This window comes from Bradyrhizobium sp. IC4060, assembly GCF_020193715.1.
GTDB classification, from domain to species: Bacteria; Pseudomonadota; Alphaproteobacteria; order Rhizobiales; family Xanthobacteraceae; genus Bradyrhizobium; species Bradyrhizobium yuanmingense.
In genome coordinates this window covers 223,483-281,153 of sequence record NZ_JADYVJ010000009.1, presented here as the reverse complement: position 1 = coordinate 281,153, position 57,671 = coordinate 223,483, and the positions used below count along the sequence as shown (strand labels likewise).

Annotated in this window: 49 protein-coding genes (2 of these 49 only partly in view); 21 read left to right on the top strand and 28 right to left on the bottom strand. The window is 65.1% G+C overall.

What is annotated here, in order from left to right:
• The 3 genes from I6F16_RS26840 to I6F16_RS26830 all read right to left on the bottom strand — a co-directional run.
• A protein-coding gene (locus I6F16_RS26840) for a GNAT family N-acetyltransferase (protein WP_036026450.1) crosses the window boundary here: on the bottom strand, positions 1-412 show its 5' portion. Its footprint begins 50 nt before the window's first position; the window shows 412 of its 462 coding nt (coding positions 1-412); the start codon lies at positions 410-412; its stop codon lies beyond the left edge, outside the window.
• A gap of 82 nt (positions 413-494) precedes the next feature.
• On the bottom strand, positions 495-1,442 hold the full coding sequence (locus I6F16_RS26835; protein ID WP_036014208.1) for an ABC transporter substrate-binding protein: 948 nt from the start codon (positions 1,440-1,442) through the stop codon (positions 495-497).
• Positions 1,443-1,620: 178 nt separating this feature from the next.
• Complete coding sequence (locus I6F16_RS26830) at positions 1,621-2,841, bottom strand: MFS transporter (protein ID WP_036026423.1); 1,221 nt, start codon at positions 2,839-2,841, stop codon at positions 1,621-1,623.
• A 305-nt stretch (positions 2,842-3,146) separates the two neighbouring features.
• Here I6F16_RS26830 and I6F16_RS26825 point away from each other — a divergent pair, with 305 nt between their 5' ends.
• The 3 genes from I6F16_RS26825 to I6F16_RS26815 all read left to right on the top strand — a co-directional run bounded on the left by I6F16_RS26825 (position 3,147) and on the right by I6F16_RS26815 (position 6,273).
• Positions 3,147-4,337, top strand: coding sequence for a serine hydrolase (locus I6F16_RS26825; RefSeq protein ID WP_225114596.1), 1,191 nt, complete (start codon positions 3,147-3,149; stop codon positions 4,335-4,337).
• 143 nt (positions 4,338-4,480) lie between these two features.
• Complete coding sequence (locus I6F16_RS26820) at positions 4,481-5,434, top strand: tetratricopeptide repeat protein (RefSeq protein ID WP_225114595.1); 954 nt, start codon at positions 4,481-4,483, stop codon at positions 5,432-5,434.
• 428 nt (positions 5,435-5,862) lie between these two features.
• Positions 5,863-6,273, top strand: coding sequence for an SRPBCC family protein (locus tag I6F16_RS26815; RefSeq protein ID WP_225114594.1), 411 nt, complete (start codon positions 5,863-5,865; stop codon positions 6,271-6,273).
• A 163-nt stretch (positions 6,274-6,436) separates the two neighbouring features.
• Here the strand turns inward: I6F16_RS26815 and I6F16_RS26810 are convergent, their stop codons facing one another.
• The 3 genes from I6F16_RS26810 to lepA all read right to left on the bottom strand — a co-directional run bounded on the left by I6F16_RS26810 (position 6,437) and on the right by lepA (position 11,001).
• The gene (locus tag I6F16_RS26810; protein WP_225114593.1) at positions 6,437-7,426 is read right to left on the bottom strand and encodes an ABC transporter substrate-binding protein; all 990 of its coding nucleotides are present in this window, start codon (positions 7,424-7,426) and stop codon (positions 6,437-6,439) included.
• 251 nt (positions 7,427-7,677) lie between these two features.
• Positions 7,678-8,643, bottom strand: coding sequence for an ABC transporter substrate-binding protein (locus I6F16_RS26805; RefSeq protein ID WP_225114592.1), 966 nt, complete (start codon positions 8,641-8,643; stop codon positions 7,678-7,680).
• Between the two features lie 546 nt (positions 8,644-9,189).
• Positions 9,190-11,001 (bottom strand): translation elongation factor 4, encoded by a 1,812-nt coding sequence (gene lepA, locus I6F16_RS26800; protein ID WP_225147229.1) that lies wholly within the window; start codon positions 10,999-11,001, stop codon positions 9,190-9,192.
• Positions 11,002-11,113: 112 nt separating this feature from the next.
• Here lepA and I6F16_RS26795 point away from each other — a divergent pair, with 112 nt between their 5' ends.
• Complete coding sequence (locus tag I6F16_RS26795; protein WP_225174151.1) at positions 11,114-12,739, top strand: glycosyltransferase family 39 protein; 1,626 nt, start codon at positions 11,114-11,116, stop codon at positions 12,737-12,739.
• 65 nt (positions 12,740-12,804) lie between these two features.
• Here I6F16_RS26795 and I6F16_RS26790 read toward each other — a convergent pair whose 3' ends face one another.
• The 5 genes from I6F16_RS26790 to I6F16_RS26770 form a co-directional block, all read right to left on the bottom strand.
• Entirely contained in the window at positions 12,805-13,122 is a 318-nt protein-coding gene (locus I6F16_RS26790; protein ID WP_036014186.1) for an HPr family phosphocarrier protein, read from the bottom strand.
• Positions 13,119-13,520 carry a PTS sugar transporter subunit IIA gene (locus I6F16_RS26785; RefSeq protein ID WP_007597752.1) on the bottom strand — a complete coding sequence of 134 codons (402 nt, stop codon included), beginning with the start codon at positions 13,518-13,520 and terminating at the stop codon, positions 13,119-13,121. The genes I6F16_RS26790 and I6F16_RS26785 overlap by 4 nt, the downstream gene beginning before the upstream one ends.
• A 133-nt stretch (positions 13,521-13,653) precedes the next feature.
• Entirely contained in the window at positions 13,654-14,178 is a 525-nt protein-coding gene (locus I6F16_RS26780; RefSeq protein WP_225174150.1) for an HPr kinase/phosphatase C-terminal domain-containing protein, read from the bottom strand.
• Positions 14,175-15,971: a sensor histidine kinase gene (locus I6F16_RS26775; RefSeq protein ID WP_225130995.1), complete on the bottom strand. Its 1,797-nt coding sequence runs from the start codon at positions 15,969-15,971 to the stop codon at positions 14,175-14,177. The genes I6F16_RS26780 and I6F16_RS26775 overlap by 4 nt, the downstream gene beginning before the upstream one ends.
• Before the next feature lie 113 nt (positions 15,972-16,084).
• A complete protein-coding gene (locus I6F16_RS26770) occupies positions 16,085-16,786 on the bottom strand; it encodes a response regulator transcription factor (RefSeq protein WP_008542552.1) in 702 nt (233 codons plus the stop codon).
• A 241-nt stretch (positions 16,787-17,027) separates the two neighbouring features.
• On the opposite strand from I6F16_RS26770, the gene I6F16_RS26765 reads away from it, so the two are divergent.
• From I6F16_RS26765 to I6F16_RS26755, 3 genes are all read left to right on the top strand, one after another.
• Entirely contained in the window at positions 17,028-17,777 is a 750-nt protein-coding gene (locus I6F16_RS26765; RefSeq protein ID WP_225174149.1) for a DUF2470 domain-containing protein, read from the top strand.
• A 64-nt stretch (positions 17,778-17,841) separates the two neighbouring features.
• Positions 17,842-20,430, top strand: a complete 2,589-nt coding sequence (locus I6F16_RS26760) for a CHAT domain-containing tetratricopeptide repeat protein (RefSeq protein WP_225174148.1) — start codon at positions 17,842-17,844, stop codon at positions 20,428-20,430.
• A gap of 286 nt (positions 20,431-20,716) precedes the next feature.
• Positions 20,717-22,333, top strand: a complete 1,617-nt coding sequence (locus I6F16_RS26755) for a phosphoenolpyruvate carboxykinase (protein WP_225114585.1) — start codon at positions 20,717-20,719, stop codon at positions 22,331-22,333.
• A gap of 211 nt (positions 22,334-22,544) precedes the next feature.
• Here the strand turns inward: I6F16_RS26755 and I6F16_RS26750 are convergent, their stop codons facing one another.
• Positions 22,545-23,360 carry a thioesterase family protein gene (locus I6F16_RS26750; RefSeq protein ID WP_225114584.1) on the bottom strand — a complete coding sequence of 272 codons (816 nt, stop codon included), beginning with the start codon at positions 23,358-23,360 and terminating at the stop codon, positions 22,545-22,547.
• Positions 23,361-23,585: 225 nt separating this feature from the next.
• Entirely contained in the window at positions 23,586-26,102 is a 2,517-nt protein-coding gene (locus I6F16_RS26745; RefSeq protein WP_225114583.1) for a glycogen/starch/alpha-glucan phosphorylase, read from the bottom strand.
• Between the two features lie 203 nt (positions 26,103-26,305).
• Between I6F16_RS26745 and I6F16_RS26740 the strand changes: the two genes are divergently transcribed.
• A complete protein-coding gene (locus tag I6F16_RS26740) occupies positions 26,306-26,539 on the top strand; it encodes a hypothetical protein (RefSeq protein ID WP_057027807.1) in 234 nt (77 codons plus the stop codon).
• Positions 26,540-26,562: 23 nt separating this feature from the next.
• Here the strand turns inward: I6F16_RS26740 and I6F16_RS26735 are convergent, their stop codons facing one another.
• A complete protein-coding gene (locus tag I6F16_RS26735) occupies positions 26,563-27,426 on the bottom strand; it encodes a LysR substrate-binding domain-containing protein (protein WP_225114612.1) in 864 nt (287 codons plus the stop codon).
• A gap of 109 nt (positions 27,427-27,535) precedes the next feature.
• Between I6F16_RS26735 and I6F16_RS26730 the strand changes: the two genes are divergently transcribed.
• Entirely contained in the window at positions 27,536-28,447 is a 912-nt protein-coding gene (locus tag I6F16_RS26730; RefSeq protein WP_225114582.1) for a DMT family transporter, read from the top strand.
• A gap of 115 nt (positions 28,448-28,562) precedes the next feature.
• On the opposite strand, the gene I6F16_RS26725 is transcribed toward I6F16_RS26730, so the two are convergent.
• The 6 genes from I6F16_RS26725 to I6F16_RS26700 form a co-directional block, all read right to left on the bottom strand.
• Entirely contained in the window at positions 28,563-29,333 is a 771-nt protein-coding gene (locus I6F16_RS26725; protein WP_036014162.1) for a TIGR02186 family protein, read from the bottom strand.
• Positions 29,330-30,247, bottom strand: coding sequence for a sulfite exporter TauE/SafE family protein (locus tag I6F16_RS26720; protein ID WP_074448058.1), 918 nt, complete (start codon positions 30,245-30,247; stop codon positions 29,330-29,332). Before I6F16_RS26720 ends, I6F16_RS26725 begins: the two co-directional genes overlap by 4 nt.
• 196 nt (positions 30,248-30,443) lie before the next feature.
• Entirely contained in the window at positions 30,444-31,379 is a 936-nt protein-coding gene (locus tag I6F16_RS26715) for a transporter substrate-binding domain-containing protein (protein WP_225114352.1), read from the bottom strand.
• 89 nt (positions 31,380-31,468) lie between these two features.
• Positions 31,469-32,059 (bottom strand): SCO family protein, encoded by a 591-nt coding sequence (locus I6F16_RS26710; protein WP_225174147.1) that lies wholly within the window; start codon positions 32,057-32,059, stop codon positions 31,469-31,471.
• 24 nt (positions 32,060-32,083) lie between these two features.
• A complete protein-coding gene (locus I6F16_RS26705) occupies positions 32,084-32,278 on the bottom strand; it encodes a hypothetical protein (protein WP_225174146.1) in 195 nt (64 codons plus the stop codon).
• Between the two features lie 127 nt (positions 32,279-32,405).
• Complete coding sequence (locus I6F16_RS26700) at positions 32,406-32,927, bottom strand: hypothetical protein (protein ID WP_036014153.1); 522 nt, start codon at positions 32,925-32,927, stop codon at positions 32,406-32,408.
• A 281-nt stretch (positions 32,928-33,208) separates the two neighbouring features.
• Between I6F16_RS26700 and I6F16_RS26695 the strand changes: the two genes are divergently transcribed.
• From I6F16_RS26695 to I6F16_RS26665, 7 genes are all read left to right on the top strand, one after another.
• Positions 33,209-34,867 carry an FAD-binding dehydrogenase gene (locus I6F16_RS26695; RefSeq protein WP_225114351.1) on the top strand — a complete coding sequence of 553 codons (1,659 nt, stop codon included), beginning with the start codon at positions 33,209-33,211 and terminating at the stop codon, positions 34,865-34,867.
• 3 nt (positions 34,868-34,870) lie between these two features.
• Positions 34,871-35,788 (top strand): PHB depolymerase family esterase, encoded by a 918-nt coding sequence (locus I6F16_RS26690; protein WP_225114350.1) that lies wholly within the window; start codon positions 34,871-34,873, stop codon positions 35,786-35,788.
• A gap of 134 nt (positions 35,789-35,922) precedes the next feature.
• Complete coding sequence (locus I6F16_RS26685; RefSeq protein WP_025032572.1) at positions 35,923-36,273, top strand: RidA family protein; 351 nt, start codon at positions 35,923-35,925, stop codon at positions 36,271-36,273.
• Between the two features lie 113 nt (positions 36,274-36,386).
• Entirely contained in the window at positions 36,387-36,752 is a 366-nt protein-coding gene (locus I6F16_RS26680) for a nuclear transport factor 2 family protein (RefSeq protein ID WP_225114349.1), read from the top strand.
• Positions 36,753-37,002: 250 nt separating this feature from the next.
• Positions 37,003-39,588: a ligase-associated DNA damage response DEXH box helicase gene (locus I6F16_RS26675; protein WP_225114348.1), complete on the top strand. Its 2,586-nt coding sequence runs from the start codon at positions 37,003-37,005 to the stop codon at positions 39,586-39,588.
• A gap of 42 nt (positions 39,589-39,630) precedes the next feature.
• A complete protein-coding gene (gene pdeM / locus I6F16_RS26670) occupies positions 39,631-40,302 on the top strand; it encodes a ligase-associated DNA damage response endonuclease PdeM (protein WP_050995974.1) in 672 nt (223 codons plus the stop codon).
• Positions 40,303-40,572: 270 nt separating this feature from the next.
• Positions 40,573-41,004, top strand: coding sequence for a hypothetical protein (locus I6F16_RS26665; RefSeq protein ID WP_036026470.1), 432 nt, complete (start codon positions 40,573-40,575; stop codon positions 41,002-41,004).
• Positions 41,005-41,064: 60 nt separating this feature from the next.
• On the opposite strand, the gene I6F16_RS26660 is transcribed toward I6F16_RS26665, so the two are convergent.
• A complete protein-coding gene (locus I6F16_RS26660) occupies positions 41,065-41,868 on the bottom strand; it encodes a DUF2865 domain-containing protein (RefSeq protein WP_225114355.1) in 804 nt (267 codons plus the stop codon).
• Between the two features lie 217 nt (positions 41,869-42,085).
• Positions 42,086-42,649 carry an orotate phosphoribosyltransferase gene (gene pyrE, locus I6F16_RS26655; protein WP_225114347.1) on the bottom strand — a complete coding sequence of 188 codons (564 nt, stop codon included), beginning with the start codon at positions 42,647-42,649 and terminating at the stop codon, positions 42,086-42,088.
• A gap of 184 nt (positions 42,650-42,833) precedes the next feature.
• Between pyrE and I6F16_RS26650 the strand changes: the two genes are divergently transcribed.
• Positions 42,834-43,460 carry a glutathione S-transferase family protein gene (locus I6F16_RS26650; protein ID WP_036026473.1) on the top strand — a complete coding sequence of 209 codons (627 nt, stop codon included), beginning with the start codon at positions 42,834-42,836 and terminating at the stop codon, positions 43,458-43,460.
• 159 nt (positions 43,461-43,619) lie between these two features.
• On the opposite strand, the gene I6F16_RS26645 is transcribed toward I6F16_RS26650, so the two are convergent.
• From I6F16_RS26645 to I6F16_RS26635, 3 genes are all read right to left on the bottom strand, one after another.
• Positions 43,620-44,255 (bottom strand): LysE family translocator, encoded by a 636-nt coding sequence (locus tag I6F16_RS26645; RefSeq protein ID WP_057027515.1) that lies wholly within the window; start codon positions 44,253-44,255, stop codon positions 43,620-43,622.
• Between the two features lie 269 nt (positions 44,256-44,524).
• Positions 44,525-47,605: a DNA polymerase I gene (gene polA, locus I6F16_RS26640; protein WP_225114346.1), complete on the bottom strand. Its 3,081-nt coding sequence runs from the start codon at positions 47,603-47,605 to the stop codon at positions 44,525-44,527.
• Between the two features lie 261 nt (positions 47,606-47,866).
• A complete protein-coding gene (locus I6F16_RS26635) occupies positions 47,867-48,934 on the bottom strand; it encodes an acyltransferase family protein (protein WP_225114345.1) in 1,068 nt (355 codons plus the stop codon).
• Positions 48,935-49,137: 203 nt separating this feature from the next.
• On the opposite strand from I6F16_RS26635, the gene I6F16_RS26630 reads away from it, so the two are divergent.
• The 4 genes from I6F16_RS26630 (at position 49,138) to I6F16_RS26615 (ending at position 55,384) form a co-directional block, all read left to right on the top strand.
• On the top strand, positions 49,138-50,454 hold the full coding sequence (locus I6F16_RS26630; RefSeq protein ID WP_225114344.1) for a UDP-glucose/GDP-mannose dehydrogenase family protein: 1,317 nt from the start codon (positions 49,138-49,140) through the stop codon (positions 50,452-50,454).
• Between the two features lie 118 nt (positions 50,455-50,572).
• A complete protein-coding gene (hrpB, locus tag I6F16_RS26625) occupies positions 50,573-53,047 on the top strand; it encodes an ATP-dependent helicase HrpB (protein ID WP_225174145.1) in 2,475 nt (824 codons plus the stop codon).
• A 127-nt stretch (positions 53,048-53,174) separates the two neighbouring features.
• Positions 53,175-53,687 carry a TIGR02281 family clan AA aspartic protease gene (locus tag I6F16_RS26620; protein WP_157283378.1) on the top strand — a complete coding sequence of 171 codons (513 nt, stop codon included), beginning with the start codon at positions 53,175-53,177 and terminating at the stop codon, positions 53,685-53,687.
• 197 nt (positions 53,688-53,884) lie between these two features.
• Positions 53,885-55,384: a phosphomannomutase/phosphoglucomutase gene (locus I6F16_RS26615; protein WP_225114342.1), complete on the top strand. Its 1,500-nt coding sequence runs from the start codon at positions 53,885-53,887 to the stop codon at positions 55,382-55,384.
• A gap of 162 nt (positions 55,385-55,546) precedes the next feature.
• On the opposite strand, the gene I6F16_RS26610 is transcribed toward I6F16_RS26615, so the two are convergent.
• From I6F16_RS26610 to nudC, 3 genes are all read right to left on the bottom strand, one after another.
• Positions 55,547-56,056, bottom strand: coding sequence for an Lrp/AsnC family transcriptional regulator (locus I6F16_RS26610; RefSeq protein ID WP_025032510.1), 510 nt, complete (start codon positions 56,054-56,056; stop codon positions 55,547-55,549).
• A 97-nt stretch (positions 56,057-56,153) separates the two neighbouring features.
• A complete protein-coding gene (locus I6F16_RS26605) occupies positions 56,154-57,071 on the bottom strand; it encodes a sugar kinase (RefSeq protein WP_225114341.1) in 918 nt (305 codons plus the stop codon).
• A 12-nt stretch (positions 57,072-57,083) separates the two neighbouring features.
• A protein-coding gene (gene nudC, locus I6F16_RS26600) for an NAD(+) diphosphatase (protein WP_225114340.1) crosses the window boundary here: on the bottom strand, positions 57,084-57,671 show its 3' portion. 357 nt of this gene lie beyond the right edge of the window; the window shows 588 of its 945 coding nt (coding positions 358-945); its start codon lies off the right edge, out of view — the gene reads right to left on this strand; its stop codon occupies positions 57,084-57,086.

Genomic DNA, 57,671 nt, shown 5'->3' with positions numbered 1-57,671 from the left:
CATAATAGCTGTCGCGCACGGCATTGAACCCCAGTCGCGCATAGAAGGTCTCTGCAGTGACCGATGAAGGGACCGTCAAGGACGGAATGTTCCGCTCGCGCGCCGTGCGCTTGATCTCGGCCATCAGTAGCTTGCCGATCCCGCGAGCCTGAACGTCCGGAGAAACGAAGACTGTGCGGACGACGCTTCCGTCGAGGCTTGCCGTTCCGACCAGGCGGCCGCCGATCGTGGCGACGAAAACGGTGCGCTGCCCGATCAGCCGGCGCACGGCATCCGGGCCGAAGCTGGGCTCGATCCGCGCGATGATCTCCGCCGTATAGTCCCTTGCATTCGTTTCGCGCAGCGCACGCAAGATGACCGCGCTGATGGCCGCGGCGTCATCGTCGAGCGCGGGCCGGATGCTGCATTCCATGAACTGCTCCGCCGAAGCTTCGCGAATGACTGGATTTGAGCCCGCCTCACGGCGCGGCAATCGGCGGATTTTCAACGACCCGTCACTCGATCACGTCGTCCGTCAGCACGAGGATGGTGGGCGGGATCGTCACGCCAAGCGCCCGCGCGGTCTTGAGATTGACGGCCAGTTCGAATTTGGTTGGCAGCTGGATTGGCATATTTGCCGGCTTTTGTCCCTTCAGGATCAGATCAACATAGCCCGCGGCGCGACGAAACAGGTCGCCGATGTCGGCGCCATAGCTGATCAGAGCGCCGGCATGCGCGAACTCCTTCTGCTGGCCGATGACGGCGATCTTCATGTCGATGCCGATACGGCAAATTGCGTCCTGCATCGCGGCGGTCATGTAGTCGCGAATGACAATCACGGCGTTGCCGCCGGCGCCCGCGAGCACGTTGAATTGCTCGGCAACCGCCGCCGGCGATGCGCTCGTCAGTCCGAGGCGCACCGGTTCGAGCCCGGCGCGTCGTGCTTCCTCGATGGTTTGCGCGCCCCAGGCGCTGAAGGTCGGGTCCGTCGCATTGTTCAAGACGCCGATCCGCTTCAGCGAGGGCAGGATCTCCCGGATCATCTCGATGCGCTTGGCCGACATCTCCTCGCCGAACGCGGCGAAGCCGGTGAGGCTGCCGCCCGGCCGCGCGAGGCTCTGAAACAATTCAGGGTCGCTTTGCACCGCAGGCAGCGCCACGGCGACGACGGGAATATTGGTTTTCCTGATGATCGCGCGTGCTGCGGCCGGGCCGGGCGAAAGCAGCACGTCCACCTGTCTGGCCACGAGGTCGTCGATCAATGCAAGGCCCCGCGACACATCGCCGGCCGTCGAGTGGGCCTCGATGACGATGGTGCGGCCCTCCACGTAACCCAGCTCGGCCAGCGCCTTCCGGAACGGAACGAGCACCGCATTGTCGATTTCCGGCGTGGCAAATCCGACGAATCCCACGACCGGAACGCGCTTTTGGGCCAAGGCTTCGCGCGCCGATATCGCCGTCATTCCCAAGAAGCTCAGAAACGTCCGCCGCCTCATTTGGCCTCTCGCGATGCCAGAACGATCTGATCACAAGGGCAATGGTACACGAAGATAATCGGTGCCAGAAGGCAGGAAGTAGGATGACCGAGGGAGGCGAAATCCATCATGCAAAGTCAGATCCGGTATTCGCCACTGTCCGGTGTCACGCCGTCGCGCGGCTAAGATCGAGCGATGGCCTGCGCCGCGTCGGAAAACTCAGCGCCACCGCGACCGCCGCAAGCCCGATCGCGAAGGAGCCGGCGTGCAGCCAGGTGTATTGCTGGAAAGTATCGAACACGATCCCGCCGGCCCAGGGCCCGAGCGCCATGCCGAGGCTGGCGAAGGCCGACACGGCACCGAACACCGTGCCCATAATGCGCGCGCCGAAGAACTCGCGGACCAGCACCGCATAGAGCGGCATCACCCCACCATAGGCGAGGCCGAACACGACCGAGAGCGCGTAGAACTCGCCGAGCTGCGCCACCGCCAGATAGGTCGCAATGCACATCGCCTGCACGAACAGCCCGCCGACAAGGACGGGTTTCGCGCCGATGCGATCGGCCAGCGCGCCCAGCAGCAGGCGTCCGCCGAGGCCTGAGACGCCGGCGACGCTATAGACCGTCACTGCCGTGAGCGGAGCGATGCCGCAGACCATCGCATAGGACACCATGTGGAAGATCGGGCCGGAATGCGCCGCGCAGCAGGCGAAATGCGCCGCTGCGAGCGCGATGAATTGCGGCGTGCGCAGCGCCTGCGCCGCGCCCATCTCGACCTCTGGCGCCGCGTCCGTCGTTGCGGAGCCAGCGGCTGGCGGCGCCGGACGTACCAGGAAGCAGGCGGGGATCAACAGCGCCCACGAAGCGATGCCGATCGTCAGCATCGCGGTGCGCCAATCATAGGCCGTGATCAGCCAGCTCGCGGCCGGCGCGACCGTCACCGGGGACACGCCCATGCCGGCCGAGACCAGCGCCACCGCGAGGCTGCGGTTCTTTTCGATCCAGGCGCTCGCGAGCGCCATCATCGGTGCGTAGAAGCTGCCCACGGCGATCCCGATCAGCACGCCGAAGCAAAGCTGGAATTGCCACAGGCTTGCTGCCTGGCTCGCTGTGACGAGACCTAGTCCCAGCAGAACGCTTCCCGAGAGCACCACGATGCGGGTGCCGAACCGGTCCGACAGCGTGCCCCATAGGAATGCGGCGAATCCCATAAAGAGGAAATCCAGCGTCGCGGCAGCCGACACCCCGGCGCGCGACCAGCCCATCGCCTCCGAGATCGGCTGCAGGAACACCGCCAGCGACAGCATCGTGCCGAACCCGATGCAGGTCATCAGCGCGCCCGCGGCGACAACGACCCAGCCATAGTCGAAACGTGACGGCTTGCTCATGCGTTTCCTTGGCGCTTTTGCTCTTGTTGATGGTGCGCGGCAGGGATGGTGACTGATCCGCGGGGCGAGAGCAAGGCGGGTTGCCACCGCAGGCTGACACGGCCCGCCCGCAATGATAGCATGCCGCGCGTCACCAGGCTGCGACGTTGTTCTCGTGAAGCGCACACCCACCAACGTGCGGGGAGGCAAGTGCAATGAACTGGGGAGCGTCGTTTAGGCCGCGCGGGTGCCGCCGGCTTTTTCTGCCCGTCATTTTTGCTTCCGCGATCTGGTCGCCCCTGGCGTGCGCGCAGGACGTCCGAAGCGTGCCCGCCGCGCCGGGACCGGTCTTTTCGGATAGCGGTCCCGATGCCGAGCTCTACGGTGCGGCTGAGGGCTATCCGGTCGGCACGCGCGGAGCCGCTCCCCCGCTCGACAAGCTCGTCGGCAGCTACAGCCATTTCGGCGAGATCTATCCCTCGCGCCGGGTCGCTCGCGCGACGACGCCCTGGCAATTCAAGCGCGCGCCGGAGCCACAGGTCACCTACAGTCTTGGCACCGAAAAGCTTGGCATTGCGGACTACCTCAAGCGCAACCCGGCGACGGGCCTCCTGATCGCCAGGGACGACACCATCCTGTACGAGCATTATCAATATGCACGGACCGACCACCACCGCTTTGTCTCGATGTCCATGGCCAAGACGCTGGTGGCCATGCTGGTCGGGATCGCGGTCTCGGAGGGACGGATCAAGTCGATCGACGACCTCGTCTCGACCTATGTCGGCGGCCTTGCAGGCACGGAATATGGCAACACGTCCATCCGCGCCTTGTTGAACATGTCGTCAGGCGTCGAATTCTCGGAAGTCTATGACGGGAACGACGACATCGCCCGGCTTGGGCGGGCCTTGTTCGCCGGCCCGCCGAAAGATCCCGCCGCCATCGTCGCGCAGTTCAACACGCGGACCGCGCGGCCAGGCACCAAATTCCACTATGCCAGCGTTGAAACGGAGATACTCGGCTTGGTCCTGCGCGCCGCCACGGGCACGCCGGTCGCCGACTATCTCCGCGACCGGATCTGGGACCCCATCGGCACCGAGGCGGACGCCTCCTGGGTGATCGACGGCAGCGGGCAGGAGATCGCCTATTGCTGCTTCAACGCGACCTTGCGCGATTATGCGCGCTTGGCCCGGTTGCTCGCCCATGACGGCGCCTGGGAAGGCCGGCAGCTGATCCCCCGGCAGTGGCTGCTGGATGCCACGACCGTCAGGCCAGAGGACGGTCATCTCGCTCCGCGCGTGGCCACGCGCTATTTCGGCTACGGCTATCAGGTGTGGCTCCTCCCCGGCGAGCAGCGCCGATTTGCCCTCATCGGCATTCGCGGTCAGCTCATCCTGGTCGATCCAGCCTCCAAGCTCGTCATGGTGCACACGGCCGTTCGTCAAAAGCCGAACGAACCCGGAGCCTTCAGGGAGCCGCTCGCGTTATGGTCTGCCGTGCTGCAGCAGCTCGGGCAATGATGAATTGATGACGCCTGCCAATGGCATATAGCCACGCAGGCGCGGTCGGTCGCGTCGGAAAGCCGCGGTTGCATTGAACCTGTCCGGCTTCCGGGAGCACCAATGGCGCGTAAGTCCCAATAGCCGCGACGAGGGAAGGCGCGATGAGGACCTTGACAGCATCGATCTGCGTTGCAGTTGCTGCGCTTGCCTTGAGTCTGTCGTTCGGCGTGCCGTCCCATGCCGAAGAGGACGAGGCGGGCACGCTGGCCCGGCAGATGAAGCAGCTTTATCGGGCCGGGAAGTACATGGAAGCGCTGCCTCTGGCCCAGAAGTCGCTGGCCCTTCGCGAGAAGGAGTTCGGCCCCGATGATGCGCAGGTCGCGATGCCGCTGAACGACCTCGGCACGATCCATTACAATCTCGGCCAATACGCCGTTGCCGAGCCGCTGTACAAGCGCGCGCTGGCCATTGACGAGAAGACACTCGGTCCGAATCATGCCGAAGTCGCGATGGTGCTGAACAATCTCGGCGATCTCTACCGTGCGGAAGAGCGTTACGCCGAAGCGGAGCCGGTGCTCAAGCGGTCGATCGCCATTCACGAGAAAAGCGGTGATCCATCGATCGTGATGGCGTTGAGCAATCTGGGCGCTGTCTACAGCCATCAGGGCCGATACGATGAGGCTATACCGCTGTTCAAGCGAGGCCTCGCCGTGCTGCAGAAGGCGCTCGGTCCCGACGACCCCGAAGCCACGGTGCTGATGAACAATTTGGCCGACGCCTATATCAATCGCAATCGCTATGCCGATGCCGAGCGGCTGCTGAAGCGGTCGATGGCGGTGACCGAGAAGGCGTTCGGCCCGGATCATCCCGACATCGCCCAGGCACAGAACAATCTGGCTGCGCTCTATGGGCGCCAGGGCCGTAACGCGGAGGCCGAGCGGCTGTTCAAGCGGTCGGCGGCTACTTTCGAGAAAACCCTCGGCCCTGACCATCCGGATCTCGCCGGCGTTCTGGAAAACCTCGCCGGTCTCTACAAGTATCAAGGCCGCTATGCCGATGCCCAGCAGGCCCTGAAGCGGTCGATGGCCATCCGAGGGAAGACGAGGCCGATCTGACGAGCAGCGCAGGATGGTAGTGCGACTTGTCCGCCGCAGCCCGAAGAGCGAAGCTGGCGGGCAGGGCTATCGCATTAGAGAGTTTTTCCCTGCGGCCATCCTTCGAGACGCCCGCTTGAGCAGTCTCCTCACAGGATGAGGGCGGAGTCCGCGGCAGCAGTTTCAACAGGCACCGACGCCCAATGAGCCTCATCCTGAGGAGACGCGTCAGCGTCGTCTCGAAGGACGAGGCGTGCGCGCAGGCACACTTCGCTTGCCCACACCACAACTTCTCCAACTTTTTTGGCACATTGACGCCGAACCATGTCGGCTTGGGCCGGTCTCGATCGTCCTGGGGTCGACACGTCCCGGACGTGCAGGAAATGGACCCGGCACGCTGGCGAGATTCCGTCAACTCGAGCGTCAAAGTCGCAACTGGAGCAATGCCCATGAGGATCACCGTCGAAACCAGCGTAGCCGCCCCGATCGATCAGGTCTGGCGTGCCTATACGACGCCAGCCGACATCGTGAAGTGGAATGCCGCGTCCGACGACTGGCATACGACCAGTGCGACGGTCGACCTGCGGGACGGCGGCGCCTTCTCGTCGCGGATGGAGGCCAAGGACGGCAGCATGGGCTTCGACTTCGCCGGCACCTACACCAAGATCGTCGAGCACAAGCGGATCGAATACGCGTTCGGCGATCGAAAGGCCGAGGTCGAGTTCGTGCCCGGCCCGAAGAGTGTTGTCGTCCGTGTCGTCTTCGACGCCGAAACCACGCACTCGGTCGAACAGCAGCAGGGCGGCTGGCAGGCGATCCTCGACAATTTTGCGCGATACGTCGAGGCGAAGATGCCGTGAGGATTTGCCGCGAGGAGCGAAGGCGAGCACAGCTTTCGTAGGGTGGGCAAAGGCGCGCTGAGCGCCGCGCCCACCACTCTTCACGATGGCATACGGGCAGGTGGGCACGCTTCGCTTTGCCCACCCTACGAAGCCATCGAATGCATCGACTTGCCTCAGTCAATCATTCTATCACCCCGTCCGCGTGGGCCAGCAATGCAGCAGGAACTTCGATCCCGAGTGTCTTTGCAGTCCTGAGGTTGATGAACAGCTCATACTTGGTTGGTTGCTCGACCGGCAGATCCCCGGGCTTGGCGCCCTTGAGGATTTTATCGACGTAATCAGTGCATCGCCGGCTCAAGTCGATGATATCCGCGCCGTAGGACAGGAGCGCACCGAGTTGAACGAATTCCTTGCCAATAGCAAACAGTGGCAGCCGATGTTCTGCGGCGAGGTCGGCGATGCGCTTGCGTGCAATGAAGAACATCGGGCTGGGAAATAGGAAGACTGCCTCGGCACGCGCGCCCGCAAGCGCGGAAAACGCTTCGCCCAGCCCGTCAGGATCTTGGACCGCCTCGAGCTGCAAATGAACGCCCACGATTTTTGATGCGGACTCCGCGCCGCTGATCATGCCTTCGGTCGTGGTCTTGCCGTATGCAGCCGGGTGCCAGATCGCGGCTACCCGAGAAGCCATGGGCAATGCTTCCTTCAATTGCGCGAGGCGCTTGGGAACAAGCTGCGGGCCGAGGAAGGTTAGTCCGGTGATGTTACCTCCTGGTCGCGCGATGCTGGCCACGAGCCCGTCTTCGACGGGGTCGCCCATAACTGACACAACGACGGGAATCGATTTGGTAGCTTGCTGCACCGCGCGCGCAGCAAGCGAATTCTGTGCAACGATAAGAGCAGGATTGAGACGGACGAGGTCACTCGCCAAGGCCGGGAGTTGTTCGACCTTTGAATCGGCTGCTCGAAGCTCTACGACGATATTCTCTCCGTCGATATAACCGTGTTCGCGTAGTCCTTGATGAAAGGCGGCCATCGAGGCTCGGGTTTGCTCGATCGAGCCGGTGGTCAGGAAGCCGATATGGGGCACTTTCTTCGGCTGTTGCGCGCGAGCAAGCGGTGACCAGGCCGCCGCGGCCCCGATCAGTGCGAGAAATTCGCGTCGCTGCATGACACTTCCTCTCATTGAGGCTCAACCACGATAACGCGAGCGCCGACCCGAGCCAACAACCACTTGCCCAACGCCCCGCAATTGTTCCGTGACGCCCTTGACGCTATTGCAGCTCGTAGGATGGGTAGAGCGAAGCGAAACCCATCAAACTCATTCCCCCGATCGACTCTAACGAGAAGCAGAGATACTCCATCCGTCCGGCAGGGTGATGGTTTCGCAAGAGCTTAACCCATCCTACGGGCTACTTGGGACTATTCGATCACTTCGTCGGCGCGGGCGACGACGGTTGCAGGCAAGTCGAGACCCAGGGCCTTGGCGATGCGGAGATTGATCCTGAGGTCGAACTTGGTGGGTCGTTCGAAGGGCAGATCGGCCGGCCTTGCGCCCCGTAGAATGCGATCAACCTGCGCAATCAAGCGGCGCCCTGCGTCTGCAAAGTCGGGGCCGAACGACATGAAAGCGCCGTTCGCGACCCAGTCTGGTGAAGCAAAGATCGCAGGCCTCTTGCTCAGATTCACCAGCCTGACGACTTCGGCCAGGTGGGCGCTGAGCACGACGTCCGGAACGAAAACAAGACCGTCGAAGCGGGCGAGGTTGTCCGGGCTCAGGATTGTCCCGATGCTGACGGGATCATCGATGTTGATCGCTTCGACTTCAAAGCCGAGCTTGCGGCCGGCCTCCAGAACAGGCGTGAGACTCTGTGCACCGCGCGACACCTTTGTCGTAACAGTTCCAAGGCGGACGGCGTGGGGCAGGATTTCCCGCAGGAGCTCGACGCGCTTTACAGTGGTTTCCTCCGAGAAAATCGCGATGCCGGTCACGTTGCCACCGGGACGGGCGAGGCTGACGGCCAATCCGGATGCGACCGGATCAACCGCGGCAAGGGTCACGATCGGAATGGTTCGGGTTGCCTCGTAAGCGGCGAGAGCGGCGGGTGTGCTGATGGCGATGATCACGTCGACCCGGCCATCTCGCACGATCTCCTGCGCGAGTGCCGGCAGCGCGTCGGGATCTCCAGCCGCATCACGAAATTCGAGTCGAATCCGCCCCTCGACGTAACCAAGCTCAGCAAGCAGCCTTTTGGTTGCCGCTATCTGCGCGGGGATTTCGACCGGTCCCAAGTGGACGACGCGCGGTGTGGAAGACTGCTGGGCGCGTGCGATGAGCGATCCGCCGATTGCTCCCGTCATCAGCCCGATGAATGCGCGCCGTCTCATCTGACCTCGCTCGAAGCTGCCGTGCGATAGTCACCTATAGCACGCTTCAAATGCTCCTAAGCCATCCCACGTGGATCACGGGTTAGATACCGAGCAAGCCATTGCGCGCCTGGATCAGAGGCCTGGCAGCTGACGACAGGGCGATGGGTTTCGCAAGAGCTCTACCCATCCTACGGCCTACTGAACCTGAAGTTCGGGTCGAATGGGACGATACGTCGACGCTTCAAGGCCCACGATCAGCTTCAGAAGCGTTTCGTGGCTACCAAATGCCGGCGATTCCCGAGGGCTCCGATGGTGGCATCATGCCACTGTTTTGCCCGGCGGTCAAGTAAATTTCGGTAAATCAAAAATAACGAATGCAAGCAAGGCCATGGCTACTGTGCATGGGGTTGTTCCGACGCTTTCGTCGTCAGGCCGGTTCGTGGCGGCCTCAAGAGCGCAAATACCCGGGTCTTCGCCTTGCCGAAGCGGCTTCGGCCACGCAGGCGGGATGAGCCCGAGCGTGATTGCAACTGAGATACCCGTGGGACAGGCGCTGCCGTCGCCTCAGCTATCCACCTTCAGCGCGGCAATGAAAGCTTCCTGCGGGATGTCGACCTTGCCGAACTGCCGCATCTTCTTCTTGCCTTCCTTCTGCTTCTCCAGAAGCTTGCGCTTGCGCGTGATGTCGCCGCCGTAGCATTTCGCGGTGACGTCCTTGCGCAGCGCGCGCACCGTCTCGCGCGCGATCACCTTGCCGCCGATCGCCGCCTGGATCGGGATCTGGAACATGTGCGGCGGGATCAGCTCCTTCATCTTCTCGACCATGGCGCGGCCGCGCCCTTCCGCGCGGGTGCGGTGGACCAGCATCGAGAGCGCGTCGACCGGCTCGGCATTGACCAGGATCTGCATCTTGACGAGATCGGCCGGCTTGTAGTCGGTGAGATGATAGTCGAACGAGGCGTAGCCCTTGGAGACCGATTTGAGGCGGTCGTAGAAGTCGAACACGACCTCGTTGAGCGGCAGGTCGTATTTCACCATGGCGCGGGAGCCGACATACGTGAGCTCCTTCTGCGCGCCGCGGCGGTCCTGGCACAGCTTCAAGACGCTGCCGAGATACTCGTCGGGCGTCAGGATCGTCGCCTCGATCCAGGGCTCGTCGATCTCGGCGATCTTGACGACATCAGGCATGTCGACGGGATTGTGGATCTCGATCTCCTGGCCGTCGGTGAGCTTCATCTTGTAGATGACGCTCGGCGCGGTCGCGATCAGGTTGAGATCGAATTCGCGCGACAGCCGCTCCTGGATGATCTCGAGGTGGAGAAGTCCGAGGAAGCCGCAGCGGAAGCCGAAGCCGAGCGCAGCCGACGTCTCCATCTCGAAGGAGAAGCTGGCGTCGTTGAGGCGCAGCTTGCCCATCGCGGCGCGCAGCGTCTCGAAGTCGTCGGCGTCGACCGGGAACAGGCCGCAGAACACCACCGGGATCGCCGGCTTGAAGCCCGGCAGCATCTCGGCGACCGGCTTCCTGTCATCGGTGATGGTGTCGCCGACGCGGGTGTCGGCGACTTCCTTGATCGCGGCGGTGATGAAGCCGATTTCGCCGGGGCCGAGCTCCTCGACCTGCTGCATCTTCGGCGTGAAGAAGCCGACGCGCTCGACGTCATAGGCCGCGCCCGTGCCCATCATGCGCACGCGCTGGCCCTTCTTCATCGTGCCGTCGACGATGCGCACCAGCACGACGACGCCGAGATAGACGTCGTACCAGCTGTCGACCAAGAGCGCCTTCAGCGTGGCGTCGCGATCGCCCCTCGGCGGCGGCAGGCGGTTGACGATGGCTTCCAGCACGTCGGGGATGCCGAGGCCGGTCTTGGCCGAGATCATCACCGCATCCGAGGCATCGATGCCGATGACGTCCTCGATCTGCTGCTTGACCTTCTCGGGCTCGGCCGCGGGCAGGTCGACCTTGTTCAGGACCGGGACAATCTCGTGATTGTTGTCGAGCGCCTGGTAGACGTTGGCGAGCGTCTGCGCCTCGACGCCCTGGCTGGCGTCGACCACGAGCAGGGAACCCTCGCACGCCGCCAGCGACCGCGAGACCTCGTAGGCGAAGTCGACATGGCCGGGCGTGTCCATCAGGTTGAAGATGTAGTCCTTGCCGTCCTTGGCGCGGTAGGCGAGGCGCACCGTCTGCGCCTTGATCGTGATGCCGCGCTCGCGCTCGATGTCCATGGAATCGAGCACCTGTTCCTTGCCCGCCATCTCGCGGTCGGAGAGGCCGCCGGTCATCTGGATCAGGCGGTCGGCCAGCGTCGATTTGCCATGGTCGATATGGGCGACGATGGAGAAATTGCGGATGTTGGAAATAGGGACGGTCGTCATGGGCGCGGGATACCACTCACATCCCCGTGCGGCAACCATATTGCTGTATTTTCAGGGCCTTTGTTCACGCCAAGCTGATTCCATGACGGGCCAAAACGCGCTACGCACGGCCATGTCCACGACCTCTCTTCCCACTGCCGGAGCGCGGGCAAAGACCCGCTTGAGTTACAACCGCTTCCGGGCCTTCCTGGTTGCCTGTGCGGTCCGCCCCGAGGCGCGCCTGTGGCTGGTGATCCAATTCGCCATCCTGCATGTGGTGCTCTGGACCTTCATCCTGATCAATCTGAAGGCGGCGCAGGACGTTCACATGGACGTCGCAGAAGCCTGGGGCTGGGGACAGAAATTCCTCTGGGGCTATGGCAAGCACCCGCCGTTGTCGGGCTGGGCGGCCGGCCTCTGGTTCAAGGCGCTCCCGGCGGCGGACTGGGCGACCTATGCGCTGGCGATGACGACGGTGAGCGTCGGCATGGTGATCTGCTGGCTGATCGCCTTGCGCGTGGCGGATGCGCGCCGCGCGTTCCTGGTCGTGGTGATGATCGCGCTCTACCCGATCTTCAATTTCAAGGGCTTCAAGTACAACCCGGACCTCTTGCAGCTCGTCACGCTGCCGCTCCTGGTGCTCGCTTATCTCAACGCCTTCGAGAAGCGGAGCTGGCAATCCGGAATCCTGCTCGGGCTTGCCGGCGCGCTGGCGCTGATGACCAAATATTGGGTGCTGACCATGATCGGCGCGATCGGCCTCGCCGCGCTGATCCATCCCGACCGGTTGCGCTTCCTGTCGTCGCCCGCGCCGTGGGTCGCGATTGCCACGATGGTCGCGGCGATGATCCCGCACCTCGTCTGGCTGGCGGATGCGCATTTCGTGCCGCTGACCTATGCCGGCGACACCTACAGCCTTCAGGACAAGGCCCAGGTGCATCAGCTGGTCGCGGGCTATGTGCTGCATAACTTCGCGCTGCTGGCCTTGCCGGTGGCGCTCGCGGCGCTGGCCATGGCGCTGGTGCCGCCATGGGGCAAATTGCTGCTGCGTGCGCCGTTGCGCATCGTCACGCGCGCCTGGGCGCGCGGCGCCAATGCAGGGGTCAATGTCTCGCAGGCGCTGAATGTCTGGATCGTCCAGGTCATCGTCGCAGTCGGCCCGCCGCTCGGCGCGCTCGCCTTCAGCATCTACATGAAGACGGATTGGGGCATCTCGCTGTTCTTCCTGGTGCCGCTCGCTCTGGTCGCGATCCCGACGCTGCGCGTGCAGAGCGCCGCGCTGTTCAACATCGCTGCGATCTGGCTCGTGCTCAGCGCCGCGACGCTCGCCGCTTCGCCCTGGATCGCCGCGCGCGAGATGGCGGCCAATGCCGGCAATGCCCAGATCTATGGCGCGCGCTCGGAGCTCGCGCGCGAATTGACCCAGGCCTGGCACACCCGCTTCGGCTCGCGCTGGGCCGTCGTTGCCGGCACGATGGAGCAGATCCAGCCGCTGGTGTTCTACAGCCCGGATCATCCGTCCGCGCTGCTACCGTTGGAGGCCTGGGATTCCGGACTGACCTCGCGCGACGACGCCAGGAAGTACGGCTTCATCGGCGTGTTCGATCCGACCGACGGCCGCCTGCCCGCGTTCGAGAAATGGCTGTCGGAGGTTGCGCCCAACGCCGAGCGCATCGTGATGACAACGCGCCGCTTCACCAACGGCAAGGCCGGCCCGTCGATGAGCTGGAACATCTACTTCGCGCCGCCGGGGAAGTGATTTCTTCACCTCTCCCGCAAGTACGGGGCGAGGGAGCGCACCTGGCCGCGTAGTGAGAGAAGGGCCTAAACCCCTTCCTCGTTGAACTTGCTTTCAACGAGCTCCGTGATCGCCGCGAGCGCGGCTTCGGCGTCGGTCCCTGCCGCCGCCACCGTGATCGTCGTGCCGGGACCCGCGGCGAGCATCATCAAGCCCATGATCGAGGTGCCGCCGACGGTCTCGCCGCCGCGTGTCACCCACACCTGCGCATCGAAGCGCTCGACCGCCTGGACGAATTTCGCCGAGGCGCGGGCGTGCAGGCCGCGCTTGTTGATGATCAGGAGATCCTTGGAGATCGCGCCCGCGGGCACGCCGGTCGCGGCTTGTGGCGCCTCCTCGCTCATTTGCCGGCGAGCACCCGGCTGGCGATGGTGACGTATTTGCGGCCAGCTTCCTGCGCCATCGCGATCGCGTCGGGCAGCGGTCGCTCCTCGCGCACCTTGGCAAGCTTGACCAGCATGGGCAGGTTGATGCCCGCGAGCACTTCGACCTTGGGCCGGCTCATGCAGGATATTGCCAGGTTCGACGGCGTGCCGCCGAACATGTCGGTGAGGATCGCAACGCCGTCGCCGGAATCGACGCGGTTGACCGCCTCGATGATGTCGCTTCGGCAGAGATCGGAATCATCTTCGGCGCCGATCGTGATCGCTTCGATTTGCTTTTGTGGGCCCATGACATGCTCAAGCGCTGCCTTGAATTCGTCGGCAAGGCGCCCGTGGGTCACAAGTACTAGACCAATCATCGGAAAACTCCTCGCGGGCGCTTTTGGTGCACCGCACGAACGCGCCACTTTGACCATCCAGAGCCCCCGCGCAAGAGGGGATGTTGCGTATCTCCCTGAATCTAGACGGATGGATGAGGGGAGCTGCGCCGGTCTATTCGGTCGCGATAGTGGAGTTCATATGGTTACCATTTCCCTTCAAACAATCGCCTGAAGGGTTAACCGAAGATGAACTCTTGGTAGTGGTCAAGGCCGCAACAACCAGGGGAAGGGGCGAATAGTCGCGGGGCACAGGGATTCGCGGTATTTCGACACCAAAAATGCTGGTTTTCAGGGCTTTGGCCCGCGGCAGGCGCTCCGCGTCGGCTGCGGCCAGATCGACCACGAGACCGACGGTCGCATGCTCCACGAAGTCGCAGCGGCGGATTCCGAGGCCCCGGATCTCGATCAGGCCCGCCAGGCGAGGCGCGGGGCGGACCTCAATTTCGTGGCCGAGTGTCGCCAGATGGACACGGTCGTCACCGACCAGAACGGCCCTTTCCACGACGCCTGAGCGCCCCGCCATGATTAGATCGAAGGCAAGCCGCGATTTGCCGGACCCCGAGGGCCCGCGGATCAGCACGGCGTAAGGCCCGACCTTGACGGCAGAGGCGTGAACGCTGGGCCCGCCTTCGTTCATAGCGCCGGCAGCCTGACCACGAAGCGCGCACCGGCAATTGTCGGAGTGCCGTCGGCGTCCGGCGGGCCAGGGCGGTTCTCCGCCCAGATCCGTCCGCCATGGGCGTCGACGATCTGCTTGGAGATCGACAGGCCGAGGCCGGAGTTCTGGCCAAAGCCCTGATGCGGGCGGTCGGTGTAGAAGCGCTCGAAGATGCGCTCCAGCGCGTCCTCGCGAATGCCGGGGCCGTCGTCGTCGACCACGATCTCGATCTCGGAGCGAACGCGGCGGCAGGTGAGGCGCACCTTGCTGCCGCGTTCGGAGAAGGATTGCGCGTTGGAGAGCAGGTTGGAGACGACCTGTCCGAGCCGGGAATCGTGGCCGCTCACGGCGAAGGTGTCGGTCGGGCTGCGGCCCTCGAAGCGCGTTTCGACCGCGACGTCGTGGCCGAGCTTGGTTTCGTTGGCGACGGACACCAGCGTCGTCAGCAGCCGGCGCAAATCGACCGGGATCGCATCCTGGCGCTGCAGCTCGGCATCGAGGCGGCTGGCGTCGGAGATGTCGGAGATCAGCCGGTCGAGCCGCTTGACGTCGTGCTCGATCACTTCGAGCAGGCGGGCGCGGCTGTTCTCGTTGCGCGCCAGCGGCAGCGTCTCGACCGCCGAGCGCAGCGAGGTCAGCGGGTTCTTCAATTCATGGGCAACGTCGGCAGCGAACATCTCGATCGCCTCGATGCGGCTGTAGAGCGCGCTGGTCATGTCGCGCAGCGCGCCGGAGAGGTGGCCGATCTCGTCGCGGCGGCGGGTGAAATCGGGAATCTCGATGCGGGCCTTGATGCGGCGGCGGACGCGTTCGGCGCTGTCGGCGAGCCGGCGCACCGGACCTGCGATCGTGCTCGCCAGCAGCAGTGACAGCATGATCATGACGGCGGCGGCGACGCCGCCGACCTTCAGGATGGCGAGGCGCTCGGCGGTGACCATCTGGTCGATGTCGTCGCCTTGCGTCGACAGCATCAAGGCGCCGTGGATCGCGCGCGAGCGCAGCACGGGGACCGCGACCGAGACGATCACCTCGCCGCGTGCGTTGACCCGCACCATCGAGCGTTTCTGGCCCTGCAGAGCGTCGCCCACTTCGGCATAGCCGTTGCCGTTCTCGGGCCCGAGCTCGCGATAGAGCGGCAGGTCGCCGCGGTTCAGCCAGGTGCGCACCGCGACCTTGCCGCGCTCGATGATGCCGGGTTGCTCGGCCGGCGGCGGCAGCGGAAAGCGCAGCACGTTTTCGAGGTTGCGGCTGTCGAGCAGCAGGCTGCCGTTCGGATCGTAGATGCGGGCGCGCGTCTTGGTCGGCGAGATCAAGGTGCGCAGCACCGGCGCGACGCGCTCCGGATTGATCGGGAAGTCCAGCGGCGAATACTCATCCGAGCCGCCATAGGTCTCGCCCGGCTTGAGGTCGAGCAGCCTGTCGGGGTCGATGGTAATGGCGTTGGTCTGCACCGTCGCGGAGGCCGCGATCGCCCCGGCGATGATCTCGGCCTGCACCAGCAGGCTCTGCGCGCGCGCATCGATCAGGCCGGCACGGAATTGCGACAGGTACAGGATGCTCGCCACCAGTGCGACGAGGCCGGCGAGGTTGAGCGAGACGATGCGGCGGGTCAGGCTCGAGAAGGACAGCGCGAAGAAGAACTGCCCGGCGCGTTTCAACCAGTTCAGCGGCCGGAAGCCCTGCGGCTTGTTGTCGGCAACGTGCTCCTGAACGCCGTCGGATGCGATATCCCCGGCGCTCTGGTTAGGGTCAGGCTGCGTTCGGTCAAGCAATGCTTACGCCCGCGTTAGGACGGCCCGTGCGAAGGTCCCCGCATCCTAGAGCGATCCTCGTCCCGATGGAACGAGAACCGGAGATGCTCTCGATCGCCGTGGAGGAGGCGCCCTCAGGCTTCCTTGAAACGGTAGCCGACGCCGTAGAGCGTCTCGATCATCTCGAACTCGTTGTCGACCACCTTGAACTTCTTGCGCAGCCGCTTGATGTGGCTGTCGATGGTGCGGTCGTCGACATAGACCTGGTCGTCATAGGCGGCGTCCATCAGCGCGTTGCGGCTCTTCACCACGCCGGGCCGGGTCGCGAGCGCCTGCAGGATGAGGAATTCGGTCACGGTGAGCGTCACCGGCTCGTTCTTCCAGGTGCAGGTATGGCGCTCGGGGTCCATGCGCAGCAGACCGCGGTCGAGCGCCTTGGCGTCGTTCTCCTTCGGCGCGACGGTCGGATCCTTCGGCGCCGAGCGCCGCAGCACCGCCTTGACGCGCTCGACCAGCAGACGCTGCGAGAACGGTTTGCGGATGAAGTCGTCGGCGCCCATCTTGAGGCCGAACAGCTCGTCGATCTCCTCGTCCTTGGAGGTGAGGAAGATCACCGGCAGGTCGGACTTTTGCCTGAGACGGCGCAGCGTCTCCATGCCGTCCATGCGCGGCATCTTGATGTCGAGGATGGCGAGATCGGGCTGGGTGGTGCGGAAACCGTCGAGCGCGGAAGCGCCGTCGGTGTAGGTCATGATACGGTAGCCTTCGGCTTCCAGCGCGATCGAGACGGATGTGAGAATGTTGCGGTCGTCGTCGACCAAAGCGATTGTGGGCATGAGCCTCTCTGCTTTCTGCTTTCCGTTTGGGTCGTGGCTTGAAACGGCGAGCAATCAGTGATGCGCCGCATACATGGGTGCCGAAGTGGCGTTCGAACCTTGTCACCGAGCAATGCAAGCTGGGCTGAAGTGTGACCAAGTTCCACGAAACACGGCAGATTCGCCGCATCTCGACCCATAACCGGGCCCCCGTTTACCCGAAAAAAGACCCTCCTTGCAACCACCTGAGCCGAGAAAGCCGATGCAACCGACCCCCGATTTCGACCCCGCAAAGCTCGCCAAATCGCTGCTGAGGCGGTCCCGGCAGGGGGCTCTGGCGACGCTGATGGCCGGCAGCGACGATCCCTATTGTTCCCTGGTCAATCTGGCCAGCCATCCCGACGCCTCGCCGATCCTGTTGATCTCGCGCCTCGCCGTGCACACCAAGAACGTCCTCGCGGACTCCAGGGTCTCGCTGATGCTGGACGAGCGCGCGGCCGGCGATCCCCTGGAAGGCGCCCGGATCATGCTGTCCGGCCGGGCCGAGGAGGCCGATTCCAACAAGGATCTGCTCCAGCGACGGTATCTGAGTGCTCATCCCTCGGCAGAAGGCTTTGTTTCTTTTAAGGATTTCTCCTTCTTCCGGATCCGGCCCACGGGAACACATCTGGTCGCCGGCTTTGGCCGGATCGTCGACCTCAAGCCGGAGCAATTCCTGACGGACCTCACCGGCGCCGAGGACCTGCTGGCGGCGGAGGAGGGCGCCGTCGAGCACATGAACGCCGACCATCGCGACGCCCTCAATCTTTATGCCACGAAGCTGCTCGGCGCCACCGAGGGCGACTGGCGCTGTACCGGCTGTGATCCTGAAGGCCTCGACATGCAGGTCGGCCAGGCAACGCTGCGGCTGGACTTCCCGGAGCGGGTGACGGATGGCACGGCGCTGCGCAAGATGCTGGTCCGTCTCGCTGGCGAAGCGCGCACGAAGGTGGACCAGGGCGCAACCGCTTGAACGCGGCTACCGATCGCCGCGACCCATGACCGTGATGGTTTTCGGGCTCGCAGCGAGAGGGGTCATGACGCGTCAACGTTTGGCATGGACGGCGGCTCTCGCGCTCGCCATCACCACCTTGCTCGCCACGCCAGCCCTTGCGCAGAAAGGTCTCGCCGCCGAGAGCGCGCGGCTCACCGCGCTCATCGGTGCCGGAAAATATTCGGAAGCGCTGCCGTTGGCGCAGGCGATGGTCGCCAGCCTGGAGAAGGACAACGGCCGCGATCTCTCGGGCGCGTTGAACAATCTCGGCCAGGTCCATGCCGGTCAGGGACGGGACGATCTGGCTGAGCCGCTCTACAAGCGCGCGATCGCACTCATGGAAAAATCGCTCGGCTCCGACAACGCCCTGGTTGCGGCCGAGCTGACCAATCTTGCCGCGCTCTATCAGCGGCAGGGTCGCTTCGCAGAGGCCGAGCCGCTGTTCAAGCGTGCACTTGCCGTGCGCGAGAAGGCGCTGCCGCGCGAGCATCCCGACATCGGTCAATCCCTCAACAATATCGCCACGCTCTACGCCAAGCAGCAGCGTCCGGCCGATGCCGAGCCACTGTTCCGCCGTGCGCTCGCGATCTATCAGAAGGCTGCCGGTCCCGAGCATCCCGCGGTCGCCACGGTCCTGAACAACATCGGACAGGTCGAGCGCGACCTCAATCGCGACGCCGGTGCCGAAGCGCCGATCAAGCGCTCGCTCGCGATCCGCGAAAAGGTGCTGGGGCCTGAACACCCCGACGTCGCGCGCTCGCTCAACAACCTCGCCGGGCTCTACCAGCACCAGCAGCGTTTTGCCGATGCCGAGCCGCTGTATCGCCGCGCGCTGGCGATCCGCGAACGCGCGCTCGGGCCGGATCACCCTGATGTCGCGACCTCGACGAGCAATCTCGCCGATTTTCTGCAGGCGACGGGACGGACGGCGGACGCCTTGCCGTTGGCGCAGAAGACGCTCGCGGCCAATCGTGCGCAGCTGCGCGTCGTGCTGCCGATCCTGTTCGCGGCACGGCAGCAATCGCTGCTGGCGAGCAAGAAGGCGCTCGACGATGCGCTCGCTGCGATCCAGCGCGGCACGCAATCCTCTGCCGCTTCTGCCGTGAACAAGCTCGCGGTGCGGCTCGCCGCCGGCAGCGACCGGCTCGCCGAGCTCGTGCGCAAGGATCAGGATCTCGCGGCCGAGTCCGAAGCGCTCGACAAGGCGATCATCGCTGCAGTGTCGAAGCCATCGGCGCAGCGCGACGTCGCGGCCGAGCAGCGCAGCCGCGCGCGGATCGCGGCGATCGCGGGCGCGCGCAATGGATTGCAGAAGACGCTCGCCGTCGAGTTTCCCGACTATTCCTCGCTGTCCAACCCGCTGCCGCTGACCGTCAAGGACATCCAGCCGCTGCTGGCGTCCGACGAGGCGATGGTGGTCTATTCCGTCGTCGACAGGCGGAGCTATGTCGTCGCGATCACGCGCGAGAGCGTCGACTGGAAGGAGATTCCGCTCGGAGCGGACGCGGTCGCACAGAAGGTCACGGCCTTCCGCAGGGGGCTCGATGTCGGCAAGGCGCGCGATGCATCCGGCAAATCGGGATTGTTCGACCTCGGTCTTGCCAACGAGCTCTATGTCGCGCTGCTCGGCCCGGTTGAGGCGCTGACCAAGGACAAGCGCAACCTGCTGGTCGTGCCGTCGGCGGCATTGACCGCATTGCCGTTTCATCTGCTGGTCACAGAGAAGCCACAGGCTGCGATCCCGGACCGGCTCGAGGGCTATCGCAGTGCTGCCTGGCTGCTGCGGCGTCAGGCCGTTTCGGTCCTGCCGTCGGTGATCAGCCTGAAATCGCTGCGCGCTTTTGCCCGCAGGGATCAAAGCGTCAAGCCGATGACGGGTTTCGGCGATCCCGTGTTCAACCCTGCAGCCGAAGGGCCTGCCGACCGGCGTGCCGCGAACGGCAAGGTCGCCGCACGCAGCATCGCGACGATCGCCTATGCCGACTTCTGGCGCGGCGCAGGCGTGGATCGTGCGCGGCTGGCCCAGGCGCTGCCGCAGCTGCCCGATACCGCCGACGAATTGAACGCGGTGGCGAGGGACGTCGGCGCTGCCGAGGCTGACATCCATCTCGGGCGCGACGCCAGCGAAACGACGCTCAAGCGTGCAGCGCTTGCCCAATACGGCATCATCTACTTTGCCACCCACGGCCTCGTCGCCGGCGATGTCAAGGGATTGGGGGAGCCCTCGCTGGCGCTCTCCATCCCCGACCAGCCGACGGAACTCGACGATGGTCTTCTCACCGCGAGCGAAGTGGCCCAGCTCAAGCTCAATGCCGATTGGGTTGTGCTGTCCGCCTGCAACACCATCGCGGGCGACAAGCCCGGTGCCGAGGCGTTGTCGGGATTGGCGCGCTCGTTCTTCTACGCAGGTGCTCGCGCGCTCCTGGTGTCGCATTGGGCCGTGGATTCGGAGGCTGCGACCCGCTTGACAACGTCGACGTTCGAGCTGCTGAAGAACGAGCCAAAGCTCGGCCGCGCCGAAGCCTTGCGCCGCGCGATGTTAACCTATCTCGACGACGCCTCGTCGCCGCGCAACGCTTATCCCGCGATGTGGGGACCGTTCGCGTTGATCGGAGAGGGCGAGGTAAGATAGGGGTGTTGACGCAGTGATTGTGCGTCGCAATAACCGGACATAACGCGCAGATGTGCATTTGGTTGCGCGATCATCCGCACTTTCTCGATGCGGCCTTTCAGAGCTGACATGCGCGGCGTTTGGCGCGGTCCTTGAATAAACCAAATCCTGCGGGATCAGCTTGGCAACGCCGGCGTTCATCATTATTAGGTCGTTCAGCCGAGGCCGAACGGCCCATATTCACGGTGATCGCGACGGCGCCAAACTTGGCCGCGCTTGATGTCGCGGGTTCTAGGAGGGATTTTTCGTGCAAGAGACGGGCGTGCGCAACGGTGCCTTCGGCGCCGACAAATTCGGCTTAAAGAATCTCAAGCAGGTTCACTGGAATCTGGGTGCGCCACAACTCTATCAATACTCGCTGGCAGCGGGTGAGGCGGTGCTCTCCGCCGACGGCGCGCTCTGCGCCGACACCGGCGAGTTCACCGGGCGCAGCCCGAAGGACAAGTTCACGGTGCGCGACGCCACCACCGACAAGAAGATGTGGTGGGCCGGCAACCAGTCGATCACCGCAGAGCAATTCGAGACGCTCTACCAGGACTTCCTCAAGCACGCCGAAGGCAAGCGCCTGTTCGCGCAGGACCTCTATGGCGGCGCCGACCCGGCCTACCGGATCAAGACGCGCGTCTTCACCGAGCTTGCCTGGCACTCGCTGTTCATCCGCACGCTGCTGATCCGCCCCGAGGCGATCGAGCTGCCGACCTTCGTGCCGGAGCTCACCATCATCGACATGCCGAGCTTCCGCGCCGATCCTAAACGCCATGGCTGCCGCTCGGAGAACGTGGTCGCGATCGATTTCGCCCGCAAGATCGTCCTGATCGGCGGGTCTTATTATGCCGGCGAGATGAAGAAGTCGGTCTTCACGACGCTGAATTATTATCTGCCCGAGCGCGGTGTGATGCCGATGCACTGCTCGGCGAATGTCGGCGCCAAGGGCGACACCGCGATCTTCTTCGGCCTGTCGGGCACCGGCAAGACGACGCTGTCGGCCGATCCCAACCGCACGCTGATCGGCGACGACGAGCACGGCTGGGGCCCGAACGGCGTCTTCAATTTCGAAGGCGGCTGCTACGCCAAGTGCATCAAGCTGTCGAAGGAAGCCGAACCGGAGATCTATGCCGCCTCGACCCGCTTCGGCGCGGTGCTCGAGAACTGCGTGCTCGATGAGGACACCCGCGTCGTCGATTTCGACGACGGCTCCAAGACCGAGAACACGCGTTCGGCCTATCCGCTCGACTTCATCCCGAACGCCTCGCGCACCGGCCGCGCGCCGCAGCCGAAGAACGTGGTGATGCTGGCCGCCGACGCCTTCGGCGTGCTGCCGCCGATCGCCAAGCTCTCGCCGGCGCAGGCGATGTATCACTTCCTGTCCGGCTACACCGCCAAGGTCGCCGGCACAGAGCGCGGCCTCGGCAACGAGCCGCAGCCGGAATTCTCGACCTGCTTCGGCTCGCCCTTCCTGCCGCTCGATCCATCCGTCTACGGCAACATGCTGCGCGACCTCATCGCCCAGCACAATGTCGATTGCTGGCTGGTCAACACCGGGTGGACCGGCGGCAAGTATGGTGTCGGCTCGCGCATGCCGATCAAGGTGACGCGCGCGCTGCTCACCGCCGCGCTCGACGGCTCGCTTCGCAACGTCGAATTCCGCACCGACAAGTATTTCGGCTTCGCGGTCCCGACCGCGCTGCCGGGCGTGCCGGCCGAGATCCTCAACCCGGTCAACACCTGGAAGGACAAAGACGAGTTCGACAAGACCGCCCGCGCCCTGGTCGGCATGTTCCAGAAGAATTTTGCCAAGTTCGAAGCACAGGTGGACGCCGAGGTGCGCGCGGCCGCGCCGGACGTGAAGCTCGCCGCGGAGTAAGGTCGCATTGTTTGAATTGCGAAAGGGCGGCCGAAAGGCCGCCCTTTTTCTTTCCTTCTCCCCTTGCGGGAGAAGGTGGCGCGAAGCGCCGGATGAGGGGTTCTATCCGCAAACTCAAGTGCGAGGGAAGTGCCCGCGGAGAGAACCCCTCGCCCGTCTTCCCGCTACGCGGCGATCCACCCTCTCCCACAAGGGGAGAGGGGATGAAAAGCTACGCCTTGAAATACGCGATCTGCGTCGTGGTCGCGAGCAGCCGGCCGTTCGGCGACCACAGCTCGGCGTTCTGGTCGGCGTAGCTCTTGTGCATGATCTTCGAATCGGCCGTCGCCAGCACGCGCGTGATGTCCTCAGCCGCGAGCTCCTTGGCGTCGGTGTGGAAATAGGTCGTCAGCGACACCGTGCCGAACGGCACCAGCTGGCGCCGGGCATGGAAGATGCGGCCGAAGAAGGCGTCCGACATCGACATCAGCGACAGCATGTCGAGCTTGCGCTGCGTGCGGTCGCTGATCCAGATCTTCGAATAGGTGCTGGCGGGTTCGGCCTGCGGCGGGCCGATCCGCATCTCGCCCTCGACGAAGCGGAATTCGTACTGGTTGGCCCAGGATGCCGAGATTTTTGGGAACGGCAACGTCTCCTCGAACGGCTTGGCATCCGGATATTGCGCTACCCTGTGCTCCCAGGACGGACGGCGCTCGGCGAACACCGCGGTGGCGAGCGTTGCGACCTCCCCGCCGCCCTGGCTGAGCTCGACGCTCCAGTGCTGGCTGGAGCGGTTGGCCTTCACCAGGCGCACGTCGAGATCGAACGGACCCTTGGCGATCGGCGCACAATAATTGACGGTGAGCGCGAGCGGATCGCCGGCGGCTTGCGGATGCTCGATCAGCGCCCGCAGGATCGTCGCAGCCGTAGCGCCGCCGAACGGGCCGACAAAGGCCCAGTAATCGTCGCTGGTGTGCCCCTGCCAGCTAGAGTCACCGGCGGTGACGCGCGTGGCCTCGTCGAACGGGTGCGGGAGCTTGGCGTGCATTGTTGGTCCTCGATGCCTCCACAGCCGTCATTGCGAGCGCAGCGAAGAATCCAGACTGTCTCCGCGGAAAGATTCTGGATTGCTTCGCTGCGCTCGCAATGACGGCGGTTGAGGTTGCGGCGTCGTGTCACAACGCCGCTTAGGGGATGATGACGATCATATCATCATCCCTCGCGAAGGATGCAATAACCTCGCAGGTAAGGCCGCTTCCACGCCGCGGAAAAATCAGCCTGCGGCGTCGCGCAGGTTCGGCAGCAGCGGCGTGGTCGGATTGACCGGCACGTTCCAGATTTCCTCGGCATATTCGCGGATGGTGCGATCGGAGGAGAACCAGGCCATGCGCGCGACATTGAGGATCGAGGCGCGGGTCCAGGCCGGCGCCACCTGCCAGCGCGCATCGACCGCGCGCTGCGCCTCGTAGTAGGAATCGAAATCGGCGCTGACCATGTAATGGTCGAGATAACGCAGCGCGTGCGCGATGGATTCGAAACGGCCGGGGTCGCCGGGCGAGAACTCGCCGGCGCCGATCGCGTTGATGGCACGCTGCAGCTTCGGCGACCTGCGGATCACGTCGGAGGCATCCAGGCCCTGCTTGCGCCGGATCATCACGTCGCCGGCCTCCATGCCGAAGATCGCGATGTTCTCGGTGCCGACATGGTCGCGGATCTCGATATTGGCGCCGTCGAGCGTGCCGATGGTGATGGCGCCGTTGAGTGCCAGCTTCATGTTGCCGGTGCCGGAGGCTTCCATGCCGGCGGTGGATATCTGCTCGGACAGATCGGCCGCGGGAATGATCACCTCGGCGAGGCTGACATTGTAGTCGGGCAGGAACACGACCTTGAGCTTGCCGCCAATCGCGGGATCGTTGTTGACGATTTCGGCGACGTCGTTGATCAGCTTGATGATCAGCTTGGCGTAGCGATAGCTCGCCGCCGCCTTGCCGGCGAAGATCTTCACCCGCGGCACCCAATTGCCGTTGGGCTCGTCCTTGATGGCCTGGTATAGCGCGACCGTTTCGATGACGTTGAGCAGCTGGCGCTTGTATTCGTGGATGCGCTTGATCTGCACGTCGAACAATGCGCCCGGGTCGACCCTGATGCCGAGCCGTTCGCCGATCAGGCGGGCGAGCTGGGCCTTGTTGTGGTGCTTGACGCTGCGGAACTTCTTCTGGAACTCGACGTCGCTGGCGCGCGCCTCGATCAGCGAGAGCTGGGTCGGATCGTCGAGCACGGCATCGCCGCAGCTCTCGCGCAACAAATCGGTCAGCTTCGGGTTCGCCAGCATCAGCCAGCGTCGGAAGGTGATGCCGTTGGTCTTGTTGGTGATCCGTCCGGGATAGAGATGGTTGAGGTCGTGGAACACGGTCTCGCGCATCAGGTCCGAATGCATCGCCGAGACCCCGTTGATGCGATGCGAGCCGACGAAGGCGAGTTGGCCCATGCGCACGCGGCGGCCGCTCTTCTCGTCGATCAGCGACACCGAGGCGCGGAAGTCGATGTCGCCGGGGCAGCGCGCCTCGGCGAGCGCCAGATGCTGCACGTTGATGCGGTAGATGATCTCCAGATGCCGCGGCAGCAGCCGCTCGAACAGCTCGACCGGCCAGGTCTCCAGCGCCTCCGGTAGCAGCGTGTGGTTGGTGTAGGAGAGGGTGGCGACCGTGATCTTCCAGGCCTCGTCCCAGCGGAAATTGTGGAGGTCGACGAGGATGCGCATCAGCTCGGTGACGGCGAGGCTCGGATGGGTGTCGTTGAGCTGCACCGCGACCTTGCCGGCGAGGTTGCGCAGCTGGCCGTCGGAGGCGAGATGCCGCTTCACCAGGTCCTGGAGCGAGGCGGAGACGAAGAAATATTCCTGGCGCAGCCGCAGCTCGCGGCCCGCCGGGCTCTCGTCGTTCGGATAGAGGAACTTGCAGATCGCCTCCGCGCGCGCCTGCTCGGCGCTGGCGCTGACGTAATCGCCTTTGTTGAAGGCATCTAACTTGAGCGGATCGGGCGAGCGCGCCGACCACAGCCGCAGCGCGTTGACGTGGTGGCCGCGCCAGCCGACGATTGGCGTGTCATAGGCGATTGCCTGCACGGTTTCAGCAGGATGCCAGATCGAGCGGTCGCGGCCCTTGTCGTCGACATGCTCGACGCCGCCGCCGAAATTGACGTCGTAGATCACCTCGGGTCGCTGCAATTCCCAGGGATTGCCGAAGCTCAGCCATTCGTCGGGATATTCCTGCTGCCAGCCCTGATTGATGATCTGGCGGAACAGGCCGTAATCGTAGCGGATGCCGTAGCCGATCGCGGGGATCGACAGCGTCGCCATGCTCTCCATGAAGCAGGCGGCGAGCCGGCCGAGGCCGCCATTGCCGAGCGCCGCATCCGGCTCGCATTTGCGCAGCTCCGGCAGCGAGACGCCGAGATCGCCGAGCGCGACCTCGAAGATCTTGAGCAGGCCCATGTTGTTGAGCGCGTCGGTGAAGAGCCGGCCGATCAGGAATTCGAGCGAGAGATAGTAAACCCGCTTGCGGCCGGCGTCGTAGCTGTGCTTCTCGGCCGTGAGCCAGCGATGCACGATGCGGTCGCGCAGCGCGAGCGCCGCGGCCTGGTACCAATCGTGCCTGGTCGCCATGCCAGCGTCCTTGCCGATGGCAAGGCGCAGCTTTGCCAGGATTGCGCCCTTGATCTCGGCCAGCGCGAGTTCGTCGATGGGCTGCCCGGGGGCCGGAAAACTGGGCTGGAACGATGAATCCTGCAAAGCCGTTACTTCCTAGGTCGAAACAACTCTTAACTGTACGCGTCCTGCCCTTGCACCGGAACTGTCGCCCGCGAGGCCGTGCACTGCGCTGGCGCAAATTTATGCAAGGAATGGGCCGAATTGGGAACCCGGAGGAGCACGGAGAAACCCAGATTCGGTGCTAGATTACGAAAGATTCAGCCATCAGTGTGGAGAAGCGGACCGTGAGACTGCTGATCGAAATCGCCACTGCGGCCCTGCTCGTCGTCTGCATCAGCGCCACCAGTGCGGCGTTTGCCGCCGGCACGACCGGTCGCAGCGCCGATGGCCTCAGCTGCGGCTTCACAGCGCCGCAGAAGGCGTCGCCCGCAGCCCGCTGCGCTGCGATCAAGCGCCAATGCGGCGGTAAGTTTTACGCAAGCGCGTGCGGCGACAAGCTGATATCCGCAGCGAATTGAGAGCCGTAGGAGGTTTGGTGAGCTCAAGCCGCCTTGCTCTGCACCGTATCGCAAAACTCCGCGAGACGGTCCGCAAGCCGCAGCGTCGCCGGGCTCGCATCCGGCGAAGCCATCAGTGCAACCTCGGTCTTGTTGATCGGCGCAAAGCCGTCCTTCGCCGTCAGCACGCGGTGGTCGGTCTGGATCGCCATCTCCGACAGGATGCTGAGGCCCATGCCGGCGGCGACCGCGGCCTGAATGCCGGCGAGGCTCGATGAGGTGTAGGCGGTGTGCCAAGCGCGGCCGGCCGTTTCCAGCGCGTGGATGGCGCCGGCGCGGTAGATGCAGCCGAGCGGAAAGCCGATCAGCGGCACCGACGGCACGTTGACGTCGACCGGGTGGCTCTTGCTGGTGACCCAGTGCACCCGCTCCGGCCACACCGCGATCGCGTCCTTCGCGCCAGCCTCGCGCTTGTAGAGCGCAAGGTCGAGCTCGCCGCGTTGGAGATCGCGGGCGAGATGCTTGCTCTGGTCGGCGCGCACGTCCAGCCGCAATCCCGGATGCGAGCGCGAGAACGCGCCCAGCAGTTTTGCCAGCCGGTACGCGGCAAAGTCCTCGGGGATGCCGAGCCGGATCGCGCCATCGCTATCAGGCTGGCGCAGCACGTCGCGCGCCTCCTCGGCCAGCGAGAGCAATCGCCGCGCATAGGACAGCAGCCGCTCGCCGGCCTCGGTCGGGCGCACGTCCTTGCCGTCGCGGTTCAGCAGCACCTGACCGACATCCTCCTCCAGCCGCTTGATCTGCTGACTCACGGTCGATTGCGTGCGGTGGACGCGCTCGCCGGCGCGGGTGAAGCCGCCGGCCTCGACCACCGAGACGAAGCTGCGCAGCAGCTCGAGATCGAGCACGGCCGCCTCCATTAAGAAATCCACTGGGCGCGAGTTAATCATTTAATTTCCAAATGGCAAGCGGCCTCCCTAGATCGAGAGCAGAAAAAAACATCCGAGAATGCCCCTCATGTCGCTCGCCAGCTCGCTTCCCGCCCCCCGCAGCCGCTTCAACACATTGCCGCTCGCGATCGGCCTGTTCTGCCTGCTCTGGAGCTACGCCTTCATCGCCGGCAAGATCGGCGTCACCCATTGCCCGCCGCTGATCCTGCTCGCCGCGCGCTTCTCGCTCGCGGGTATCTTGATCCTGGGCGCCACGTTGATCCGCGGCGAAGCCTGGTCGTTGTCGTGGCGCGATGCCGCGATCTTCGCGGTGCTCGGCATCGCCAACAATGCGCTCTATCTCGGCCTCGGCTACACCGGCCTGCAATCGGTCTCCGCCGGCCTCGGCGGCCTGATCGTGTCAGCCAATCCGGTGTTCACCGCGGGCCTTGCCGCGCTGCTGCTCGGCGAAGGCATGACCTGGCGCAAGGCGAGCGGCCTCTTGCTCGGCATCATCGGCGTGACCGCAATCGTCTGGCACCGCCTGTCGGTCGGCACCGATTCGCTGCACGGCATCGTTTTCACGCTGGCCTCGCTCGCTTCAATCGTGGCCGGCACCATCCTGTTCAAGCTGCTGGCGCCGAAGGGATCCTTGTGGATCGGCAATGGCGTGCAGAACCTCGCGGCCGGCATCGTACTGACACCGGTCGCGCTCACCTTCGCCGATGTCGACGCGATCGACTATACGCCGAGCCTGATCGGCGCCTTCGCCTTTCTCGTGCTCGGCGGCTCGATCATCGCTTCTTGGCTCTGGTTTCGTCTCTTGAAGACGTGTGGCGCCACCGCCGCCAGCGCCTATCATTTCCTGATGCCGCCGCTCGGCATGCTGTTCGCATTCCTCGTCCTCGGCGAGCACATCGAGGCGCGCGACCTGCTTGGCATCATTCCGGTCGCGCTCGGCATCTATCTGGTGACGCGGCCGGCGAAGGCGGTGGTGTAGGTGGAGGCCCCGCTGTTCACTATCGTCATTGCGAGGAGCTCTTGCGACGAAGCAATCCAGACTGCCGCAGCGGAGGCAGTCTGGATTGCTTCGCTGCGCTCGCAATGACGGGGGGCTAGTCCTTCCTGAACACGATCGAGGCCATCCACCCCGTCATCAGCGCCATCGCAACGGTGGCGAGGCCGTAGATCAGGCCATTCTGGCGGGCAGTGGTGGCGACGAACTGCTCGAAGCCGACCTTGACGATCTCGAACGCGGTCTCGGTCTTGCCGATGAACGCGCCGTTGGCGAACAGCTTGATCTCGATCTCATAGGTGCCGATCGGCACCTCCGCAGGCAGCGGAATGCCGGTGCGGAACAGCGTCGGCGTCAGGAACGTGACCGCGCTTCCGTCTTCGCGGTAGAGCCCGCGCTGGGTGCGCAGGCGAATGAAGGCCGAGCGGAACGCATCGTTGGGCACCACGTCGGCAAAGTCGCCGCTGACCCGCTGCGTCAGCAGCACGTTGTTGAGCCCGATCTGCTGCCGCCGCGCGATCTCGGGCGAGGTGATGGCGTCGAGCGGGCGGTTGGCGAACAGCGCGAGATAGCTCGGCACCTGCAGGAATTGGCGGTAGTCGGTGTTGATCCAGATGCCGAAGGTGCGCTCCTTCCGCCGCGTCACCATGTCGGCGCGCGGGCCCATCACGGTGACGACGAGATCGTAGGCCGTGCGGTCCGCGGGCGTCGTCGTATCCTTCTCGACCGAGCCGAACAGCACCAGCTCCTCGCCGGAATAGTTCGGCGTCACCGTGACCCGGTGATTCGAGACCGACACAATCAGCCGCTCGGCCCGCGCAGCGCCGCCGAGCAGCAGGACGAGGACGATGGCGAGAAGCATGCGCCTCATCGGCTCACTCCGAGCTCACGGATGGTGAAGAGATCGGAGGGCTGGATCACCAGCTCGATCGCGAAGCGGATTCCGACCGAGAGGATGAGCAAGCCCAGGAGCAGCCGCAGCTGCTCGCCGCGGATCTTCTGGCCGGCACGGGCGCCGAACTGCGCGCCGGTGACGCCGCCGACCATCAGGATCAGCGCCAGCACGGCATCGACGAGGTGATTGGTCGCTGCGTGCAGCATGGTCGCGAACAGCATGGTGACGACGGTGAGAACCATCGAGGTCCCGATCACCGTCGAGGTCGGCACCCTCAAGAGATAGATCATGATCGGCACCAGGATGAAGCCGCCGCCTATACCCATGATGGCGCCGATGAAACCGATCACGATGCCGACGATCACCACGGGGATGACCGAGAGATAGATCTTCGAGCGCTTGAACCGCATCTTCAGCGGCAGGCCGTGGATCCAGTTGTGGGTGCGGCGCGGCGGCAGCGCCCCGCGCCGGGTCCGCATCAAGGCGCGCAATCCTTCCGAGAACATCAGGCTGCCGACCGTGGTGAGCAGCACGACGTAGGAGAGCGCGATCATCAGGTCGAGCTGGCCGAGCGCGCGCAGCTGGGTGAAGGTCCAGACGCCGAGCGTCGTGCCGGTCACGCCGCCGCATAACAACACGCTCGCCAGCGCCGGATCGATCGCGCGCCGCCGCCAATAGGAGAGGGCGCCGGAAAAGGAGGAGGCCGCGATGTGGCTCGCCACGGAGGCCACCGCGACCGCCGGCGTGATGCCGATGAAGATCAAAAGCGGCGTCATCAAGAAGCCGCCGCCGATGCCGAACATGCCGGAGACGAAGCCGACCGCCGCGCCCATGGCGAGCACCAGGAAGACGTTGACCGGAAGATCGGCGATCGGGAGGTAAAGCTGCATTGAACCTGCGCACCGGCGAGACGGATCGACGAACGCGGAATGCTCGCGGAGAGGACGGAACGATTGCCGCGTCCTTCAATAGCGGAATTCGCGGGCGGGCGGGACCGGGAATTTCAGGCGTGGTGAATGGGTATGACGCGCGCGTGATGATCTCTGCGATCGTCCGCACTCCCGCTGCAGGCGGAGAGGCGAAAGGTCAGAACGGACTGACCGAGAAATACCGTAGCCAGAGATCGGTGTAGCGGCCTTTTTCCCAGATCCGGAACATCGCCCAGTTCAGGGCCTGGCGCAGCACGTCGTTGCCCTTGCGCACGGCGATGCCGATGCCTTCGCCGAAGAAACGGCTCTCGACGAATGGGCCGCCGGAGAAGGCGCAGCAATCGGCCGAATCCGTGCCGTTGATCCAGAACGCCAGCGAGATGGCGTCGCCGAAGATGAAGTCGACCTCGCCTCTGCGCAGAGCTGCGCGCATCGCATCGTCATTGGGGTAGGCGTGCAGCTCGGCGTCGGTGAACATCGCCTTGAGATACGCCTCGTGCGCCGAGCCGGCGATGGCGCCGACCTTCTTGCCCTCGAGATATTCGGGGCGGATCTCCGGCATCACCGCATCCTTGCGCGAGACGAAGCGCGCCGGCACGCGGTAATAGGGATCGGTGAAGTCGACGCGGGCGCGCAGCTGCGGGCTCACCGCCATGGAGGCGATGATGGCATCGCCCCGGTTGGAGGTGAGCGCATCGACCAGCGTCTCGAAACGCCGCATCTGCACCGTGCAGGTGACCTTGATCTCCTCGCACAGGGCGCGGGCGAAATCGACGTTGAAGCCGGCCGGATTGCCGTCCGCACCGGTGTAGTTGAACGGCGGATAGTCGGTCTCGGTCAGGAAGCGGATCACGGTCAGGCGGGACAGGTCCGGCCGTTCGGGGCGCCGGCGCGGGTCCCAGAACCCGGGCACCGCCTGCGGGGCGGCCTGGGGCGCCGCCTGAGGGGTGGTCTGAGGTGCCGTCGGCGCCCGCTGGACGGGGGCTTGCGCGTTCGCCTCGGTGAGGCCGCCGAGCAGGCAGAGGCCGGCAGCCAGCCCTGCCAGCAAGCCACGGACAGATTTGAGCGATTTCGCCTGTTGCGATGGAGCCATCGGCCGAAGGAATGAATTTCGTCGGGATCGGAGGGCCTTATAGACCATCCCGCCGGGAACGCGAGCGCCGATTGTGGGCAGCGTGAAGCTCAGAGATACCGCTTCAAATCAACCGCTGCCTCTTCCGGCGTCCGCTTCAAATTGAACGGCGAGACGAACCTGCCCTCGCGGTCCATCAGGTAGATCAGCGCGGTGTGGTCCATCGTGTAATCGCCGTCCTTGGTCGGGACCTTTTTGGCATAGACCCGGTAGGAGGAGATCACCTTGGCGGTCTCGGCGGGGTCGCCGGACAGGCCCTGGAGGTGCGGATCGAAGCTCGACAGGTAATCCTTCATCGTCGCCGGCGTGTCGCGCTCGGGATCGACCGAAATGAAGATGGCATTGACCTTGTCGGCGTCCTTGCCCAGCGCGCGCAGCACTTCCGAGATCTCGAACAGCGAGGTCGGGCAGACGTCGGGGCAATGGGTGTAGCCGAAGAAGATCAGGGTCGGCTTGCCCTTCAGGCTCATGTCGGTGACGGCCTTGCCGTTCTGGTCGGTCAGCTGGAACGGGCCGCCGATCGCGGCCGGCTGTGCCACCTTGCCGACCCCGCCCATGGCCCAGAACATGATCAGGAGCCCGACGACGAGGCTTGTAGCGAAGGCGGTCGCGATCACCAGCGGACGGGTGGCGGAGCTCATGGGCGGAAAACTTCCTGTCGCAGGTCAGAAGCAGGCGGCAAAGCCGGTCCTGATCATTTCGAAGAACACCTGGCTGCCATAGTGGAACCAGAGCGCCTGCGCGCCGATCACGGCGAGACCGCCGATTGCAGCGCCCGCCCACAGCAGCACGGATGGCATCCGCCCGGCAGTGGGCGAATTGTCCGATAGCCGATGTGCCGGGTGCAGCGGTTGAGCCATGACAACGATCGGGACGAAGGCCCCGGTTCCCTGGCTTTCAGATAGGCTTTGCGCCGGCTGCGGGCAAGGCGCCGCCCGCAGGCAAGACGCCGCGGCGGCGCCAGAGGACGCCGCCAGCCTGTGGATGTCAGTGGAGGAGCTGGCCCCGGGCGGATTCGAGCGGCTCCGCTTGCGGGAGCGACCGGCGCGACGGCCTGGTCGTCGAGGCCTGCGCGTCCAGGTAGCACGGCTTGTACATGGCCTGGAGCTGCTTGCCCCTCAGGAAGAGCATCCGCGGGGTGAGGCCGCCCCGCTGGCCGATCCAGCGCCTGATCTGCGAGGGATACATCGCATAGAGCATCTGGGTCGCTTCGGGATTGGTGATGGCGCGGCCGTTGGCGCCGAAATCCCAGGCGGCATGGAAGCCCAGCGTCGCATGCGAGGTCACGCAGATCCGGTCGTGCGGGATAGCACCGAGAACGATGGTACAGGCCGAGGCGCAGAGGCCATCGATGATGACCGTCTCGCCCGATTGCCTGAGGTCCTGGTACTTGTCGACGTAGGTTCCGATCCGGCCGCCGCGGTCATCCGCGATCCGAACCACCGCGTGAGAAGCCCCCATGCCTGCGATCAAGAGAACCGCCGCAAGCAACCCCGTCAGAAAATTCATTTTCCCCCGCCCCAGTCGAATTCGAATCTGTGTGTCAGGTGATGATGCACGGCTAGCGTCGGTCGTAACCGAGGCTTTGTCTAGGCAGGCCTGCTGGCTCAAAACAAATTAAATCCAGTGTTGCGTCCGCGCTGCACCCGGCCGGTCTCCATCCCAAAGTGGAACAAGTTAACGAGGTCTTGCGCGCCATACCCTTGATCTCAGTTGCAACCGCTGGCTTCAATCCGGGCAACTACAGGGGGGAACCCTTGAGGAGGAGAAGAACTTGGAGGGGGAAGCGCATGGTTCAAGAAACGGATGTCATCGTCGTCGGCGCGGGACTGTCGGGCCTCGTTGCCGCCACCGAGATTGCCGATGCGGGCAAGCGCGTGATGGTTGTCGACCAGGAAGGCGAGCAGTCGCTGGGGGGCCAGGCGTTCTGGTCGTTCGGCGGATTGTTCCTGGTCGATTCGCCGGAGCAGCGCCGGCTCGGCATCAAGGACTCCTACGAGCTTGCCATGCAGGACTGGCTCGGCACCGCCGGCTTCGACCGCGACGAGGATTTCTGGCCGCGCCAATGGGCCGAAGCCTATGTGGCCTTCGCGGCCGGCGAGAAGCGCGGCTGGCTGCGCGCGATGGGCCATCGCTTCTTTCCCGTGGTCGGCTGGGCCGAGCGCGGCGGATATGATGCGATGGGCCACGGCAATTCGGTGCCGCGCTTCCACGTCACCTGGGGCACCGGCCCGGGCATCGTCGAGCCGTTCGAGCGCCGCGCGCGCGAGGCGATGAAGACCGGCCGATTGATCTTCCGATTCCGCCATCGCGTCGATGCGCTCTCGGTCACCAATGGCACGGTGGATGGCGTTAGCGGCGTCGTTCTTGCGCCTGATGATGCAGAGCGCGGCAAGAGCTCCTCGCGCAACGTGGTCGGTGACTTCGCGTTGAAGGCGCAGGCCGTGATCGTCGCCTCCGGCGGCATCGGCGGCAACCACGAGCTGGTGCGGCAGAACTGGCCGGAGCGGCTCGGTGAGCCCCCGAAGTTCATGATCTCCGGCGTGCCCGAGCATGTCGACGGGCGCATGATAGGCATCACGGAAAAGACCGGCGCACGGCTGATCAATCGCGACCGCATGTGGCACTACGTCGAGGGCATCCAGAACTGGAACCCGATCTGGCCGCGCCACGGCATCCGCATCCTGCCGGGTCCTTCCTCGATGTGGTTCGACGCCACAGGCACGCGGCTGCCGGCGCCGCTATTCCCGGGCTCGGACACGCTCGGCCAGCTCAAATACATCATGTCGACCGGCTACGACTATTCCTGGTTCATCCTGACCCAGAGCATCATCAAGAAAGAGTTTGCGCTGTCGGGCTCGGAGCAGAACCCGGACCTGACCGGCAAGAGCTGGCGCATGACGCTTCGCCGCGCCACCAACAAGGGCGCGCCGGCGCCGGTGGAGGCGTTCAAGAGCCATGGTGTCGACTTCATTGTCCGCGACAAGCTCGATGAGCTCGTTGCGGCCATGAACAAGCTCGCCGGCAGCGATCTCCTCAAGCTCGAGCACATCAGGATGCAGATCGAGGCGCGTGACCGCGAGATCGCCAATCCCTACGTCAAGGATGCGCAGGTCATGAACATCCACAATGCGCGCCGCTATATCGGCGACAAGTTGATCCGCACCGCTTCCCCGCACCGCATCCTCGATCCCGCGCATGGACCGCTGATCGCGGTGAAGCTCAACATCCTCACCCGCAAGACGCTGGGCGGCTTCGAGACCGATCTCGACTCCCGCGTGTTCGGGGAGGACGGCCGCGTCATTCCCGGCCTTTACGCCGTCGGCGAGGCCGCCGGCTTCGGTGGCGGCGGCGTGCATGGCTATCGCTCGCTGGAAGGCACCTTTCTGGGCGGCTGCCTGTTCTCGGGCCGCAATGCGGGCCGTGCCGCCGCCAAGGCAGTGGGCTAGACCATGCGGCGGCGGATGCGCATCGCCACGCTGATCGCTGCTTTGACGGCAGCTTCGGCTGCGTCCGCCGATACGGTCGATGTCAACGGGGTGAAGCGCTCCTACACCGCGCAACTGCCAGCCAAGCGGCCCGCACCGCTCGTAATCGTGCTGCATGGCAAGACCCAGCGCGGCGCCGACATGGTCACACGGACGGCCTGGCCGCAGGTCGCCAAGCGCGAGGGCCTCGCCGTGGTGTTTCCGGACGGGCTCAACAACGCATGGGCGGACGCGCGCACCAAGGCGGGGCCGGCCCTGCGCGGACCACCGGTCGGCACCGATGACGTCGCCTTCATCGCAAGGCTGGTCGAGAAGCTGGTGGCCGACGGCACGGCCGATGCGAAGCGCGTCTACGTCGCCGGCGTCTCCAATGGCGGTGCCATGGCGATGACCATGGCCTGCGCGCGGGCCGATCTGTTTGCGGCGGCTGCGAGTGTGATCATGAACCTCAACGATGAAGCCGCCGTCACCTGTCATCCGTCGCGGCCGCTGCCGATGCTGCTCATGAACGGGACCGCCGATCCGCTGGTCCCTTATGAGGGCGGGCGCGGATCGAGCTATTTTGCCGCAGAGGGATTCTGGTCGACGGACGAGACGCTGGCGTTTTGGCGCAGGCTCAATGGCTGCGAGACCGACGACGCCGGGATCACCGACATGCCCGACGCGGCGCCGGCGGACCAGTCCACGGTGACGCGGATCAGCTCGCGCTGTCCGGCTGGGCACGACGTCGTGCTTTATCGCATCAACCATGGCGGTCACCGCATGCCAGGCTTCGCTCCGGATGCCCGATTCCCGAAGGTCGCCAGGAACCTGCTCGGATCGCAGAACGGCGACATCGACGGCGCCGAAACGATCTGGACGTTCTTCAGCCGATTTCCGTGAACGGCGCATGCGTTGCTGGCCAACGCATGCGTGCCGGGCAACGCATGCGTGGCAGGCAACGCACGCGTGCCAAGGGGTGGCACAGTGCAAACCGCTGGGCTAGACAGGGCCGTCATTCCAGCCAGGAGATCCAGATGAGCATTCAGCGTTTTGAAACCGGCCCGCGCATGAGCCAGGTCGTCGTGCACGGCAACACCGTCTATCTCGCCGGTGTCGTCGCCAACAAGGCGGCCGGCGAAAGCGTGACGAAGCAGACCCAGGACATCCTGGCGACCATCGACGGTCACCTCGCCAAGGCCGGCACCGACAAGTCGAAGCTGCTCTCGGCCACGATCTACATCACCGACATGAAGACCTTCGCAGAGATGAACGCTGTGTGGGACGCCTGGGTCTCGCCCGGCAATACGCCTGCGCGCGCCACCGTCGAAGCCAAGCTGGCCGCCCCGCAATACACCGTCGAGATCATGGTGACGGCGGCGAAGTAATTTTTGCGAAAACCTCACGCGCGTTGATGACCTCCGAGGTAATCGATCAACGCGCGTGAACCTTCGATAGTCACGGTCAGCCGGACAACACGGCGCCATCGAAGGAGAGAACCATGACCGACCCCGTCACCATCGCCCGCCGCTACATCGAGCTCTGGAACGAGCGCACCGCCGGCCGCCGCCGCGAGCTGCTGAGCGAAAGCTGGACGACGGATGCGAGCTACGTCGACCCCGTGATGAGGGGCGACGGCCAGGACGGCATCGAGGCGCTGATCGCAGGTGTGCAGCAGCGCTTTCCCGATTTCACATTCAAGCTGATCGGCGAGCCCAACGGCTACGGCGATCACATCCGCTTCTCGTGGGGACTTGGCCCTGACGGCGCCGACAGCCCGATCAAGGGCACCGATTTCGCCGTGCTGAAGGACGGCCGGATCAGAAGCGTGACCGGATTTCTCGATCAGGTCCCGGCCGGGGCGTGAGAGCGCTGGCCCTCGTCGCGCAGGCGAGGAGAGGACCGAAATTTGGACCTCACAAGCGGCCGTCATGCCCGGGCTTGTCCCGGGCATCCACGTTCTTCGTGCCGCGGGTAAGACGTGGATGGCCGGGACAAGCCCGGCCATGACGATGTCGAGTCTATCGTGCCTCAAATGGACAGCGCGTGTGCGATCGCCCTGTCGCAGGCCATAGCCCCCCTCGACGAAGCCATCCCTACGGCTTACCTGTCATGCCGTGCCGCCCCGTATCCTCCAAACATCGACCGAGCCGGCCGCGCTGCTGCCGGATCGCTTCCAGGCCTGGTTCGCAGCCCGCGGCTGGTCGCCGCGCGCGCATCAATTGGCGCTGCTGGAGAAGGCGCGCGAGGACCGGTCGGCGCTGCTGATTGCGCCGACCGGCGCCGGCAAGACGCTGGCCGGATTTCTGCCGACGCTGGTCGAGCTGTCGACGCAGCCGCTGACGCGCGACGCGGGCGCGAAGAAGAACCTCGTCTCCACCGGCCGCAGCGTGCAACGCAGCGGCGGCCTGCACACCCTCTACATCTCGCCGCTCAAGGCGCTCGCCGTCGACATCGCGCGCAATCTCGAGCGTCCGATCGCCGAGATGGACTTGCCCATCAAGGTCGAGACCCGCACCGGCGATACGCCGGTGTCGCGCCGTCAGCGGCAGCGGCGCTATCCGCCCGACGTGTTGCTGACGACGCCCGAGCAGCTCGCGCTGCTGCTCTCCTCCGACGACGCACCGTTCCTGTTTTCCTCTCTCAAGCGCATCGTGCTCGACGAGCTGCACGCGCTGGTCACGTCCAAGCGGGGCGATCTGCTCTCCCTCGGGCTGGCGCGATTGTGGCGCCTCGCGCCGCAGATGCGCGCGATCGGCTTGTCCGCGACCGTAGCCGAGCCAGAGCAGCTCGCGCGCTTCCTGGTGCCGCAGCCCGACGGCAAGGAGCGGGCAGCCGACATCGTCGTCGCCGGCGGCGCCGCGCCGCCCGTGGTCGAGATGCTCGATACGCGCGAGCGGCTGCCCTGGGCCGGTCACAGCGCGCGTCACGCGCTCCCTGAAATCTACGAGCTGATCAAGGCCAACAAGACCACGCTGGTCTTCGTCAACACCCGCAGCCAGGCCGAGATGCTGTTCCAGAATCTCTGGAGCATGAACGACGATGGCCTTGCCATCGCGCTGCATCACGGCTCGCTCGACGTCGCCCAGCGCCGCAAGGTCGAAGACGCCATGTCGGCGGGCCGGCTGCGCGGCGTGGTCTGCACCTCCTCGCTCGACCTCGGCGTCGACTGGGGTGACGTCGATCTCGTCGTCAATATCGGCGCGCCAAAAGGCTCCTCGCGTCTGATGCAGCGCATCGGCCGCGCCAATCACCGCCTCGACGAGGCTTCCCGCGCGGTGCTGGTGCCCGCCAACCGTTTTGAAGTGCTGGAGTGCCGCGTCGCCATCGACGCCATCGCCGAGAATGCGCAGGATACGCCGCCCTTGCGCACTGGCGCGCTCGACGTGCTGGCTCAGCATGTTCTGGGCTGTGCCTGTGGCGAGCCGTTCTTCAGCGACGAGCTCTATGGCGAGGTTCGCACCGCCGCGCCCTACGCAAGCCTGTCGCGGCAGGATTTCGACGACGTCGTCGATTTCGTCGCCTCCGGCGGCTATGCGCTGAAGACCTATGAGCGCTTTGCTCGCATCAAGCAGGACAAGGAGGGACGCTGGCGCGTCGCCAATCCCAAGGTGCGGCAGAGCTACCGCATGAATGTCGGCACCATCGTCGAGGACGACATGCTGAAGGTGCGGCTGGTGCGTTCGCGCGGCAGCGGTGCAGGATCCACAGGCGTGATCGCACGCGGCGGCCGGCTGCTCGGCGAGATCGAAGAAGCCTTCATCGAGGGCCTCTCCCCCGGCGACACATTCGTGTTCTCGGGCGAAGTGGTGCGCTACGAGACCCTGGTCGAGGACCAGGTCTATGTCTCGCGCGCACATGACAAGGACCCGAAGGTGCCGTCCTACATGGGCGGCAAGTTTCCGCTTTCGACCTATCTCGCCGAGCGCGTGCGCCGCCTGCTCGATGATGGCCGCGCCTGGGGCGGCTTGCCGGAGCAGGTGCGCGACTGGCTGTCGCTGCAGAAGGATGTCAGCAGAGTGCCGGCGGTCCGCGAGCTGCTGGTCGAGAGCTTTCCGCGGGCCAACAAGCATTATCTCGTTTGCTACCCCTTCGAGGGCCGTCTCGCGCATCAGACCTTGGGCATGCTGCTGACGCGCCGGCTGGAGCGCGCTCGCGCGCGTCCGCTCGGCTTCGTCGCCAATGAATATGCCGTGGCGATCTGGGGGCTCGGTGATCTCTCCTTCATGATCCGCGATGGGCGGATCGACCTCAACGCGCTGTTCGATCCTGACATGCTCGGCGATGATCTCGAAGCCTGGCTCGCCGAATCCGCGCTGATGAAGCGAACCTTCCGCAACTGCGCCATCATCTCCGGCCTGATCGCGCGCCGCCACACCGGGGAGGAGAAGAGCCGCCGTCAGGTGCTGTTCTCGACCGATCTCGTCTACGACGTGTTGCGCAAGCACCAGGCCGATCACGTCCTGCTCCGCGCTGCGCGCGCCGATGCCGCCACCGGCCTGCTCGATTTGCGCCGGCTCGGCGACATGCTGATGCGCATCCACGGCCGCATCACGCACCGGGAACTCGACCGCGTCTCCCCGCTCGCCGTGCCCGTGATGCTGGAAATCGGCCGCGAGTCAGTTTATGGCGAAGCTGCAGACGAGCTTTTGGCGGAAGCCGCCGACGAGCTCGTCAAAGAGGCGATGGATAGAAGCGGGTAAGACGTGACGGCAGGCGCGCTGATTTCGGGAGATGTCGAGGACATGCGCGTTTCCAGAGTCACGATCAGCGATGTGACCTTTGCGGCCGATCTCTCCGGCGCGCTGTTCTGGGACGAGCAGCGCCTGCTCGTCGTCTCCGACCTGCATCTCGAGAAAGGCTCGAGCTTCGCCACGCGCGGCGTCCTGCTGCCGCCTTACGATACCATTGCGACGCTCGGCCGGCTCGCTGCTGTCATCTCCCGCCATGATCCGCGAGTGGTCATCGCGCTCGGCGACAGTTTTCACGACCGCAGCGCGCATGAGCGCCTGTCCGCCGAGGACCGCGACGCCTTGGCCGCACTCCAGACCGGCCGCGACTGGATCTGGATTTCCGGCAATCACGACCCCATGCTGCCGCGCGATCTTGGCGGCACCATTGCGGACGAAGTCGCAATCGGCCCGATCACCTTCCGCCACGAGCCGACCGGCGCCCACGGCGAGATCGCCGGCCATCTGCATCCGAAGGCGCGTGTCTCGGCGCGTGGCCGCTCGATGGAGCGCCGCTGCTTCGCCAGCGACGGGATGCGGGCGGTGATGCCGGCATTCGGTGCTTACGCGGGGGGCCTCAGCGTCCGCGATCCAGCCTTCGCAAAGATCTTTCCGGCGAATGGCTTTGTCGCCCATCTCCTCGGCGACCGCCGCGTCCACGCCATTGCGGCCTCGCGCTGCCATTGAGGCGCCGGCTGCATTAGGACAGCACTACGACCGGTATTTTTCCGGAATCGCGCAAAGCCCGCTATCGGTATTAACGTCCGCGCTTGCCGGGGCTGGATTTCATCCCGAACAAGATTGCAACCGGCAAAGGGGTCGCCTCGGGCGGCCCCTTTCGATTCCACGCGCGCCCAGAACAAATTAAGAACACTTTAGCAAGTCTTTGATATATCATTGTGATTCGGCGCCTCGCCGATACTATATCTAGCGTCTGTCCGACTTTGCGAGGACTACATGTCCACCATTGCCTTCGACCAGTTTGCCCTCACCCGGATCGCCGATTTCGCGCGCTCGCTGTCACGGCTGCATCAGGCCGCGCGGCGCCAGAGGGTCGATGACGACCAGTTCGACCGCGAGTTCAACGCGGTGTGCCAGTCGATCTGGGGCTACACCATCGACGATGTCAGCGACGATCTGTTCTCGTCCGAGGATCATCTGTTTCTCGACACGCTGGACGAAGCGCATGCGCGCATCTTCGCGGCGGAGCAGGGCTATGACCTCGTCGGTGATCAGGGCATGCTGACCGATTGGTGGGGCTTCTGCTGGATGATCCTGGCCGAGAAGCGCGGCCTCCTGACGCCGGAGAACCGCGCCTCCGCGCGCGCCGCGATCGAGGAGAAATATCTGGCGGCGCCGAATGTGATCGGCGTGATCATCGGGAGGTAGTGCCGCAAATTCCGTCATGCTTCGCTACGCTCGCAATGACGGTGTGGTTACAGGTGAGGCTTAATCCAACCCCGCCCGCTTCGCCGGCTTCGCGGCGGTCTTCGGCACTGTCACGTCCGGCAGCGGCTCGCGCACGATCTCGTTTGACGCTGGCGCATCTGCCGACACCGTTTCGGCGCGCACCGGCGCCACCTTCATCTCGCCGAGCCGCGCTCGAACCTGCGCGGTGAGGCCGGGATAGGAGGCAACCGGGGTGAAATCCGCAGCCTGGTCGTTGCCGACGCGGACGCCGGTATAGGCGACGAGGCCGTCGCTGGTGGCGATCACGTCGCCGGCCTTCAGGGAGGAATCCAGCGCAAGGTCGACCGGGGCAAGACCGACGGGTTCACGGCCGTTGCAGGTGCAGTCGGCGCGCAGCGCCTTGCGGTAGGCGAACGCGTTCTCGCTGTCGGCGTAGCGCTCGCCGGTCTGTGAATAGGCACCGTCGATCGACGAGCCGAAATAGACCTTGGTCGCGCTGGCAGGACAGAACGCCTGACACATCTGCGCGGGTGAGACGAGACCGCGCATCAGCGGAAAGTATTTCCCGTCGCAACTGCGTACGCAGAAGGCCGGTCCCGAGCCACCGGCCGCGGCCGAGCGGGTCGGCGGCACATATTGCGGCGTGGCGCCATTCTGCTGGCTGCTGAAGGGATCGACGTGGGAGTTCGCCGGCGGCACCTCGCGCTGCGGCCGCTGCTGCATTCCGCCGAAGAGGAAATCGAACAGGCCTTCGGCCGCAACCGGGGTCGGCGCCGCCAGCAGCGGCGCTGCCAGCATGGCGGCCACAAGCGAAGCGCGACGCCGCCGGCGCGCATGGGACATGACTGTACGCAATGCTTACTCCACCCGACGCTACTGAATCGGCTGGGACCGAGCGATCTCAGCACACGATTCACCATAAAGCGGGATGGTAAATGAGCAGTTGAGCGTAGGCGGTTTCAAGACGAGGCGGTGGCCTCTTTAAGGCCGGGCGCAGCTTTGGACGGGTGGTTGCTACCGGGACACATTGAGGCACGACGGCGGAGAAATTTCCGCCACTTCACCCCTTCAAGAATTCCGACGCCTTGTACAGCGAGCGGAACGGCAGGCCAGCCGCACCGAACGTGTCGGTGGCGCCTTCCTCGCGATCGACCATGGTCAGCACCAGCACGACATTGGCCCCGGCCTCGCGCACCGATTCCACCGCCTTCATCGCCGAGCCGCCCGTGGTGGTGACGTCCTCGACGATCACGACGCGCTTGCCCGCCAGCGTCTCGCCCTTGGCCAGGCCCTCGATCGCGAGCTTCGCGCCGTGCTCCTTCGGCTTCTTGCGCACGAAGAAGGCCGCGATCGGATGACCCTTGATCCAGGAGATCTGCGCCAGCGCGCCGGCGAGCGGCACCGCGCCCATCTCGAGACCGCCGATGAAATCGAGCTGGTCGTCCTTGAGCGCCTCGTAAGTCAGCTCGGCGAGCAGCGTTGCGCCCTCGGGGTCGAGCATGGTCGGCTTGAGGTTGAAGTAGAAATCGCTCTTGCGGCCCGACGCGAGCGTCACCTCGCCGCGGCCGAACGAGCGCCGGCGGATGATCTCGAACAGGCGGGCGCGGGAGGCGGATTTCGACACGGCGGTCCCTCAAACAGCGTTTTTGGTGGGGGCGGAATTTATCCGCGACCGACGCGACATTCCAGAGGGGGCGTCTCCCGTCAACAGGGATCGGCCATCCCGGTCCGCCGGTTGTGAGGGCGCAACCTTCTGGAGTAGGTGAGGGGGCAAGCCTTCGGGCAAGCCTCTTGGGGAAGGACACGGAATGACTATCGAGCTCTATACCTGGAACACGCCGAACGGCCGCAAGATCTCGGTCGCGCTGGAGGAGATGGGGCTGCCCTATAAGGTGATCCCGGTGAACATCACCAAGGGCGAGCAGATGGCGCCCGAGTTCCTCAACCTCTCGCCCAACAACAAGATCCCCGCGATCGTCGACCCCGAGGGGCCTGAGGGCAAGCCCGTCAGCATCTTCGAATCCGGCGCGATCCTGCTCTATCTCGGCGAAAAGACCGGCAAATTCCTGCCGAAATCGCTTATCCAGCGCATCCCGGTCTACGAATGGCTGATGTGGCAGATGGGCGGCTTCGGCCCGATGCCCGGCCAGGTACACCATTTCATCGCACTCGAGAACGAGCAGGACCGGGCCTACGGCCTGAAGCGCTTCATGGCCGAGACCCGCCGGCTCTACGGCGTGCTCGACCGCCGCCTGGAGGGGCGCGACTTCGTCGCCGGCGAGCTCTCGGTTGCCGATTTTGCCATCCTGGGCTGGGCCTGGCGCCATCCTCGCCACAAGGTTGATCTGGCCGACTTCCCCAACGTCAAGCGCTGGTACGAGGCCCTGATGGCGCGCCCGGCCGTGAAGCGGGGGATGGAGGCGAAGCTGGATTAAGCTCTCTTCTCCCTCTCCCCGTTCTTACGGGGAGAGGGTTGGGGTGAGGGGCCTCTCTCCCCATGCGAGATGGTCGAGAGACCTGTACCCCCTCACCCGAATTCGATCTGCGATCGAATTCGACCTCTCCCCGCAGGCGGGGAGAGGTGAAGACCATCCTCACACCCTCTTCGCTTCCACCGCCATCCGCACCGCGAGTCCCGCCAGCACGGTGCCCATCAGCCAGCGTTGCACCAGCATCCAGCTCGGCCGGTTCGCCAGGAACAGCGCGATCGATCCGGCCGCGAGCGCGATCATCGCGTTGACGCTGACGCTGATCGCGATCTGGATCGCGCCCAGCACCACCGACTGCGTCAGCACGCTGCCCGCTGTGGGATCGATGAACTGCGGCAGCAGCGCCAGATACAGCATCGCGATCTTCGGGTTGAGCAGGTTGGTGATGAAGCCCATCACGAACAATTTGCGCGGGCTGTCGACCGCGAGCTTCCTCACCTGGAACGGCGAGCGTCCGCCCGGCTTCACCGCCTGCCAGGCGAGCCACAGCAAATAGCCGGCGCCGGCAAAGCGCAGCGCGTCATAGGCGAAAGGAATGGCGAGCAACAGCGCCGTGATACCGAACGCCGCGCACAGCATGTAGAACACGAAGCCGAGCGCCACGCCGCCGAGCGAGACGATGCCGGCCGCGCCGCCTTGCGTGATCGAGCGCGAGATCAGGTAGATCATGTTCGGTCCCGGCGTGAGCACGAGGCCGAGGCTGACGAGGGCGAAGCCGAGCAAGGCGGAGGTGTGGGGCATGGTTGAACCGGTGCGGGAGATGGCACGGTTCTAGTATGCGCGGGATCGCGCGGCCATCGCGCAATTGCTCGGAGGACAATCGAGGTCTTGCGCCGGTGTGCTCCCTCGCCCCGGTTCTTACGGGGCCGGGACGAGCTTCGCTCGCCCTGAGAGGGTTGGGGTGAGGGGCTTTCTCCAACCGGCGGTCGTCGATGAACCTGTACCCCCTCACCCGGATCGCAGGAGCGATCCGACCTCTCCCGGCAAGCGGGGAGAGGTAAGGAAGTGCGCTAGTGCGCCTCGTCCCAATTGTTCGCGGCGCGGGCGTCGACATGCAGCGGCACCGAGAGCAGCACGGCCGGGAACGGCGCATCCTGCATCACCTTCTGCACGACGGGGAGCGTTGCCTCGACCTCGTCGTCCGGCACCTCGAAGATCAATTCGTCGTGCACCTGGAGCAGCATCTGCGCCGACAGCTTCCTCGCGGCCAGCGCATCCTCCACGCGGGTCATGGCGCGGCGGATGATGTCGGCGGCGGTGCCCTGAAGCCGCGCGTTGATCGCGGCGCGCTCGTTGAAGGCGCGCACCGAGGCATTCGAAGCCTTGATGTCGGGGTAGTGGCACTTGCGGCCGAACAGCGTGGTGACGTAGCCGTGGTTGCGGCAGAAGTCGCGCGTTTCGTCCATATAGGCGCGGATGCCGGGAAAACGCTCGAAATATTTCTTGATATAGGCGGAGGCTTCCTCGCGCGCGATGCCGAGCTGGTTGGCGAGGCCGAACGCGGAGATGCCGTAGATGATGCCGAAATTGATCGCCTTGGCGCGGCGGCGGATCTCGCTCGGCATGCCCTTGATCGGCACGCCGAACATTTCGGATGCGGTCATGGCGTGAATGTCGAGCCCGTCGCGAAACGCCTGCTTCAGCACGGGAATGCCGGCGATCTCGGCCAGCAGCCTGAGCTCGATCTGCGAATAATCGGCGGAGACGAGCTTGTGCCCGGGCGTGGCGATGAAGGCGCGGCGGATCTTGCGGCCGTCCTCGGTGCGCACCGGAATGTTCTGCAGGTTCGGCTCGTTCGAGGACAAGCGCCCCGTCGTGGTCGCAGCCAGCGCGTAGGTGGTGTGCACGCGGTGGGTCTGCGGGTTGACGTAGGTCGGCAGCGCGTCGGTGTAGGTCGATTTCAGCTTGGAGACCTGGCGCCACTCCAAAATCTTCTTCGGGAAGTCGTGGCCCTGCTCGGCGAGCTCGTCGAGTACCTGCGCGGTGGTCGACCACGCGCCGGTCTTGGTCTTGGTGCCGCCTGATAATCCCATCTTGCCGAACAGGATGTCGCCGATCTGCTTGGGGCTGCCGACATTGACCGGCTCGCCCGCGATCTCCTGGATCTCGGCTTCGACGCGCGCTGCGGTCTGGGCGAAGTCGCCGGAGAGGCGCGACAGCACCTGGCGGTCGATCGAGATGCCGCGCCGCTCCATACGCGCAAGCACGGAGACCAGCGGCCGCTCCAGCGTCTCGTAGACCGCACTCATGTGCTCGGAAACGAGGCGCGGCTTCAGCACGCGCCAGACCCGCAAGGCGATGTCGACGCTTTCGGCCGATAGCGGTGCGGCCTTGTCGATCGGCACCTGGTCGAAGGTGATCTTGCCCTTGCCGCTGCCGAGCAGCTCGCTTTCCTTCAGCATGGCATGACCGAACCAGCGCTCCGACAGCGATTCAAGCGCATGCGAGCCGCGGCCGGCATCGAGCACGTAGGAAATCAGCAGCGCATCGTCGATGTTGCGCAGAGTGATGCCGTGCTGCGCCAGCATCACGGCGGTGAACTTGACGTCGAAACCGATCTTGAGGACGCCTGCCGATTCCAGCACCGGGCGTAGCGCTTCGATGGCATCGGTGTGCTTGATCTGGTCCGGCGCGAGGCCTGCATCGAACAGGCCGGCGCCGCCGCCGGACTGCTTGTGCGCCAGCGGCAGGTAGCAGGCATCGTTAGGCGCCAGCGCCAGCGCGATGCCGCAGAGATCGGCCTGCATCGGATCGATCGAATTGGCCTTGATGCCGATCGCAACATGGCCGGCATCGTGAATACGCGCGATGAAGGCGTCGAGCTCTTTCCGCGACTTGATCGTCTGGTACTTGGCACGGTCGACCGGCAGCTTGCGCAGGGCCTCTTCGCGCGCTGCCGCGAGCGAGATCGGTGCCCCCTTCGGGCTCGCAGCCTTGTCCTCCTTGCCTGCGGACTTGTTGGGCTGGTTCGGCCGGGCTGGCGCCGGAGTTCCCGTACCTGGTGCCGGCACGACGTCCGAGGGCGGCAGCGTCGTGAACACGCTGGCGCCGCTGGCATAGCCGGGATCGGCATCGACGTTGGCGGGATCGATCTGCGCATATTCGGCGACGCGCCGCGTCAGCGTCGTGAACTCCATCGCCCTGAGGAAGGCGATCAGCTTGCGCGCGTCGGGCTCGTGGACGGCGAGGTCGTCCAGCGGCACCTCCAGCTCGACCTTGTCGTCGAGCAGCACGAGCTGCCGCGAGATGCGCGCCTTCTCCGCGTTCTCGAGCAGCGCCTCGCGTCGCTTGGGTTGCTTGATCTCGCCGGCGCGGAACAGCAATTGGTCGAGATCGCCATATTCGGTGATCAGCTGCGCCGCGGTCTTGATGCCGATGCCGGGCACGCCCGGCACATTGTCGGTGGAATCGCCCGCGAGCGCCTGCACCTCGACCACCTTGTTCGGCGGCACGCCGAACTTCTCGATCACTTCAGGGATGCCGATGCGGCGGTCCTTCATGGTGTCGTACATGGTGACGCAATCGGTGACGAGCTGCATCAGGTCCTTGTCGGACGACACGATGGTGGCGCTGGCGCCGCGCTCGCAGGCCTGCCGCACATAGGTCGCAATGAGATCGTCGGCCTCGAAGCCGATCTGTTCCAGGCAGGGCAGGTCGAAGGCGCGCACGGCTTCGCGGATCAGCGCGAATTGCGGAATGAGATCGTCGGGGGCCGGCGGCCGGTGCGCCTTGTAGTCCGGATAGATCTTGTTGCGGAAGGTGATCTCCGACTTATCGAAGATGATGGCCAGATGCGTCGGCCGATTGTCCTCGGGCATCTCGCGGAGCAGCTTCCACAGCATGTTGCAGAAGCCGAGCACGGCGTTGACCTGGAGCCCGTCGGATTTGCGGTTCAGCGGCGGCAGCGCGTGATAGGCGCGGAAGATGTAGGAGGAACCATCGACCAGGAAGACGTGGTCGCCCTTTCCGGCCGCCTTTGCCGCGACCGGTTTGGCAGCAGCCTTGGCAACAGCGGGCTTGGTCTCTGCGGCAGCTTTCGGCGCGGCCTTGGTGTCAGCTTTGGCGGTGGTCTTCGGAGATGTCTTGGGCATGGCCGCAATGTATGAATTTTTGCGGACTTTGACAGCCTTGGGAGGCGGATTTTTGGGCCGGTAGCGCGACTAATCCCCGCTGTCATTCCCCGCGACCCGGCTACGCCAAGGCTTCGCCGAGGTCTCGGTCTTGGGCACGCCGAAGCTCTAGCGTAGGCGGCAAGCGGGGAATCCAGTACGCTGCGGCTTCTCGGTTCAATCGCTGGCGCCTCCGCGTACTGGGTCGCCCGGTCAAGCCGGGCGACGACACCGAGAGGGCAGCTACTCCGCTGCCTGTAACCGCACGCCCGCCTTCCTCGGCGCGATCCAGAACGCATCGGGCCGCTCGAACAGGAAGCGCGCATTGAGGCGGAGCGCGACCTGCCAGATCGCCAGCGCACCGAGCACGCCGGCGATAGTGACGAGCAGCGACACCGTGCCGATATCAGGAATGATGCCCGTGCGCAGCAGCAGCGTCCGCGTCGCCGCCATCGGCAAGAAGAAGGCGAGATAGATCACGATCGAATGCTCGCCGCAGAAGCGGAGGAAGTTGAGCCAGTGCGCCCGCGCGAGCAGCGTGCCCGCGGCGATGATGGCGCAGGCGCCGGCGAAGCCGAGCGCGAGCGAGACGATCGCCCACTCGCTGGCGCCCGCTGCGACGAGGCCGGCATTGATCAGCGCCCAGGCAGCGAGCGCTGCAAGCGCCAGCGCCGGATGCTTCCGCGCCCGGTCCGACAGGCCGAACACGTAGGGCGCGAACAAATAGCCCGAATAGAAATAGATGAAGCGTGCGCAGAACTCGTCGATGGCGGTCCAGCCGGTCGTGATGTGCGCGGTCTCCAGCGCGGCGGCGACGAGCCAGACCGCGAGCGATGGGACCTTGCGTGTCAGTTTCGTGACGACGAAGAAGACCGGCAACAGATAGATGAACCACAGCGTGCCGAACGGCTCGATGAACGATTCGAGATACAGCAGGCCGACGTGCTGCCAGCTGGTCTCGGCCGCAAAGGCCGGGGCCTTGAAGCCGAATTGGATTGTCACCCAGACGACATAAAAATAGGCGAAATGCACCACCTTGCGGTCGAGATAGGTTCGCCAGTCCCGATCGATCACCAGAGACAGGAACAAGCCCGAAATCAGAAAGAAATCCGGCATCCGGAACGGCTTTGCGAAGGCTACGAGCACGTGCATGAACCCGGTCTGCCCGGCGGCAAGCTCCACCCCCAGCACCGAATGCATCATCACCACCATGACGATGCAGATACCCTTGGCGTAGTCGACCCAGTCGATACGCGCGCCCGAAGCGGCCGTGGAGGGGCTGGCCGCCGCGATTGTGCCTGATCGTGCCATGGTGTCCCTTTTCGAGGCGCGTTCCGCCCGTGCCTGTGCGGGCCTGGGGCAGTTTGGAGCCCAGTAGTTTCCGACTTCTTTACCGGTTCAAATCGCGGGCCGGTTTTTGCATGCGGACTGTTCCATGGCCTCGGGAAAATGCTAAACCGCCCCGGATTGGGCCGAGTTGGACGTCCGTTAACCAAGCTGGAACAGGATTTTTCATGCGAATTGCGATGATCGGCACGGGCTATGTGGGATTGGTGTCCGGCGCCTGCTTTGCGGATTTCGGCCACGACGTCACCTGCGTCGACAAGGACGAGAGGAAGATCGTGGCACTCCATCGCGGCGAGATCCCGATCTACGAGCCTGGCCTCGACGAGCTGGTCGCGAACAATGTGAAAGCCAAGCGGCTCGACTTCACCACCGACCTGAAGCAGCCGGTCGCCGATGCCGATGCCGTGTTCATCGCGGTCGGCACGCCCTCGCGCCGCGGCGACGGACACGCCGACCTGTCTTACGTCTACGCCGCCGCGAAAGAGATCGCGCAGTCGCTGCAGGGCTTCACCGTGGTGGTGACGAAATCGACCGTGCCGGTCGGCACCGGCGACGAGGTCGAGCGCATCATCCGCGAAGCCAATCCGTCGGCCGATGTGGTTGTCGCCTCGAACCCCGAGTTCCTGCGCGAGGGTGCGGCGATCCGCGATTTCAAATTCCCGGATCGCATCGTGGTCGGCACCTCCGACGAGCGCGGCCGCAAGGTGATGGGCGACATCTACCGTCCGCTGTCGCTGAACCAGGCGCCGCTGATGTTCACCGCGCGCCGCACCGCCGAGATGATCAAATACGCCGCCAACGCGTTCCTGGCGACCAAGATCACCTTCATCAACGAGATCGCCGATCTGTCCGAGAAGGCCGGCGCCAACGTTCAGGAGGTCGCGCGCGGCATCGGGCTCGACAACCGCATCGGCACCAAATTCCTGCATGCCGGTCCCGGCTTCGGCGGCTCGTGCTTCCCGAAGGACACCAAGGCCCTGATCAAGATCGCGCAGGACTACGACGTCTCCCTGCGCATCGTCGAATCGGTGCTGGCGGTCAACGAGAACCGCAAGCGCGCGATGGCGCGCAAAGTGAGCCAGGCGCTCGGCGGCAATCTGCGCGGCAAGACCGTTGCGGTGCTGGGCCTCACCTTCAAGCCGGACACCGACGACATGCGCGATGCGCCGTCGATCCCGCTGGTAACGGGCCTGATCGACATGGGCGCGAAGGTGAAGGCGTTCGATCCCGTCGGCATGGAGCAGGCCAAGGGCGAATTGCCCGATATCACCTATTGCGAGAACGCCTATGCCTGCGCGCAAGGCGCCGACGCTCTCGTCATCGTCACCGAATGGGTCCAGTTCCGCGCGCTCGATCTCGACCGGTTGAAGGCGACCATGGCGCAGCCGGTCGTCGTCGACCTCCGCAACATCTACCGCCCCGAAGACATGGAAGCCGCCGGCTTTGTGTACGAGAGCGTCGGTCGTCCGCCAGTGCAGGGCTGATCGTTCCCAGCTCCACATAAATTCGTCATGGCCGGGCTTGTCCCGGCCATCCACGTCTGTTTTCTGGTCGAGGACGTGGATGCCCGGGACAAGCCCGGGCATGACGAGTGGATAGATCTTGCCCCGCAGTTTCGACACGCCCCTCCCGATCGATGCCGTGCTCGACGATTTGTCGCGTACGCTGGAGGCCAGCAACGCCGCAGTGCTGGTGGCCCCTCCCGGCGCCGGCAAGACCACGCGCGTGCCGCTGGCCTTGCTCGATGCGCCCTGGGCCAAGGACAAGAAGATCATCGTGCTGGAGCCGCGCCGCATCGCCGCGCGCGCCAGTGCCGACCGCATGGCCAAATCGCTCGGCGAGCGCGCCGGCGAAACCGTCGGCTATCGTGTCCGCTTCGGCTCGAAGATCTCGCGCGCGACGCGCATCGAGGTGGTGACCGAGGGCATCTTCACCCGCCAGATCCTCGACGATCCCGAACTAACAGGCGTTGCCGCGATCCTGTTCGACGAATTCCACGAGCGCTCGCTCGACGCCGACATGGGCCTCGCGCTGGCGCGTGATGCGCAAACCGGCTTGCGCGAGGATTTGCGCATCCTGGTGATGTCGGCGACGCTCGACGGTGCGCGGGTGGCAAGGCTGCTCGGCGATGCCCCCGTCGTCGAGAGCGAGGGCCGTGCGTTTCCGGTCGAGACACGCTATCTCGGCCGCAAGGCGGACGCGCCGATCGAGCGGCAGATGGCGGATGCGATCGCATCTGCGCTGCGCGCCGATAGCGGCTCGGTGCTGGCCTTCCTGCCAGGCGCCGCCGAGATCCGCCGCACGCAGAATTTCCTCTCCGAGCGCGTGCAGGACGCCTCCGTCGAGATCGTGCCGCTGTTCGGCGCGCTCGATGCCGCCGTGCAGGATCGCGCCATCGCGCCGGCACCCAAGGGCACGCGCAAGGTGGTGCTGGCAACCTCGATCGCGGAGACCTCGCTCACCATCGAGGGCGTGCGTATCGTCGTCGATAGCGGTCTTGCCCGCGTGCCGCGCTATGAGCCCGATATCGGCCTGACGCGGCTCGAGACCGTGCGCGCCTCGCGCGCGGCGGTGGACCAGCGCCGCGGCCGTGCCGGCCGCACCGAGCCCGGCGTCTGCTACCGGCTCTGGGACGAGCCGCAGACCACCTCGCTCGCGCCCTACACCCAGCCGGAAATCCTCAGCGCCGATCTGTCCTCGCTGGTGCTCGATCTGGCGCAATGGGGCGTCAGCGATCCCGCGGCTCTATCGTTCCTCGATCCGCCGCCGCAGCCGGCCTGGAAGGAAGCCAAGAGCCTGCTGAGCGAGCTAAACGCGCTCGACGGCGACGGCCGCATCACGGCCGAAGGCAAGAGCTTGCGTGCGCTGGCGGTGCCGCCTCGGCTGGCACGCATGATCGTGGATTCGCATCGCGCCGGCGAGGGCCAGGCCGCCGCCGAGATCGCGGCCATCATCACCGAGCGCGGCCTTGGCGGCGACAGCGTCGATCTCGAGCACCGCCGCGACCAGTTCCGCCGCGACCGCTCACCACGCGCGGCAAGCGCGCGCGATCTCGCGCACCGCTGGGCTTCGCAGGTCGCGGCGTCGGAGAAGGTGGCGCAGCAGGAGGATCGGTCGACCGGCCTGATGCTCGCCTATGCGTTCCCGGACCGCGTCGCGCGCAATCGCGGCAATGGCAGCTTCGTGCTGGCCAACGGTCGCGGCGCCTCTGTCGAGCAGACCTCCTCGCTCGCCCGTGCGCCCTACATTGCGATCGGTGAGATGACGGGGACGGCGGCGAGCGGTCGCATCTTGCTCGCCGCGCAAATCACCGAGGACGAGATCGAGCGGCATTTCGCCGAGCATATCGAGACCGCCGACGAAATCTCCTTTGATCGCGGCGCGATGGCGCTGCGGGCGCGGCGCAAGCGCGTGCTGCACGCGATCACGCTGTCCGAGGCGACGCTATCAGTATCGCCCTCGGAGGACACCGCGCGCATCTTCGCAGATGGCCTGATCGCCGCGGGCCTCGACCGGCTGCCCTGGTCGAAGGCCGCCAAGCAATGGCGTGATCGCGTGATGTTCCTGCGCAAGGCCGAGGGCGACAGCTGGCCCGACCTGTCGGAAGACGGCCTGATCGCGCGGCGCGATGATTGGCTGGTGCCGGCGCTCTACGACAAGATCGCGCTCAAGGACATCTCCGCGGGCGATCTCTCCGATGCCCTGATGGCGCTGTTACCGTGGGAGATGCGCGCACGGCTCGATCGCGAGGCGCCGACCCATTTCGAGGCGCCTACGGGGAGCGTGCTCGCGATCGACTACCAGGCCGAGCAGGGACCGACCATCGCGGTGCGGCTGCAGGAATTGTTCGGCCTCAACACCCATCCCTCGATTGCCGCCGGCAAGGTGCCGCTGGTGCTGGAATTGCTGTCGCCGGCCCAGCGTCCGGTGCAGGTGACGCGCGATCTGCCCGGCTTCTGGCGCGGCAGCTACGCCGCCGTCCGCTCCGACCTGCGCGGCCGCTACCCGCGTCACCCCTGGCCCGACGATCCCGCGAGCGCACTGCCGACAAGGCGGGCGAAGCCGCGCGGGACGTGAGAACTCGCAACCGGCATTAACCCTCCGCTCATCCTTTTCGTCAAAATGACAGGAGCCCCGGCGTGCCTGCGCTCGCCGCCGGCCTCGTCGCGTGATGAAATCGAGCTTTCGGCTCGGAAGTGGTGTGATGCGTAACATTATGATCATCGCGGCCGTCATGATCGGCCTCGGCACCTTCATGGCGCAGATGGCGGACAAGATGAGCTCGGCTTCCGCCACGTCAGTGCCGCGCACGACGGTCGCAGTCGCGGCCACAGCGCCGGCCGGCGGCCGCAGCCTGGCCATTGCCCGTGACGCCCGCGGTCATTTCCAGACCGAGGGCCGCATCGACGGCCAGCGCATCGGCTTCATGATCGATACCGGCGCCTCCGTCGTTGCGCTGAACGAGACCTCGGCCGCCCGGTTTGGTCTCCGTCCCTCGCGCGGCGACTACAACGCCACGGTCTCCACCGCCAACGGCACCATCAAGGCCGCGCGCACCCGAATCGCCATGCTCGACGTCGGCGGCCTCATCGTGCGCGACGTCGATGCCATGGTGCTGCCGGACGAGGCGCTGTCGGAAAACCTGCTCGGCCTCTCCTTCCTGTCCCGCCTGAAGCGTTTTGAGTACGCCAACGGGCAGATGGTGCTGGAGCAGTAGAGGCGCTGCCCGCGCGACCGCGCAGTCGCCAATTTCAAGTAGATGATATCCTTGCTCCGGCCGCCCTCCCGGTAACGTTTCTTCGTTACCAAACTGCCGCAATTATCGGCCATAAGCCTTCATTCCCGCCTTTCGCTGCGGTTTGGCATTCGCTAAGCCTGCAGCAACTCCCGCCCCCCTTTCACGAGACCGACTCAATGTTCCCGAAGCCGAAATCCGTATTATTGCCCAACACCTACGCCTTCGAATCCGAGCCGATGGTGAAGCCGACAGGCTTTCGCGAATACGACGCGCGCTGGTTGTTCCAGAAGGAAATCAACCTGATGGGTGTGCAGGCGCTCGGCATGGGGCTCGGCGCGCTGATCGCCGAGCTCGGCGTCAAACAGGAGATCATCACCGGCCACGATTTCCGCGGCTACTCGGCCTCGATCAAATACGCGCTGATCTCCGGCCTGATGGCGGCGGGCTGCAAGGTGCACGATATCGGTCTTGCGGTGACGCCGATGGCCTATTTCGCGCAGTTCGATCTCGACGTGCCCGCCGTTGCGATGGTTACGGCCTCCCACAACGACAATGGCTGGACCGGCGTGAAGATGGGCGCCAACCGCCCGCTGACCTTCGGCCCTGACGAGATGACGCGGCTGAAGGAGATCGTCCTGAACGCGGAATTCAAGAACAAGGCCGGGGGCTCCTACCAGTTCCACGAGAACTATCCGGCGCGCTACATCGCCGACCTCACCTCTCGTCCGAAGCTCAAGCGCAAGCTCAAGGTGGTCGCGGCCTGCGGCAACGGCACCGCCGGTGCGTTCGCGCCGCAGGTGCTGGAAGCGATCGGCTGCGAGGTGATCCCGCTCGACACCGAGCTCGACCACACCTTCCCGAAATACAATCCGAATCCGGAAGACATGGAGATGCTGCACGCGATCCGCGACGCGGTGTTGCAGCACAAGGCTGATGTCGGCCTCGGTTTCGACGGTGACGGCGACCGCTGCGGCGTGGTCGACAACACCGGTGAGGAGATCTTTGCCGACAAGGTCGGCGTGATGCTGGCGCGCGACATGTCGGCGATCCACAAGGACGCGCAGTTCATCGTCGACGTGAAGTCCACCGGCCTGTTCATCACCGATCCCGTGCTGCAGAAGCAGGGCGCAAAGACCGCCTATTGGAAGACCGGTCATTCCTACATGAAGCGCCGCACCAACGAGACCGGCGCGCTCGCGGGCTTCGAGAAGTCCGGCCACTTCTTCTTCAACAAGCCCTATGGCCGCGGCTATGACGACGGCCTGGTCTCGGCGCTCGCGATCTGCGACATGCTCGACCGCGCGCCCGGCAAGTCGATGGCCGATCTGAAGAACGCGCTGCCGAAGACCTGGTCGTCGCCGACCATGTCGCCGCATTGCGCCGACGAGACCAAATACGGCGTCATCGACAAGGTGGTGAAGCACTTCGAGGACCTGCAAGCAAAGGGTGCGAAGATCGGGGGGCAGGCGATCCGCGATCTCGTCACCGTCAACGGCGTGCGCGTCACGGTCGAGGACGGCAGCTGGGGCCTGGTGCGCGCCTCGTCCAACAAGCCCGAGCTCGTCGTCGTGGTCGAAAGCCCGGTCTCGGAGCAGCGCATGCACGACATGTTCGAGATGGTGAACAGCGTGCTGCGCACGCATCCCGAAGTCGGCGAGTACAATCAGAAGATTTGAGGAGCACCTGAGAGAGGCGATCCGTCCCTCTCGCTCCGCTGTCATGCCCCGGCTTGACCGGGGCATCCAGTACCCCGCGGCTTCTCGATTCTATCACGGGCGTCTCTGGAATACTGGATCGCCCGATTAAATCGGGCGATGACACTTTCCGTGTGGCGTAAATTAAGCCGCCACCACCGCCGGGATCGGTAGCGCCGTCACCGACTTGATCTTCTCCATCGCGAAGCGCGAGGTGACGTTCTTCAGCGGCACGGCGCTGATCAGCTTCTTGTAGAACACGTCATAGGCCTGCATGTCCGCGACCACGACGCGCAGCATGTAATCGACGTCGCCGGCCATGCGATAGAACTCCATCACCTCCGGCATCGCGCTGACGGCCTCGGCGAATCGCTTCAGCCAAGCATCCGAATGGTCGGAGCTCTCGACCGACACGAACACGGAGATGCCGAGCCCGATCTTGTTCTGGTCGACGAGCGCGACGCGCTTGATGATCACGCCGTCGGCCTCCAGGCGCTGGATGCGCTTCCAGCAGGGGGTCGAGGACAGGCCGACACGGTCGCCGATCTCGGCGACGGAAAGGGAGGCGTCTTCCTGGAGGACCATCAGGATCTTGCGGTCGATGGCGTCGAGGCGGCGGCTGGTCTCGGGAATCTGGACGGCGACATCAGTCATTTGAAGAACTTTGTTTCATTTCAGGGGCAGATTTCCCTGATATAGAGAAAATCTTTCCACGGCAAGCCCATAATCTCGGCGCGTCAGTGGAATCGCTCTAGAGCTTGCCTTGTAAAAGCTCTTCAACTTCAGCGCGTTGCGGGGCGGCCAGCCCGCCGCCATGGCGGGTGCATTTCAGCGCCGCGGCGGCTGCGGCGAATCGCATCGCTTCCCGCAACCCCTTGCCCTCGGCGAGGCCGAGCGCGAATGCGCCATGGAAGACGTCGCCGGCGCCGAGCGTATCGACCGCCTGGACCGGGAAGGCTGGTGTTTCCTCCAGCGTGCCCGCCTGGTTCAGCCAGATCGCGCCGCGCGGGCCCCTTGTGGCCGCGAGGAAGGCGGGCGTCAGCTCCGCCAGGCGCTTCAAGGCCGCGCCGTCGTCAGCGATGCCGGCCGTCTCCTGCAGCTGGGCGCTGGCGAACAGCAGATGCGAGGCGGCCGTGAGCAGGCCGTCCTGCAGCACCATCGCGCGGTCGACGCCGACGATGACGGGAATGCCGCGCCGGCGTGCCTCGGCGCAAAGCGAGGTGGCGAACGCCGCGCAGCGGCTCTCGACGAGCACCGCCTGACAATCGGCGACAAGCGCATCGGCCTCGGGCAGCCTCACGGTCCACAGCGCGGGATCGCGATAGATGGTGAGCGTCCGCTCGCCGGAGGGCTCGATCATGATCGCCGAGACCGGCGTGCTCAGGCCAGGCATGCGCACGATGTGCGTGGTCTCGATGCCCTCTTGCGCCATCTGCGCGAGAATGAAAGCGCTCGACGTCTCCCGCGCATCACCCATCGGCCCTGCGAAGGCGACGCGGCCGCCGAGCCGCGCCATCGCGATCGCGGCGTTGAGCGCGTTGCCGCCGCAGATCTCGGCGAGATGGCTGGCGTTCGCCTTGCCGCCGCGTTCGGGCAAGGCCTCGACGCGCAGGATGAGGTCGCGCACCGGCATGCCGATGCAGAGGATGCGCGGCGCGATCCCGGCCATCGTCGGCTCGGCTCAGGTGCTGCTCTTGTCGTGCACCCAGCGGCCGAGCAGATGATGGGCGATCGCGAATGGATGCGGGCCGGCAAGCCCGTCGGGATGCGTCCGCGTCAGCATCTTCGCCGCCTCCTCGCGCGTGAACCAGCGCGCGTCTTCCAGCTCCATCCGATCGACGACGATGTCCTCGTTCAGCGCCTGCGCGCTGCAGCCGATCATCAGCGACGACGGATAGGGCCAGGGCTGGGTCATGTAGTATTGCACGTCGGTGCAGCGGATCCCGGACTCCTCAAAGATCTCGCGGCGCACCGCGTCCTCGATGGTCTCGGCAGCCTCGACGAAGCCGGCGAGGCAGGAATACATCCCTGCCGGAAACTGCTTCTGGCGTCCGAGCAGGCACTTGTCGCCGGACGCCACCAGCATGATCACAACCGGATCGGTGCGCGGAAAATGCTCGGCCTTGCAACTCGGGCAGTCGCGCTTCCAGCCGCCTTCCTTCATGCTGGTGCGTACGCCGCAATTGGCGCAATAGCCGTGGCGCTGATGCCATCCCACCATCGACTTCGCCATCGCGACGGCCGAGAGCTCCTCGGGCGGGATCGCGCC

What these genes read in the sequence shown, in the direction of transcription:
- I6F16_RS26765 (WP_225174149.1), top strand. Translation starts at nt 17,028, where the DNA reads ATGCAACCGACCCCCGATTTCGACCCCGCAAAGCTCGCCAAATCGCTG.
- I6F16_RS26700 (WP_036014153.1), bottom strand. Translation starts at nt 32,927, where the DNA reads ATGAATTTTCTGACGGGGTTGCTTGCGGCGGTTCTCTTGATCGCAGGC.
- I6F16_RS26635 (WP_225114345.1), bottom strand. Translation starts at nt 48,934, where the DNA reads ATGGCACGATCAGGCACAATCGCGGCGGCCAGCCCCTCCACGGCCGCT.
- I6F16_RS26785 (WP_007597752.1), bottom strand. Translation starts at nt 13,520, where the DNA reads ATGATTGGTCTAGTACTTGTGACCCACGGGCGCCTTGCCGACGAATTC.
- I6F16_RS26710 (WP_225174147.1), bottom strand. Translation starts at nt 32,059, where the DNA reads ATGAGCTCCGCCACCCGTCCGCTGGTGATCGCGACCGCCTTCGCTACA.
- I6F16_RS26770 (WP_008542552.1), bottom strand. Translation starts at nt 16,786, where the DNA reads ATGCCCACAATCGCTTTGGTCGACGACGACCGCAACATTCTCACATCC.
- I6F16_RS26615 (WP_225114342.1), top strand. Translation starts at nt 53,885, where the DNA reads ATGTTCCCGAAGCCGAAATCCGTATTATTGCCCAACACCTACGCCTTC.
- I6F16_RS26790 (WP_036014186.1), bottom strand. Translation starts at nt 13,122, where the DNA reads ATGAGCGAGGAGGCGCCACAAGCCGCGACCGGCGTGCCCGCGGGCGCG.
- I6F16_RS26815 (WP_225114594.1), top strand. Translation starts at nt 5,863, where the DNA reads ATGAGGATCACCGTCGAAACCAGCGTAGCCGCCCCGATCGATCAGGTC.
- I6F16_RS26680 (WP_225114349.1), top strand. Translation starts at nt 36,387, where the DNA reads ATGACCGACCCCGTCACCATCGCCCGCCGCTACATCGAGCTCTGGAAC.
- I6F16_RS26605 (WP_225114341.1), bottom strand. Translation starts at nt 57,071, where the DNA reads ATGGCCGGGATCGCGCCGCGCATCCTCTGCATCGGCATGCCGGTGCGC.
- I6F16_RS26820 (WP_225114595.1), top strand. Translation starts at nt 4,481, where the DNA reads ATGAGGACCTTGACAGCATCGATCTGCGTTGCAGTTGCTGCGCTTGCC.
- I6F16_RS26835 (WP_036014208.1), bottom strand. Translation starts at nt 1,442, where the DNA reads ATGACGGCGATATCGGCGCGCGAAGCCTTGGCCCAAAAGCGCGTTCCG.
- I6F16_RS26650 (WP_036026473.1), top strand. Translation starts at nt 42,834, where the DNA reads ATGACTATCGAGCTCTATACCTGGAACACGCCGAACGGCCGCAAGATC.
- I6F16_RS26630 (WP_225114344.1), top strand. Translation starts at nt 49,138, where the DNA reads ATGCGAATTGCGATGATCGGCACGGGCTATGTGGGATTGGTGTCCGGC.
- I6F16_RS26690 (WP_225114350.1), top strand. Translation starts at nt 34,871, where the DNA reads ATGCGGCGGCGGATGCGCATCGCCACGCTGATCGCTGCTTTGACGGCA.
- I6F16_RS26760 (WP_225174148.1), top strand. Translation starts at nt 17,842, where the DNA reads ATGACGCGTCAACGTTTGGCATGGACGGCGGCTCTCGCGCTCGCCATC.
- I6F16_RS26705 (WP_225174146.1), bottom strand. Translation starts at nt 32,278, where the DNA reads ATGGCTCAACCGCTGCACCCGGCACATCGGCTATCGGACAATTCGCCC.
- I6F16_RS26645 (WP_057027515.1), bottom strand. Translation starts at nt 44,255, where the DNA reads ATGCCCCACACCTCCGCCTTGCTCGGCTTCGCCCTCGTCAGCCTCGGC.
- I6F16_RS26620 (WP_157283378.1), top strand. Translation starts at nt 53,175, where the DNA reads ATGCGTAACATTATGATCATCGCGGCCGTCATGATCGGCCTCGGCACC.
- I6F16_RS26810 (WP_225114593.1), bottom strand. Translation starts at nt 7,426, where the DNA reads ATGCAGCGACGCGAATTTCTCGCACTGATCGGGGCCGCGGCGGCCTGG.
- I6F16_RS26720 (WP_074448058.1), bottom strand. Translation starts at nt 30,247, where the DNA reads ATGCAGCTTTACCTCCCGATCGCCGATCTTCCGGTCAACGTCTTCCTG.
- I6F16_RS26750 (WP_225114584.1), bottom strand. Translation starts at nt 23,360, where the DNA reads ATGCACGCCAAGCTCCCGCACCCGTTCGACGAGGCCACGCGCGTCACC.
- lepA (WP_225147229.1), bottom strand. Translation starts at nt 11,001, where the DNA reads ATGACGACCGTCCCTATTTCCAACATCCGCAATTTCTCCATCGTCGCC.
- I6F16_RS26685 (WP_025032572.1), top strand. Translation starts at nt 35,923, where the DNA reads ATGAGCATTCAGCGTTTTGAAACCGGCCCGCGCATGAGCCAGGTCGTC.
- I6F16_RS26725 (WP_036014162.1), bottom strand. Translation starts at nt 29,333, where the DNA reads ATGAGGCGCATGCTTCTCGCCATCGTCCTCGTCCTGCTGCTCGGCGGC.
- I6F16_RS26665 (WP_036026470.1), top strand. Translation starts at nt 40,573, where the DNA reads ATGTCCACCATTGCCTTCGACCAGTTTGCCCTCACCCGGATCGCCGAT.
- I6F16_RS26805 (WP_225114592.1), bottom strand. Translation starts at nt 8,643, where the DNA reads ATGAGACGGCGCGCATTCATCGGGCTGATGACGGGAGCAATCGGCGGA.
- I6F16_RS26610 (WP_025032510.1), bottom strand. Translation starts at nt 56,056, where the DNA reads ATGACTGATGTCGCCGTCCAGATTCCCGAGACCAGCCGCCGCCTCGAC.
- I6F16_RS26695 (WP_225114351.1), top strand. Translation starts at nt 33,209, where the DNA reads ATGGTTCAAGAAACGGATGTCATCGTCGTCGGCGCGGGACTGTCGGGC.
- I6F16_RS26715 (WP_225114352.1), bottom strand. Translation starts at nt 31,379, where the DNA reads ATGGCTCCATCGCAACAGGCGAAATCGCTCAAATCTGTCCGTGGCTTG.
- I6F16_RS26730 (WP_225114582.1), top strand. Translation starts at nt 27,536, where the DNA reads ATGTCGCTCGCCAGCTCGCTTCCCGCCCCCCGCAGCCGCTTCAACACA.
- pdeM (WP_050995974.1), top strand. Translation starts at nt 39,631, where the DNA reads ATGCGCGTTTCCAGAGTCACGATCAGCGATGTGACCTTTGCGGCCGAT.
- polA (WP_225114346.1), bottom strand. Translation starts at nt 47,605, where the DNA reads ATGCCCAAGACATCTCCGAAGACCACCGCCAAAGCTGACACCAAGGCC.
- I6F16_RS26795 (WP_225174151.1), top strand. Translation starts at nt 11,114, where the DNA reads ATGTCCACGACCTCTCTTCCCACTGCCGGAGCGCGGGCAAAGACCCGC.
- I6F16_RS26780 (WP_225174150.1), bottom strand. Translation starts at nt 14,178, where the DNA reads ATGAACGAAGGCGGGCCCAGCGTTCACGCCTCTGCCGTCAAGGTCGGG.
- I6F16_RS26830 (WP_036026423.1), bottom strand. Translation starts at nt 2,841, where the DNA reads ATGAGCAAGCCGTCACGTTTCGACTATGGCTGGGTCGTTGTCGCCGCG.
- I6F16_RS26660 (WP_225114355.1), bottom strand. Translation starts at nt 41,868, where the DNA reads ATGTCCCATGCGCGCCGGCGGCGTCGCGCTTCGCTTGTGGCCGCCATG.